Source organism: Sphingobacterium siyangense (assembly GCF_007830445.1).
GTDB classification, from domain to species: domain Bacteria; phylum Bacteroidota; class Bacteroidia; order Sphingobacteriales; family Sphingobacteriaceae; genus Sphingobacterium; species Sphingobacterium siyangense.
In genome coordinates, this window is the sequence record NZ_VLKR01000012.1 from 57348 (window position 1) to 115018 (window position 57671).

Here is a 57671-nt window from a genome sequence, read left to right on the forward strand (position 1 = left end):
CTTGGCCTTCAAAGCGAGGCCTGAATCCCATCATTTTCATTTTCGTGCGTTCGATGGTCATCACATTATTTTTGATATGGGATTTAATAACAACTTTTTTTACTTCGCCATCCTTCAATTTTTCTTTGGAAGTAGATTGACTAATTCCATTGAGTAGTTTGAAGCCTCTGAACTTAATCTGATTTAGCGTTAAGGATCCCTCGCCGACGATAGAAGGCATTACTGGTTGCATATTGCCATTCAATAGGCCACCCAATTTGTAATCCAATGAAACAAGACCATAAGCATTTTTGGCAGAGCTAACCATTTCCCTGAACATCGGTATCTCTTTGTAAGCGCGTTGAATATCAAAGCTGTCGGCTTTCACCGCATAATCAAAACTTGCTCTACGTGGATTTATGGGACGATAACTTCCGTTCATATCTACTTTCAGTCCCGCAAGTTCAAAGTTTGTCTTATTAAGTGTCATCTTACCTTCTTTTACCTGTAGGTCTCCTTTGAAATCTTTGATATTCATTTTGTTATATGATATGGCGTTGACAAGCCCTAAGACCTGAACGTCCAAATTTTTGGGGAGAAGAACCACACCGCTTTCGGACGTGCCTGTAGCTGTCGAGGAAGATGGTGATCCGAAAACCATGAAATCATCCACATTGATTTTCTTGCTGCTGAGTGTAAATTGACCTTTTAACGGTGCTTGACTACTTGTTGCATAATTAATAATATTGTTGAGATATCCTTTGATGGAAATATCATTCTTAGCATAGGCAACCAGGAATTTATCGAAATTCATTTTCTCCTGATTAAAACTGAAGTTCCCACTTCGAATTGCAATAGGCTGTGGAAGCATGTCGGACTGAACCTGGATATTTCCAATACTTAACCGACCGCTATTTTGAAGTCGGTTATAATGACCATTGGTGGCATCGCTCTGTAAGCCTTTTAAACTGAAATCTGTATAGATAAAGCCATCGACATTGGTACCATCCAATGCAAAGAGTTTATAAATAGGGCCGAGATTGAGCTTACCCTTGGACTGTATGTTGTATTTGATGTTATTGAAGTTCTTGAGGTCTGCATTCAAGAAAAAAGGTTCACCCGCAAATGTAAACGATACCGGTAGGATTTTGACATTCAGATCTCGAAGTGAACCTTTTTCGCTATTGACAAAAGCTTCGACCTGAATATTTTCCATCGGGATAGGATAATCATTTGACTTGATCAATCCATTCTTCATCACGATGGACGTATTGGTTTCGGGAAAAATGTTTCGTTTGAGATCTACATAACCTTTTGCTATGAGGTTGACATCCACCAATCCGGCCAATTCGACTTGTTTAATTGGATAGAATTTTTTGATATCTGCTAAATTAAATGATGCCTTTAAATCGGAATTGACTGCAATTTTATTAAAATCCGTTATTGAAATAAATCCTTTTATATAATTGTTAAGTGCTTGAACAGAAATATCATGTATTGCTATTGATGCACTTTTTAACTGGCCATCGGGATCCTTTGCTTCCAGACGATAGGCAATTTTGTCCAATCCCTGTGGGAGCTTAGCCAATTTGAATTTACCATCTACGAGTGTATTTTTGATATCAAAAGTAGGAATGGATGCGACGTATTCCTGTTCGCGTTTTTGGAGCCCTACCTGACGAATAGCTTTGGCGTATGTGCCGTCGATTTTCGCGTCAAGATTCCACTTTCCACCGAAAGAAAAATCGGGAAACTGTAGCGAGGCATGGAGTTTATCGAGATTAAGATCACTTTTTATGTTGGCATGCACGGTTACAGGGTGTAAACCTGCAATGTTGCCCTGTGCATTGAAATAGCCTGAAGCAGGTCAAATTGTTTAAGATCAATTTGTAGTGAGTCTGGATTCAGTGCCGGCAAGTCTATCCGTAATTTTGCATTCCAGTCTGTTAGCGGATTGGTGGATTGTTTATACGCGAGAAAGCCATTGTTGACCATGAGCCCAAGTGAAAGATTAGGCATTTTGTTGTTGTCGACAATATAATCACCTTCTAGATTAACAAAAACCTCAGATGTACCTTTCACGGAGAGGTCCTTGATCCAAGAAGCGTAGTTATTTGGGACTAATGAAAGTAATTCGGCCAAGGTACTTTCCTGTGATTTTAATTTAAAATCTAGGTGATAACCATGGGAAATAAAAGACAACAATCCACGGAAACGAACTGGTAATTGATTTATTTTAATATCATTTCGTTCGAATACGAAGGATAACGTATTGGTATTGATCCGTGTTAGCAAATTGGCATCGATCGACTTTTTGTCCACATATAGTTCGTTGTCAAAAGAGAAGGAGAAAGATGCAATTTTTGCCCGTGTATTTAAGTCAAATATATTTGACATGAGATCCCCCTTGCCTTCATATTCCAAATCCTTTGCTTCTATCTTAAGCGGAATAGAGCGGTCTTCGTAATGTAGATTGGTTTTTTCCAGTTTAATCAGTTGGAAGGCTAAAGCACTGCTTTCGGAATTGTCTTGTGTTTTTGTGGAATCAGCGGGGCTAGATTTATAAATATTGTAATTGGCATTACCCAGGGAGTCAACCAGAATGTTGATCTTTCCGCTGTTCACGATAAATTTATCGATGACAATTTTGGATTTGAGCAGGCTCATCAAATCCACACCAAAACTGACTTTTTTCGCGGCAAGCAGCGTATCGTTTTTAAAAGGCTCGGCCCCTTTTAGTAAGACATCATCCATCGATGCAGTAAGCAAAGGGAATTGATCAAAGAAGGTTAATCTTACTTTTGAATAATTTAACTCACCAGTAATATGCTCGTTTACGAGTGATTTGACCTTGCTATTTACTTCATTTTCGAATATATAGGGAATAGATAATATGCTGATAACGAGTAGTACGACGATGCTTGTAAAAACGATAGCGATACGTTTCACAACTTTTATAAATGTTGCTTTTGACACTTTGTAATTTTTTGTGGTTACAAAAATCAGAAAATTATTATTAATCTTTATTAAATGCCCCATTTATTTTGGTTAGCTCTTGGAATATGTCGTGTTTCATTGACAAAAGGCTGGGTTAGAGCTTTCTTATGAACTTGTTTGCTAAAGCTTTGAAAATTTTGATGTATTTTTGCGCCGTGAAATTTCGATTTAAAAATGCCGAACAGAAAAATAGTATTATCCTAATTGTCTGTTTGTTGTTGCTGCTGCTGGTAGGAGGGGGATTGCTCGGTGTTATCCATCATAAAGTTGATCGTCTTAAGAAAAGAATATTGATCGATTTTGCGGATGAGAATATGTTTCTTGTCAAAAAGCAATTGGAATTGCTACAGCAGGATCTGTACCTTTCTGAGAAAAAAATATTGGAACAACCCACGTTTGATCCAAAGGAAAGTGGTGATTCCTTATTGGTCATTATCCCGGTAGGCCAACCTGATTATATAAGCCATAGGATGCTAACATTGTTACGGACACGAACAATAAATCATCGGCTATATCATATCTATATGGATATCGAAAGGCTGAATGCTTATTTTTCGAAGCTCAATTTCGGAAGGCGGGCTTATTTTGAGATCTATGATGACCGCGGCATCTGTGTATATTCTCCAGATAATCGAAAATGGGGAAAGAGAAATACTGCCGCTGTGTCAAAACAGGGGCAAATTGTCCAGTCAGATTTTCTGCAGCTGGACGTGATGGTTAATTCCTATCCCTGTAACATTCTGTTTGTTGGTGGTGAAATCAAGGTGTATGTTCTCTTGTTGAGTATCGAAGAAGAAATCCAGGAATTGTTGACCTATAGTATCTTGCTCGGTGTGGGGTTAATGTTGGTGGCGATGGTATTGATCTATTTCAATGTTATGGAGCGACGCAAGATTCAACAATTGAAATTGCTTGCTTTGAAGCAGAAAAATGAATATACACAGATGCGTCTAGTACAATTGCGACAACAGATCAATCCACATTTTCTATTCAATACATTTGGGTCGCTTCAGTACCTGATCGGAAAAGACGATGAACTGGCCAAGTCTTTTATTGGAAAGATGACCAAGGTTTATCGTAAAATGTTGCGTACAGATGAGGCAGAATGGTCTACGCTAAGGGAGGAACTGGAATTGGCCAAAGCCTATTTCTTTTTGCAGCAGGTGCGGTTCGGCGCGGCATTGCAGGATATGGATATAAATATTCCAAGAGAATTATTAGAACAGAAAATTCCACGTTTGGGTTTGCAAATGCTGATCGAGAATGCGATAAAGCATACACGCATTTCGAAAGAGAATCCGCTTACTATTCATTTAATCTATATACCCGAAACCAACCTGCTGGAGGTTAGCAACAACTGGCAGCCCAGACAGGGGGCAGAGCTTGAAGGTGAGGGGTACGGGCTCAAATATTTGTCATCCATCTATAATTACTATGCCATGGCAGGTTTTCATTTCGGGTTAGAGTCGGGGCAATTTATTGTGCGATTACCACTCGCATAATGCTGTATATGAATAATGAAATTGGAGGTGTCTGCGTATTCATGTTTTTATAGTGCGTGTTCATCATTCTGAACTACGTGTTCATCCCTTTATGTATTATTCTGTACAATATTTTTAACAAATTTGGCTCTTAATCCAGCGGTTTTAGTTTGTGATTAGCCTAATCTTATCCCATAAAATGCCAAGGTCTTTATAAAGTGCAACTTATGATTGACCTCCATGGAATAGATGCAATTACTTTCTGATACAAAATCCGAAGCTAAAACAGGCTTAGGATCAATAATGGATTTTCGGTTGATGTTACGTCGTCACCAGTGAAAAACAAATAGAATGCCACGAGCTCATTTATGCCTTTGAAAGCGAGCTCAAAAATAATTATTTGATGAAAAACACTTATACTAAGCTAGCCATTGGTCTTTTATTTTCGGCGGGTCTAATGCAATCTTGTTCTATATTGCAAACCGTAGGTTTAAGAAAAAAAGAGACGGTTACTTCTGCCAAAGATTCTACGGCAAAGAAAGATTCTACAGCTGCATACGACAAATTGTTGAAAGATGCGCGTGTGGATAGTGGAATGTTTACTGTGATCCGTAAAGAAAACAACTACTACTTTGAAATTCCATTGAAAAAGATGGGGCAAGATATATTGTTGATCCAAAAGCTATCTTCTGTACCGTTGGCCTTGAATGAGGCTGGGGTAAACAAAGGGATGAATTATGAAAATAAGGTCATTCGTTTTACCCATCGTAAAGAGAAAAAAGAAGTGTGGGTTTCGGAGATTAAACCGCAGGTCGAAGTACCTAAGGGTGACGCAATAGCCGCTTCGGTATATGATAATTATCGCCCTTCTTATATTGAATCGTTTAAGATTGAAAGCTATTCAAAGGATTCAAGTGCCGTGGTGATCAAAGTCAATAAAGTATTTGACGGTTCAGAAAAAAGCTTTACGGATGTGTTTACGTCTTTGGGTTTGGGAACTTCACCTAAAACGAGTATATCTACCGTTGAAGACATTAAATCCTATGCGAATAATATCGTTGTGAAGTCTGTATTCTCTACCAAGGTCACTGAAGGTGATGAATCTGTACCGGTTTCTTTAGAAATTACAAGTAATCTTTACGAACTGCCTGAAAATCCTATGGTTGCGCGGTTTGCAGATCCAAGAGTAGGTTTCTTTACTTCACCACGTTGGTATTTTAATGATAAACAACAGGAACTGGATAAGAAAAATCTGGTCAATCGCTGGCGCTTAGAGCCGCGTGACGAAGATAAAGCGCGGTATCTGAAAGGGGAGTTGGTCGAACCAAAGAAACCGATTGTCTTTTATTTAGATCCGGCGACACCAAAACAGTGGCGACAAGCGATCATCGATGGAGTTCATGATTGGCAGGTTGCCTTTGAAGCTGCTGGTTTCAAAAATGCAATTCTGGCCAAACAACAGCCGGATAGTGTCAAATTTGATCCCGATGATGCCAATGTATCCTCGATCGTTTACGCAGCATCTGCTCAGGCTAATGCCATGGGACCTTCTGTGGTCGATCCGCGCTCGGGGGAGATCCTTGAAGCCGATGTGATCTGGTGGCACAACGTCATGACGATTTTAAATAGCTGGATGCGTATACAAACAGGTATAGTAGATACATCGGTACGATCCAATGTGTTTTCGGATGAAAAAATGGCACATGCCATTCGCTTTGTTTCTTCCCATGAAATTGGGCATACCTTGGGTCTTATGCATAACATGGGCTCCTCGGCAAGTTTTCCTGTTGATTCATTGCGTAGTAAAAGCTTCACCGCTAAAATGGGGGGGACTGCTCCTTCAATTATGGATTACGCTCGTTTCAATTATGTGGCACAACCCGAAGATGGTGTGGAACAGATCACTCCCGTGATCGGTGCTTACGACAAGTATGCCATTGGCTGGGCTTACCGTTGGTATGGCAAAACGCAACCTTGGGATGAAATTCCTTTGCTGAGAAAGGAAATTGACAGCCATGTACATGATCCTATTTACCATTACGGTGAACAGCAAGATTCTAAAAATATCGTTGATCCGCGGGCTCAATCGGAAGATCTTGGTGACGACGCGATGAAAGCTGGTGAATATGGCATGCGGAATCTGCGTCGTATGATGCCTAATATTATCAACTGGACCACTAATGTAGGTGATGATTACTACCGTGCCGGTAAATTATATATGGGTGTAGTCGGACAATGGTATGCGTATGCTGACCATGTCTTAAATAATATCGGGGGAATATACCTGGAAAATGCTGTTTTGGGCGATCAAAAAGATGCCTATAGTCCAGTACCAACAGACAAACAAGTACGTGCTTTGGAATACCTCAAGAAGAATGTCTTTTACATGCCCGAGTGGTTGTTCGTCCCAGAGCTGATGGCAAAAACTTTTCCATTGAAAGATTCTCCAATAGGACCATTTGAGTATGCTCCTTATAACTTACAACGTGAATTTCAGTATGCCATGTTGTATAAACTGGTCAATGATGAACGTTTGCTGCGTATGGTTGAGATGGAAAATCTTTTTGGAAGTAGAAAAGCATGGAGTGCACCTGAGTTTCTAACTTCTGTACGTCAGACGATCTTTGCTAAAACCATCAGTGGACAATCGTTGGACCTTAAAACACGGATGCTACAACAAAACTATGTGGATGTTCTGATGGTATCTACAAACAAATCCATGGAGAAATTAAATGCGAAGAAGCTGGCAGGCATTGAGCAGCTAGTTGAAGCGATACAACCTGATCTATGTTTACATCCACAACATGCATCCTCTTCACAAACGGGACTTCGGAATGTACATGTCACTGGTATGATACGCACTTCCGATATGTTGACCTATAAACGTGCTGAACTATATGAGATCTACCAGTTGTTGAAGCAAAAGCAGCGGACAGGTGACGCGACTACAAAATCGCATTACATGGATCTTTTACTACGTATTGCAAATACCTTAGAATTAAACTAATATATTAACATCTACCAAAATGAATAAGTTTTTAATACCGTTGACCTTCATGTGTGTGCACGTTGCGCATGCGCAGGAATCCAGGGAACTGAAAGGAAAGGTTTTGGATGCGGTCACGTTAAAACCGGTCGTGGGGGCGACGGTTGTCGTTGAAAGTTCGGCAGTAGCAGAAGATATCGGTGTACCTAATCAGGTGCAGCAGTCGGCATTGGGTTCATTGACCGATGCGGCTGGTGAATTTCGCTTAAAAGTGCCTAGTAATTTAAAGTATGTAACGATTAGCTATGTCGGGTACCAGCGTATTCAGGTGCCGGTATTTCAGGATCATAAGACAATCTTGCTTCAGCCAAGTGGTGAGTCCTTGGATGAAGTGATCGTAACAGGTTATACGGATATCAAAAAACGTAAGAATACGACGGCTTACAATAAAATCAATGTAGCGGACATCAAACAGACGGGGGTTGCATCGATCGATGAAATGCTTGCTGGTCAGGTGGCAGGTTTGCAGTTGAGCAATTTTAATGGCGGCCCCAATAGTGCTCCACAGATCCGTATTCGTGGTACTGTATCACTCAATGGCACACAAGATCCCTTATGGGTGATTGACGGACTGCCGATTGAAGGTACGGCAATGCCAAACCGAATAGAGAAAGATGATCTTAATAGCTTGACAAATCTTCCTATTGCAGGCATCAATCCCGATGATATCGCCGATATTACCGTTTTAAAAGATGCTGCGGCGACTTCAATTTATGGTGCCCGGGCCGCAAATGGGGTCATTGTGATTACCACAAAAAGAGGTAAATCTGGTCCCGCAAAATTGCAGGTGTCAGCAAATACCTTTGTGACGCAACGTCCGGATTTCGGTAAACTCAATCTGATGGATGCTAATGAAAAAGTGAATTTTGAGTTATTGATGGCCAATCGTACGGATCTCAATTATCGTACGGATAAGGGCGCTGTTATGCGGATACTAAATAAAGCAAATGCATTGGATGCTTATCGCACCGGTGGTTTAGCAGCTTTGTCACCGGAAGTACAGCAGTCGATCAGTCAATTGCGCACGCAACAAACGAATTGGGGGAATGAATTATACCGTCAGGCGGTCAATCAACAGTATTCCGCGTCTATTTCAGGCGGTAATGATGGGCATCGCTATTATTTGTCAACAGGTTTGTACGATGAAAAAGGTGCTACAAAAGCGGTAGATCTTCGTCGTTATTCATTGACATTAAATAACGATTTTACAATCAACGATCGGTTTAAAGCTGGTATTAATATATTAGGATCAGTTTCGAATAGACAAAATCCGATTCAGGATCGTGATGCTTTCACGAACCCAAGTTATTATGTGCGTTCGGTTAATCCATATCTTTCAGTTTATGATCAATCTGGGAAATTTAACTATGATCCAGATATCGAGGGCTTTGAAAGAGATACTTATATCCCATTTAACGCAATTGAAGAGCGCGATAATACCAAATACACGTTAACAAATAAAGCACTGAAAGCAATCAGTTATTTGGAATACGCTATTTTACCACAGTTATCCCTGAGAACAGAGCTTGGTTTGCAATTTGATGAAAATAAAACTGAAAAATTTGCAGATCAGGAAAGTTATAACACCCGAAAATTGCGTGCTGCGACCCGCTACTACGATGCCGCCAGCAAGACAAATAAGTATTTTTTGCCTACTGGTGGGACAATAGAAAATTCCAATAATAGCGTTTTCCAATACAATTGGAAAACTTATTTAAAGTACAACAAAACCTGGAACGATCGCCATGAGCTGGAATTGATGGGAGGAACGGAACTGAGACGGAGCAAGAGTGAAATCGTAACAACGAAGGGATTCGGGTACAATCCGGCAACATTGACGACGCAAACACTTGTTTTTCCAAATAGCAACTACCAAAATGACTCAAGGTTTGTACAGTATAAAAAAGGATTTGTAGAAAGCTCATATGCCTCGTTCTATGGGAATGCGACCTATACTTTTGATCGGAAATACAATGTATATGCAAGTATTCGACAAGATGGTTCTAATATGTTTGGTGTTGATCCCAAATATCGTTTTCTACCGATTTGGTCTGTTTCGGGATCATGGAATGTGCTAGAGGAAGAGTTTATTAAAGGAAAAACCGCTTTGTCTGATCTCCGAGTGCGCGCGTCTTACGGTACGCAAGGAAATATTGATCGCAATACTTATCCTTTTATTGTTGGTTTTTATAATAACATTACCATGTTGCCAGGAAATAATGAAGGAACTGTATTTGTTGAGATGCCTGCTAATGATAAACTTCGCTGGGAAAAGACCCAATCTTATAATGCTGGGATTGATTTAGGCCTATGGAAAAACAGATTAAATATTACGGTTGATTATTATAACAGAAAGAGTACCGACTTAATCGATTATAGTGCAATACCTTTGGAAAACGGTTTCCAAAACGTAAAAGTTAATTGGGCCTCAGCAAGAAACCAAGGCGTGGAATTGACGATATCAAGCCGTCAGATCCAAACGGATAAATTCTCCTGGTCAACGGACTTTAATATTGCACACAATAGTAATAAATTATTAAAAGTACTCGCTGATCCAAAAGCCTATGCGCTTGAAACACAGGAAGGGCGTCCAATTAATGGCCTATACGTATTGGAAACGGCTGGTTTGGATAAAGATGGGGTGATGCAGTTCAGAAATCAGGATGGATCCGTTTCGAGCTTTGAACAGTTTTTTGGATTATATGATCCATGGGCGGAGTTTTTGCCAGGTTATATTTCGCAAACCGATATGACCGCTGCAGAATACCGTTCTAAATTTAAATACAAGGGTAGTAAAGATCCGAAGTTTATCGGCGGAATGACCAACCGTTTCCGTTATGCTAATTTTGATCTCGCAATTTCTGCTGTGTTTAATTTGGAGCGTTGGGTAAGCCGTACACCGACTTATAATCCGGCTCTGGTAGACCGTGGTCAGAATTATACAACAGATCTTTTGAAGGCACTGCAAGAGGGTGGTAATATGCCTGCTTTGGGAAGCATAAGTTCTGAATTCAATGATCGCTGGATGGCCTATGCTTGGTTGGAAAGCAATGATCCAATTAAATCATTCAATCTCTATGATATCTGGGCAAAGAAAATGAGCTATGTCCGCATCAATAGCATTCGTTTAGGTTATACACTCCCTGCTGCATTAAGTAAAAAAATTGGTACAAGCAATTTACGCGTGAATGTAGAAGGACGTAACCTATTTGTCTTTGGAGCAAATTATGACGGATATTTTGATCCTGAAACTTACGGTAATTATTATGCACAACCGATCAGCAAGTCTTTTGCCTTCGGTCTGTCAGCGAGTTTTTAATTCTTTTAATTGATTTATAACATGAAAAAGATAGTTTATTTTGGAATGATCATGGCAGCCAGTGCATTGAATTCCTGCGATAAATATTTAGATATAAAACCGGTAGGGACGGTTATCCCTACTTCGGAAAGTGATTTTAGAGGTTTAATGACAAGCAGTTATGCAAACTTTCCTGCACATAAGTCCTATTTGTCCTTGCGGACAGATGAGCTATTGTTGGATGAAAGTTCGACTGATGCCGCTAGAACCAAAGATATTTATCTTTGGAACGATCAAAATCCTGATCCGACAACAATTGCTTATCCCTATCTGACATTTTATAGTAGTATTTTTTATACCAATCAGGTCATTAGTACAATCGATGAAAAGTTGGCTAGCAATGCAGCAGTGGACCAAATCAAAGGAGAAGCTTATCTGATGCGTGCTTATGCTCATTTTGAGTTATTAAATCTCTACAGCGAGGTCTATTCGGCGAGTAATGCAGGGCTTCGGGGCGTTCCTTTATCGACAAAGATTGACCTGGAACAACGTTTTGTACCTGTGACCATTGGAGAGTCTTATGCGCAGATCCTGGCTGATATGGGAAAAGGGACAGCTTTACTGACTGTGGATGATCAGGCAAAAGGTGTTAATTATCGCTTTAGCAAACGCGCTGCTTTTGCCATGGCCTCACGCGTTCATTTATATCGCGGTGAGTGGCAAGAAGCAATTGATGCCGCTAAAAAAGCTTTGGTTATAAATGACAAATTGGTTGATCTCAATGCTGCTGGAAGCCTACTTCCGAATGATTTTGAATCAGCGGAGATGATTATGGCTTTGGAAAAAGTATCTGTTCCTGGAGTACGTACAAGTTCCTTTATTTCACCGGCCTTGTTAGACAGTTATTCTGCAGGCGATTTGAGAAAAGGTCGTTACTTCCAAAAAAGTGGGGGCGATTATGTATCCCTCAAAGGTGGGGACAACCGTTTTAATGTGAGTTTTAGAAATGCTGATCTTTATTTGACGTTGGCCGAATGTTATGTTCGTCTGGGAAATACAGCAGAAGCATTAAAATATCTGTCTGCTTTAAAGAAAAACAGATTTACCGCAGATGCCTATGCCAAAGAAACTAAGGCTGACGCAGGTTTGTCAAAGGAGCAATTGCTAGATGCGGTTCTGCTGGAACGCAAGCGTGAACTGGCGCTAGAGGGATTACGGTGGTATGATCTAAAACGGACGACAAGACCGGCGATCACACACAGTAGTTTCGGCAGAACGGTAACACTGCAGCAGAACGATCCTCGTTATGTGATACGTTATCCACAGGAAGCAATCAATAATAATCCCGATCTGTTGAAATAATCTATTTTTTTAAATCCTATATATATTAATCCATTTTCTTTTTAGGAAATGGATTTTTTATTACATTCAACCCATGGGATGGAAAATACTGATTGTCGAAGACGAAGACTGGGCTTTTGTAGGCTTAAAGGAGATGTTGACTGCGCGCTATGGAGAAAGTGAACTGACCTTTACCAATGCAAAAGAGGTTCAGGAAGCGGTGGTGACAATCAATAGAAATCAATTCGATCTGATTTTTATGGATATCCACCTGATGGATGGGCTGAGCTTTGAAATTTTTAAGCAGGTATCTATCGATGTGCCGCTTATTTTTACGACGGCTTACGAACAATATGCCTTGGAGGCCTTCCAAAATAGAGGGTATGCCTATTTGTTAAAACCTTTCGACAGCGACGAGTTGACTGAGGTCATGAAACGTATCGAACCGCTACTACCTAAAGTAGAACCTCGGCTCAAACAGCGTTTTTTAGTGAAATATGGTAATTTTTTAAAGTCGCTGGCCATTGCTGATATTGCTTATTTTATGGCAGAAGACAAAGAGTTGTATGCTGTAGAAAAAGGATCTGGAATTGCATATATTATTGAAGATACCATCACTCATCTCGTTACACAGGTAGATCCAACAGTTTTTTTCCAGATCAATCGTAAATTTCTTGTTCGAATAGATGCGATTCAATCCATGTTAAAAATTAGTCGAAATAGAATCAAATTAGCGTTAATGCCCTCAACTCCAGCGGGAATTGTAGTCATTGTTAGTGAGGAACGATCTCCGAAGTTTCAAAAATGGCTTGATCAATAATAGTAAGTTAGCTTACTAAATGACTTTTATAAGCTTAGTTTTTAATTTTAAGTACTTTATTTATAGTGTTTTGTGTTTTAGCGAAACAAAATCTATTAATTCAATAGATTTTGTTATATATTTGCGTTCCAATAAAAACTACTTATTCAGTAGATTTTATTGGAATGCAAGGAGCCACTGTGTTTTTTGTATTTAATCACACTTAACTTATTTAGTAAAGCATTCTTACGATGTACGCAAAACTTAAATACATTCCTATTGCTGCGATAGCATTATCAGGTGTCAATATGAACAGGTTGTATGCTCAGCAGCGGGCTATACAAGGAAAAGTTGTTGATGCCAAAACCGGTCACCTACTTCCTGGAGTAAATGTTCGCATTTCGGGGCAAAATCAAGGAACCTTAACGAATTCAAAAGGAGAGTTTACAATCAATGTCACAGGTGACGTATTACCTGTATTGGAATTTTCCTTTGTAGGTTATGAATCTCAACAGCTAAAAGCAACAAGTACAAACTTAACATTGTCCTTGAAACCCTCCAGTACAGATCTGGAAGAAGTGGTGGTGGTGGCTTACGGTACTGCCAAACGTACAAACATAACGGGGTCGGTCAGTACGGTGAGCAGCAAAGCTATTGAAAATAGACAGGTATCAAATATTACGAAGGCCCTGGAGGGACAGGTACCGGGCTTACAGTCCGTAGCGTCCTCGGGACAGCCAGGTACTGAAGCAGCCATCCGTATTAGGGGTATCGGCTCCATTAATGCCTCCAGTTCACCTCTGATCGTGTTGGATGGTAGTCCTTATGCCGGGGATATTAACTCCATCAATCCGAATGACATTCAGTCTATCTCTGTTTTAAAAGATGCAGCATCAAGTGCACTTTACGGATCCAGAGGGGCGAATGGTGTGATTATTATTACTACTAAGTCTGGTGTGTCTTCCGACAACACCAAGATTAATCTCAATTTTACACAGGGCTATTCAACCCGTGCAGTTCGTGACTATGACCAGGTATCGACCGATGAATATTTTCAGCTCTATTGGGAAGCTTTGAGAAACAAAAACCTGTCAAATGGCCTTACAGCAGAGCAAGCGGCGTCCAACGCAAGTAAGACCGTATTGACAGATTTAAATATCAATCCGTATGGCAGTCAATACCCGCAGCCGGTCGGAGTAGATGGTAAGTTGGTTGCCGGAGCTAAGACACTATGGGATGATCCATGGACCGACGTATTGCAACGTACGGGAGTGCGTACACAAGCAGATCTAGGGTTTAGTGGTGGTAGTGCCAAAAGCACCTATTATATTTCGGGTGGTTATCTGAACGATCAGGGGATAGCGATTGAATCTGGATTTAAAAGGTACAACCTGCGCGCAAATCTTGACAGCAAAGTGAAATCCTGGTTAAATGTCGGTCTCAATATAGGTGGTAGCAGTACACAACAAAAATATCCGCAGTCTGAGGACAGCAATACGGCAAACATTATAAATTTTACGAGACTGGTGCCATCTTTTTATCCATACTATGAGCGCAATGCGGATGGTTCATTTGTGCTTGATGGAGCCGGAAATAAGATTTACGATTTTGGAGAATATCGTCCAAGTGGTGCAACACCACGTAATAATTTAGCTGCTTCTCTTCCTTTGGACAGAAATGATATCCGTCGGGAAAATCTATCTGCCCGGACTTATCTGGAAGTGTTGTTTTCCAAAAATTTAAAATTTAAGTCGACATATAATGTTGATTATATCAACGGGAATACACACGACTATACCAATCCTTTGTTGGGAGACGGTGTGAATACGGGCGGGTATGTTTATCGTTCAAATGTGCGTACCGTAGCGCAGACCTGGAACAATTTATTGACTTATGAGAAGCAGTTTGGCTTACATTACCTCAATGTATTGGCCGGTCAGGAATACTATGATTTTAATAGTAGCAATATCAACGGTAGCAGACAGCAATTTGTGCTCCCTTACTTTGATGAACCTGCTGCGGCATCACAACTCAATAACTTCACGGGATCAAGTGCTGGGTATAGGCTATTGAGTTTCTTGGGAAGAGCGGAGTATAATTATGATAACAAATATTATTTATCGACTTCGTTACGTACTGATGGTTCGTCGCGCTTTTCGCCAGCAAAACGTTGGGGAACATTCTGGTCTGTGGGTGGATCTTGGAAGCTGAAACAGGAAGAATTTTTGAAGGATAACACAACGATTGATCAGCTGACGGTAAGAGCAAGTTATGGTGGACAAGGAAACGATAATTTAGGTACCTATTATGCTTATAAAGGACTTTATACCATTGCAAATAGTTTGGGTAAAGGCGGAACGTATACCGGTAGGTTGGCTACACCAGATCTAAAATGGGAGTCGAACCTCAATTTGAACGTAGGTGTCGATGTATCTGCATTTGAAAACCGGGTTTCATTGAGTGTGGAGTACTTTAACCGTCGGAGTAAGGATTTGCTGTTCACCATGCCGATGGCTTATTCAACAGGCTATACGGGCTATGATGCAAATATTGGAGCGCTGAAAAATACCGGTATCGACGTGGATATTCGTACTGTCCCGGTTCGAAATGAAAATTTTAAATGGAATTTAGACGTCAATCTTTCGCATTACAAAAACAAGATTACAGCTTTGCCAAAAGATAACAAACCGATCATTACGGGGAATAAGCTTTTGCGTGTAGGCGGAAGTATCTATGATTTTTATCTGCCGGAATGGGCTGGAGTAAATCCAGATAACGGTCTGCCTCAATGGTATACCGCTGATAAGGACGGTAATAAAACAGGTGAAAAAACTTCGGAATACAGTAAGGCCGGTAATTTTATTGCCGGGACTTCATTGCCAGATCTTGTCGGTGGGATTCAAAACAGTTTCACTTACAAAAATTTTGATTTGTCTGCTTTGTTGAGTTTTAGTTTGGGTGGACAGATATTAGATAACGATTATATTCAGCTTATGCATAGCGGTAATAATCCGGGACGTGCTTGGTCCAAGGAGATCCTCGAGCGCTGGACGCCTGAGCATACGCAGACCGATGTGCCTAAATTGACAACAGATAACTTGAATTGGACTTCTTCGTCCACACGTTTTCTTTACAGTGGCACTTATGCACGCCTTAAAAATGTGAGTTTGGGCTATAGATTACCTTCGGATTTATTGAAGCGGATAGGTGTAGAAAAACTTCGTGTCTTTGCAACTGCCGAAAATCTATTGACATTTTATGGTCATCAAGGAATGGATCCAGAACAGACGGTGAATGGGGCGACCTATTTTCGCTATCCGGCAATGCGAACAATCTCTGGTGGTATTCAGCTTGTTTTTTAATGCCTTATTGTTAATCTGAGAATTTAAATGAAAATCATGAAACTAAAAATTATATATATCATATTGGCGCTCTCTCTAGTGAATGCATCATGTAAGGATGCGCTTGAGTTGGATCCGACCACTTCTGTGCCGGAAGGTGAAGTGTTTAAAAATACCGACAATGTTGCTACGGTGATCAATGGTACCTGGAGGTATTTAAATGATACCTATTTTACTTATGCCAATCCAGGTTATACGGCGGTAATGCGTACAAGTGATGCAATGGGAAGTGATGTTGCGGTGACGACCAAATATGGTTATCGCGATGCGTATGCATTTACCGAATTAACAAACAATCGTTCTAATCGCGTTAATTCTTTTTGGATAATGCTGTATAAAGTGATCGATAATATGAATAATGTGATCGCGAAAGTGGATGGAGCTGAGGGATCTGTCGAAACCAAGAATGTATTGAAGGGAAGAGCGAAAGCATTGCGCGCGTTTTCTTATCTAAACCTGGCGACTTTTTACCAGTTCAGTTATCTGAAAGATAAAAATGCCAAGTCTGTTCCGATCTATACCGAACCCAGTACATTGTCGACTGAAGGAAAATCAAGGTCAACACAGGAAGAAGTGTATGAACTTATCTTGAAAGATCTCAAAGACAGTGAAAGCTTGTTGGCTTCTGCTAGTAGAGCGGATAAATACGAAATCAATGCGGATGTCGTGTATGGTCTGCTTGCGAGAACCTATTTGCAGGTAGGCGAATGGAAGCTAGCCGCTGAATATGCTGAAAAAGCAGCTCAGAAGTATAATTTAATGACTCCGTCAGATTATCAGGCAGGTTTTAATGATCTTGGAAATAGCGAGTGGATTTGGGGACATCAGCAGACTAACGAGCAAAATGTGGCAAGTTATACATTTCATTATTTGGATGTGTCGTCAGCTGGATCTTATTACTATAGTTTTATGGCCGATCCTTATTTTAAAGATTTATTCGATACCAGTGATGTGCGTTACGCTTTATTTGAATGGGATAATTTACCTGGTCGGGAAGGTTTCCTACGGTATAAGAAGTTTAAGTTTAAGTCCAATTTAATTGGAGATATTGTATACATGCGTGCTTCTGAAATGGTTTTGATTGCGGCTGAAGGTTATGCAAGAGCTGGTGAAAACGATAAAGCGGTAGCAGCGCTGAATAAATTACGGACGGCTAGAAACGCTAAGCTGTTTTCAGGAAATGATAATGGACAATTAATTGCTGCCATTCTTGTTGAAAGACGCAAGGAACTTTGGGGTGAAGGATTTGCTTTGTCGGATATTCTTCGGACTCAGGGAAAGGTTGTGCGTAAATCCTATCTTGATGCTGAGGGAAAACCTATTCAAGTAGAAATTGTGGGTGCAGACGGTAAGCCTAAGCTGGTTAATGGTCAAGGGCACCGGATTATTAAATTTCCTGATGGTTCTAATTTTGTAGAAAACAGTCCTTATTATTTGTTTGCTATACCATACGAAGAGACGGTGCGAAATCCGAATCTTTAGTATGTTTTTGTTGGTTTGTTATTGAAGAGATCCGGTGCACTTCTGTGTATCGGATTTTCTTTTTTTCTCACGCGACTTTCTTTTTTGGCTGTGTGCTTTGCTTCCTTTTGTTGAAGAATGCTTCCTTTTTTTAGTGTTGCCCTGTTTGCGCGGCTTAGCGTTGGGATCTTCTCGGTTTAAAGACTGTCGTCTTTTTGTCTTGTATGTTGTTTTTTCAGATGGTGTATCGCATTCCTATAAATTGCACAAGAGATGGTGTCGGTAAATAGGGTAAGGGTTAGTTTTCCACATTATGTTAATAACGCTGTTGAAAACCTGTTTAAAAGAAAAATGCAGTTATTAACAGTACTTATTAACATTATGTTGATAACCTTTCTTTTTCTTCTTTTTGCTTTTGTTCATCCAGATGATATATCCTGTGATGGGCAAGGAAGCACAAAAGAGACTAGCTAGGCAAGCGATAATTTTTGTTGTGAGTCCACCGATGCCACCGGTATGAATATCATAGTTAAGTGCACCGAGCTTATCCCCATACTGCAATTCGTTGCTGGATTTGACTGCCGTAAGACTGCTGTCTTCTTTATTATAATAAAGCCAATCAAATACACCGCTTCGTTTTTCATGATGTCTCACCTGTATATCCATCGCTGTTTCGGTTTCTTTTTTTAGTCGGATCGACATCATTTCAGCATCCGGATAATTTGTCAAGGCATACCGTAGCGCATTGTCCTGAAATTTCTTTTCCACAGGAGGCAAGGGGATAGGGGAGCTGTGTGTGGAAGAAGCTGTTGGCGACTGCAATAAATTGAATGTTGCGATATAGGTCTTTTTGAAATCCGGAAAAGCAAAAGCGAGGCCCGTAATGGCAAAAATCAATCCGATAAATAAACTGTAAAATCCGATGACATTGTGGAGGTCGTGGTTCAGTCGCTTCCATTTTACTTTGGTATCTAACCAAAAACTGCGCTTAAGATTCTTGCCCTTCCATTTTTTGGCCACCAAAGAACAATGCCACTAAGTAAGATAAGGACAAAAATGGCCGTTGACCAGGCGACGATAGGATGGCCATATTGCTTGCCCAAGAGGAGGTTTAGGTGAAGCTGAAGCACCAGTTGAAAGAATTCTGTTTTTGAATTTTCTACTTGCTGTACTTGACCAGTATATGGATTGATGAAAACGCGTTTGTAATAGCGGTAATAATTCCAATGGCCAAATGCTTTTTCGTCCGTTTTTATGGCACGAAATACCCAGGTACGATTCTTCGAAGGATAGAGATCAACCCGCGTGATTTTTTGATTTTTTTCGAGGCTTTTCTGTGCGCTGTAAAGAAGTGCGCTTAAAGGTAGCGGAGTTTTTGAGTGGTTGGTTGTATCGGAGATAAAATATTTTTCAGGATAAGCCCAGAGCTTGAGCTCATCCTGAAAGGTGTATATGCTGCCCGTCAGGCTTAGGATGAATACCACAACTCCGGTGATGATTCCGAGCCATTTATGCAACCAAAGAATGACGGTTTTAAACATATTAGAATTTGTAGTTGATGTTAAATGAGGCCAGCATACCTTGTCCTTTGACGTATTCTTCATTTAAGGCACGATATTGACTGACAACAGGGTAATAGTTTTTATTGAATAAGTTCTCTACCCCCATGCCGATAGACCATTGTTTGTTTACTTGGTAATTTCCATTTAAGTTAAATAGGTCAACAGTCTTAACGGGGCCTTCGCTGTTTTTGTATACGCCTTTATCGTTTGGAAGAAAGCGATCACGTGATCCGGTATGCACCCAAAAGAGCTGAAAGGTTAAGGGTTTTATCGGAGTATAGTAGATGTATCCCGTTGCTTTGTCTGGCGAGATACGTGAGCCATTGAGGTAGGATTTTGATCCATCTTCTTTTTTTGACTTTCCTTCCACATAGGCATAGGTTCCGCCGATGGTCAATTGAGGCGAAATATTAGCGCTCAATGCAATTTCGTACCCATACACATCTTCTGGAAGGCGTTGTGGCATCAGGTAACCACCAATGTCCACCAGTTCAACGCCCATTTTGGAAGTACTGTAGTAATAAGATGCTGATAGCTGGAAAATGCTGTAATTGCTTGAGAATCCGATTTCGTAATTATTAGTGATAATAGGGTCGGTTTTTAGGCTATCTAAATCATTATCTGTTGCCCGACGTACAATACGGCCGAGTTCATTGATTGCGAAACCTTGTGAGAAACTTACGAAGGGATTAAAGATCGCGAATTTGTTGTAACGCAAACCTGCATTGAAGGTCGCTCCTTTGTAGGGGATATTACCTCCTTTTACGGCAATACTTCCTTCGTTGTTGGGCCCTGTAGCAATGGTATTGAAATCCTTTATTTTGACTGTTGCATTTTCATAACGTACACCGCCTTTAAAGATTAAGTTTTCTAGGAAATCAATTTTTACCTGGGCGTATGGAGCAACGTTTAACATGTTCATATAGGGAATATAGACCCTGCCGTCGGTCAGATTTTGATCTGTTACATCATTTAGTAAATCTACACCATAGGTGATATCTGCATTTGAACCCAATACCTGAAAAGGTGTGTTTAAGTTAACGCGTAAGCCTTTTTTCTCCGAATTGATTTGTGTTTGTCCTGGACCATACCATGCAGAAGCTTTCTCGACATAACGGTTCATGGATCGAAATGTATTGTAGTATGCAGAAGCAGTTAAAGATGTCGACGCGAATAGATTACTTTTAGTATAGGTCAACATGGCATTGTGGTTATATGGAGTTCCAGCAGGTTTACCTGGATCTTCGCCTTTCACGCCTATCGTTGGCGTTTGACCATATACACCTGTTTGGCTGATGTATCTGTTGTGTTGGTTACTTCGGTAGAAGTTGTATACTGCCGTAATATTGGAACTGCTATCGATACGGTACCCGACTTTTAGAAACGCATTGTATTGATAGGTGTTCGAAAGACCGTCTGTCTGACCGAGGGGAACCCCGTCACCATCGCGTTGCAGACCAACGTAATCGGCGGATCCACTGACGGTATAATTCCATTTATTTTTTTGTCCGTATAAAGTTTGTCCTATGTGATAGCCCATGGTACCGGCGCTATGAACTGGATTGAAAGTAGTTCTAACACTTGTGATCCCTTGTATCGGAGCTGCGTCTTTCGATGGATTGCGTGTAATGTAGTTGATAATACCGCCTGCGGAGCCATTTCCATAGATAGATGTAGCACCTTTGATAACCTCAACCCGTTCGATGACACTCGGGTCAATGGTCCGAAGATCACGTTGTCCATTCATCAAAGGCGTTGATTGTGGAATACCGTCGATCAAAACAAGCACAGATCTCCCACGAAGTGTTTGTCCGGAGTTTGTCGCTTTATTGGTCGATGTTCCAAGACCGGGGACAGTATTCCCTAAAATTGTTGAAAGATTGGTGCTGATTTGGCTTTGGGCCTCAATTTCTTTTGTGGTCAAGATCGTTACTGAAGAAGGGACAGTGGAGATGCTTTCCGGCTTACGTCCTGCTGTTACGATAATCTCATCTAACACTTGGGTAGAATTAAGCTGAACTGACAATGGACGTTGAACGGTATCTAAATTGACCATTTTTTCAACCGTTGAAAAGCCTGTATATGATACCCGCAATTGAATCGGATTATTCGAAGGTCTTTTGGCAAAAATGAATTGTCCAAGTTGATTAGAATAGCCGACGCTTTTTCCGTCAACTTTGATATTCGCTTGGCTTAATGGTTTATTGTCTCTGTCTTTTACGATAAGGGATAATTCTTGTGCATGTAGCTGAGCACTTAAAAGCAAAAGAATTCCACTGCTGAACATCATATATCGTGTTCTGTTTTTCATGGTAATTTATTTAGATCAAATATAAATTAATGCGCAAATATAGTTTATTTTATAGTTGTGCCAACAGCTATATTATATTTTTTTTAATTTTTAGAGATGGTATACAGTGATTTTCAGGAGAATTTGATATTGCAGTAAAAGCTTGATTCCTTAAGGTTATGTTTATACGTGGATTGGTGGTTGATATGAATTGAATGTTTTGTTAACGATTTATTGATCTTGGTTGATTAATTTAGGATGTTATTTTTTGTGGCTCAAGCTTATATATTTGAACGTAATTATAAATTAATGAGTAGAACATTTTTTGCTTTTTTTCTTTTTGTTTCGTCGTATTCAGTAGTCGTCGGACAAAAAATCCATTCACTTGAGTTTGCTTCTCCAAAGGCGATGCGTGATTATTTTACCTATGCTAAAGATAAAAAAATTGTAAGTGGTCATCGGGGAACGATGGAGGCTGGACTTCCTGAAAATTCGATTGCGGCATTTGAAGCCGTATTACGAAAAACACCGGCTATTTTTGAAATCGATCCGCGTTACACCAAGGATAGTGTTGCTATTTTGATGCACGATGCGACATTGGATAGAACCACAAATGGAAAAGGAAAAGTATCTGACTATACCTGGGATGAACTGCATAAGCTGAAATTAAAGGATCAGGCTGGAAATATTACCCGGTATGGTATTAACACACTTGATGAAGTCATTCAATGGGCAAAGGGTAAAACCATCCTCAACTTAGATAAAAAAGACTTACCATTGGCGGCCACAGCAGCAATACTAAAAAAATACAATGCCTACAGTTGGGTATGGGTTACGGTACATAATACTGAACAGGCAGCGTTTTATTTGGCGCAGAATCGAGAACAGTATATGTCCATGCATATTAAAGATCAGGCTGCATTGGAAAAATTTAAATCTTCTGGATTACCCTACGACCGTATGATTGTCTATATTGGGCCAGAACTAAAGGATTCCAATCAGGCGATGTATCAATTCTTCAACAACAAAGGTGTGATGTGCATGATTTCAGCGGCGTCTACCTACGATAAGTTGCAGACAAAGACAGAACGCGCCGAAAAGTATAGGGCCATATTTGCGGAAGGAGCCTCCGTTCTTGAGTCGGATCTCCCTATGGAAGTCGGTGAAGTAATCGATTCGTTTTAACGGATTATGATCAATCCAAATCGATATTGTCATCTAAAAATTTAAGATACTTAGGCGATTCATCTTCGAAAATGTCTCTTCCTTCCATCATATAGGCGCGAAGAAGATATTCCTGGGCAGACTCGCTATTATTGTCTTCCAAATAGCACTGTCCTAAGCGCAGCATGATAAAGGGGTTTTCGTAGGCATTTTCGATAATGTTTTGTTTTGCCTTTTCAAAATGAGAGAGGGCATTGTCAAAATCGTCCAGTAAGAAAAAGGCATCTCCTATGGAAGCTTCGAGCCAAAGACTTTCCGCATGAACATGTTGTGGACTAGGGACTAAATCAAGTGCTTCGGTCCACACCCGGATCGCCGACTGGTAGTTGCCTTCATCACATTGGATGTTTCCTTCCTCGCTAAGTTGGTCTATTCTGTCTAATGTTTGATCGTCCATAACATTTTATTCTTTAGAGTGCTATACGAAGATAAGAAATATAATAATAAAAAACACCTGAAGCCTAAGCCTCAGGTGTGAGCTGATTGAAATAACTAAGTTTATTTATTCCACCATAATTTGGTGCTTATCACATCGTCTCCTTGTCGTGAAAGTGCACTTTGATAATTCGTCTTATTGGTACTTTGTTCTTTTAATGGGTACACCAAACGGCTTGGGATTGTGTTTCCTACCTCAGGAGTGAACGTATATGTAACAGGTTTGCCTTCTACTGTTCCGGTCCATGTAATATCACCTTTCTTGATTAGGAATAACGGATACCCTGTTCTTCTGATTTCGGACCAAGATTCGATACTTTGGTTGAAAAGTGCTAAGTACTTTTGAGAAAGCACATTTTCCTTATTCGCAGCAGGAAGTTTACTCAGATAGGTTGCTACCTCATCAGAAGGCACAGACCATTTTTCAAGAGAAGCCCGAACACCCTTTTCGTAATTAGATTGATCCCAGTTGTTGTTTTCAGCTAAAATGAAAGCAACTTCCGCATATTCTACAAGTACTTCCCCGTAATCTGCAGCATTGATAATGTCACTCGGTAGTGATATTTTGTCTACAGGAAATAGATTGCCCGCTGCTAGGGGGAGACCATAGGGTTGGCCGTAGTAAACATTTCCTGAGCTTGTCGGTTTAGCAAATTTTGATAGACGTGGATCTGCAATTTTAAAGGGGCCACGACTGCCCTGTAAAGTCTCAATAATCACATTAGAAATTGCAAAGTCTTTTCGATTGGCAGTTACCGTTGCTCTAAACAATGGTGCTTCATTTGGTGATGTTTTGGAGTATTTAAATACCGCATTATCATTGTTGGAGGTGAATACACCTTTTTTGATGGCATCGGCGATATGTGTCGTTGCCAAAGCGGCATCTTTGCCTTTGATCCGATTCGCAACACGTAGACGTAACGAATTGGCGAATTTTGCCCAGCTACTATTTGATCCTTTATAAATAATATCAGCTGTTCCGAAAGTCGTGGCTGTTGGATGCTTTGCTAATGTATCAGCTGCCTGCTGTAATTCATTGAGAATGTCTTTGTAGATTTTCTCTTGACTTGCATATTTTGGCGTTAGGTTATCCGGATCCTGCTGTAGCGCTTCAAAATCTGCATCTTTATTGCCATAGGATTCATAGGGAATATCACCAAAAACATCTGTTAGCGATTGAAAAGCGTAGGCCTTGAGTATTCTTGCTATCGCAATCTGATTGGTATTTGTACCAGCTGTTCCCGCTGCGGCAATCGCTTTGGTGGTTTCATTGGTATTAAGCTTAATAATTTCATTTAAATTATTAAGCGATTTATAGGTCGCAGTCCAATAGTTGTCTGAATAGCTTGTTGGTATTTGATAACGAGATTGGTCCGTATAAATGTTCTGACTGAAATACTGTGCAAATAATTGAGCACCTCGTAGGCTTACTTCTTCACTTCGTAACGCATTGACTAGCTGTTTTTCGGCGGTCACTAGAATCGTTGGCGTTGTAACAGAAGCAGGTCGATTTGGGTCTGTATTGATATCGCTAAATGTGGATTTGGAGCACGAAGTAGCAATAAGCGATAGGCCGATGAATGAAGTATGTAGTATGTTTGATATTTTCATCTGTGTATATTTATTTATAAGTGCTTGTTCTGATTATCGATGAATCTGTTGCACTTGGGTTATCTTTTAAAGCTGATGAACGATCAGATTTATCCGGTCTAACATTATGGGGTAAATCATGATGAGTTTCATCTTCTAGAATTTAAGATTAACATTAAAACCATAAGTAACCGGAAGAGGTATATTTCCACCTTCAATACCCTGAACATTTCCACCGCTGGATGTGAACTCTGGATCAATATACTTACTCTTGGTATAAATGTTCCAAAGATTACGTCCGTATACATTCACGCCAATGTTTTTGATAATTTTGGGATTAGTCAATTTGAAATTGTAACCCAGAGTAACTTCCCTTAATTTAACATATGTTGCATCGAAGATTGAAAATGTTGTCGGACCATTATATTCATTGCGCGCCCATTGTTGTGCAGTAATATTAGTGGTATTCTGTTGGATGTTACTCACATCGTACGAACCATCACTATGGAATGCAACATCTCCCTTAACTCCATCCAGGACGACACCCGTTTCACGAATATTATTTGCAGCTGTCTTATCCAAAATACCAGAATACATACCAACTTTATAGGTTTGTGAGAAGAATTTTCCACCCACTCGACCCGAGACTAAAAAGCCTAGACTAAAGTTTTTGTAACGGAAGGTATTTTGGATACCGAAGGTAAAATCGGGCAGTACTGACCCTAAAGGAACCAACTGTGATGTTTTCATGTAGGTGCCATCTGCCTGGACAACGCGTTGTCCGTCCGGAGCATAGACAAAGTCGTAACCCAAAAATTGGCCATAGGATTCTCCTTCACGCGCAACGAGCTCGACCAAGGAATTGCTTAAGCTCAAAGTGTTGACCTGATCATCCAATTTAATGACTTTGTTTTTATTCTTAGCCCAGTTGATTGTCGCATCCCAAGTGAAATTTTCGTGTTTGATAGGGGTACCATTTAAGACGACTTCAATTCCTTTGTTATTGATTTTTCCAGCATTGAATACTTTTCCGGCATACCCGAATGATGAAGAAACAGGGACTGGCAGGATTTGATTCCTCGAATTGTTGTTGTAATAGGTTATATCAAATCCTAGTCGATTTTTGAATAGTTGTAGATTTAGGCCTGTCTCCCAAGAGCTGGTAATTTCAGGTTTTAGATTAGCATTTGGTTTAGTGCTTGGAAGCCCATAGGACGCTTGTCCGTCAAAGGATTGCTCGGGTTCGTAGACTTTATACAATTGATAAGGATCTGTATCATTTCCGACTTGAGCCCATCCCAAGCGGATTTTACCAAAACTAAGCCAATCCAATTTTTTAAATGCTTCCAGTTGGCTAAAAACAAAACTACCTGTTAGGGACGGATATATAAATGAATTGTTGTTGGTCGGCAATGTAGATGACCAGTCATTACGTACCGTTCCATCTAAATACAGAAAATCGTTGTATCCCAAAGAGAAGCTACCATAGATTGATGCAATGCGTCTATGGTATCGGAAGTTGTCAATTTTAACTGCATTGGCATTTTTTAGATTGTAGTAATTAGGAATAATCAAACCGCCCTGTGTAATCGCATAGTCTTGCTTTCGCTGTTGGTCACGAAGATTGGCGCCTATGTTCCCGATAAGGGAGAATTTATCCCAGTTTTTCTTGGCGGTAGCCAAAAACTCGTAGTTGTATTCATTTAGTTTATTGTTGGCTTCCTCGTATTGAGAAGTGCTTCGTGAATAAACCGCAATTCGATCTTGGGACTGGAATGAATAAATATCTCCATGTACTTTAGCCCCTAAAGTTAGCCAATTGTTTAAGTCATATTGTAAACCGATATTACCGTAGAAACGATCTCTATTGTCCTCCATGTACGACTCATAGGCGGACCAATAGGGATTATCAATAAAACGGGTCGCCTCGGCGGCAGGCGTATTTTGCCATCCCGTTCGGTTCCAGGCTAACGGAGTTCCGTCTTCACGTTTGTAGTTTTCCAATATTTTGTAATCGACTTGTACAGCTCCCCATTGGAATGCTTCAAGGATAATATTTCTATTGGAAGCACCAGTCCATGGACGGCCTACTGATGCATTACGGATATAGTTAAAATTCGAATTAATCTTCAGTTTACCTAATTGTGTACCCCCAGAGAAGTTAAAGGTATTACGGCCCAAACTGGAGTTGGGTGTTGTTCCTGTTACATTTTTATTCGTGTAGGAAAAGCGATAATTTGTATTTCCGCTATTGCCAGCTATGGCAAAATTGTTGGTGTTGGATACACCTGTCCGAAAGAAATAACTAACATCATTTTTGGGATAAATCCACGGAGACGGATTTAAATAGTTGGCCTCATCTTCAGGGTTCAGATTATACCATTGAAGTACTGGCGTGCCGTCGAGTTTTGGTCCCCAGCTTTCATCTGCGGCATAATCGACTATTTTGTAGTCTGTTCCATTGATATTTTGGGTCTGGAAGCTTGTAGAATACCCTTGACCATAGAGATGTTGTCTTTTGGGTAATCGAACAATATTTTCAAAATCAACTCCGGTATTTAAGGAAATATCTACTTTTTCACCCTTTGATGCACGTTTGGTCGTAATCAGTATAACCCCATTGGCCGCCCTAGAACCATAAAGAGCAGCAGCAGATGGCCCTTTTAATACCGAAATGTTGTCAATATCATCGGGGTTGATATCTTGTATCATGTTACCAACATCTTTACCGGCACTTCCGTTGATAGTAGAAGAAGAGTTTAAATCGGTATTATCAATAGGCGTACCATCAATGACATATAGAGGTTGATTGTTTCCCGCGATTGAGTTAATACCTCTAAGCAAAACATGGGAAGATCCACCCATGTTTCCGCCTGAGGTCGTTACTTGAAGTCCTGCAACTTTTCCAGACAACGCACTGAGGGCATTGGTAGGCCGCGTTTGAAGTTCAACAGATTTGACCTCCTGTACGGCATAACCCAGTGATTTTTTCTCACGTGAAATACCTAAGGCCGTCACAACAACTTCGTCCAGTTGAGAAGTCGTTGGCAGAAGTTGAACCGTGGTGAAACCTGTAGTATTGGTTTGAACAGTCTTAGTTTCAAAGCCAATATATTGAATGCTGATGTTAAGTGAGCTTCCGGTCGAAGGGAACTCAAATAGTCCATTTACATCTGTTTGAACCTGTTTTTTACTGTTTGTTTCGGTAACTGTAGCCCCTTGAATAGGATTATTATTGTTGTCGACTACCTTTCCTTTTATAGTGGTTTGTGCGTATAGTGCACCAGTACTAAGACAAAGCGCGGCCATTACGACAAAATTTATGTTGTTTTTTGCCATACTAATTATAATAGTGAGTTTATTGTTTGAGTTGAGTTATAGGAGATATTTGAAATTTACCTGTAAAAACATCCCCTTAGGACATTCGTTTTTTAAGGATATTATCTGTATGCTGTTTCATGTGTTAAAAAATGTTAATGCAAATATATAAAATCTACCTGATAACTATACTTTGTTTTTTTGTTTTTTGTAATTTTTGAGTCAGAATGATAAGATGCGGTTTTTATAGGTGAGGAGTAGCTGGGACATCAAGTTTTTTTTCTTTTCGGAACACCTTCTTGTTTTCTTTGCAATATGTTGCCTGTCAGAATATTGATTGGTAGGTGCGAATCGTAAGCGACAACGCACGGATTGTAAATCCTCGTATTTTCGAATAAGAAAGGGCAATGTTCTTGTGTCTCCATGATGGTAAATTAAAACGTTAACACGATGATTATTTTTGGTACAAGAACAAAAGTTTTAGCTAATAAATCGCAATCGGCAATCGGAAACTGCGATTATTGTGGCACAGTTCAATCCCTTTTTGTCTACAGGCAAATTAAATATTTCCATGTTTTTTGGATACCCATATTTCCCTATAGTTCGGAGGTCATTACCATTTGTAATCATTGCAAAAAGTTGAGTTACCAACGTGAAATCAACCCACAAACACTTCAGGCCATATCTTCGGGAGCTATCCGTAAAACACCTTTTGGATATTTTGCGGGCTTAGTTCTGATTGGGCTTTTTGTATCTGCTATTGTTATAGCAGGAATTTACGGTGCAAAAAAGAAGGAAAAATACTTGAAAGATCCAAAGGTTGGTGATGTGTATGAGGTTTCCTATACAAAAGATGGAAAAACAATGCGTACGCTTTATCGTATCGCGAATTTAACGACCGACTCTGTTACCTTTGACCTAAACGATTATGAAGCGGATAGCCGAAAGGGTCTACGCAAATTGCGCGAGCAACATGCAGATAGCTATTCGGAAAAGCAACGTTTATCGCGTGCCGAACTTGAAGAAATGAAAAGTAGGATATCGAATATTGAAAGATTGTAATAATCATTTTTGTTGTTGCTATAAGCAAGGTTCAGCTCTTTACCGGATCTATTTCTTTGTTTTTATAATATTAAATTTATGGACATAGCCCAACATAAAATATTGTTTCAATGTAAGTGAATTCCCAAAATATGTTACGTTGCCTTGACTGCCCCAATAATTTTGGGTATTCTGATTCAATATATCAAAGCCGGTCAATTTTAGCTGTGAATTATTTTTAAAGGTATAATAGACTGACGCATTTAATATATGGTAGTTTTTTCTGCCGCTCAATCCGCTGGCCCGGTTATCTAAGGAGTATGTTGATTCTAGCGAAAATCCGTGGATTGGATTAATATTCAATCCTGCACCAATTTTACGGATTGAATAAGTTGATTCAATAAAGTCGGGGTTATCTTTTACCGAATTTATGTTCTTGTTCCAAGAATAGGTATACTGTGGTGATATCGTCACTAGGTTTTTCCACGTCGCGGAAAATTGTTGGCTGGCATTGATCCCTATATTGGTCCCTTTATTATCAACATCATTGATGGAACTATAATTTTCATAGGTATAGATACTGTTGTTTTGCGATAGATAGAATGACCAATTTTTGCTGGCTTTTAGGTTGTATCTCAGGTAAGTATAGGTACTATAGTTATATTTTGATCCAGCGAGAAACATCTGGGTGGTCATTTGTCCTGTATTGTTGTTTCGCCAACTACGGGACCCGATGCTGTTATTGACATAATTGATATTTCCATTTACATTAAACTGCAATTTCGAGGTATACTTATAGTATGATATACTGACATTCTGTTTTTCGATATTGTTGAATATAAAGGATGTCTTTCGTGTATACAATGGATTTAGATCCATGACGAGCTGCTGAATTCCATAGAGCTCGGGAGACTCGAGATCTTTATACCAGCCGAGGTTTAGATCTTTATAACGTATATTAATATTAGGCAACCAGTAGCCTAAAGATGATTTCTCGGCAGAGTTGATTTTAAGTAAATCAAAATGATTTACCTTTACTTGATAGGCTGTTCCAAACTTTACGTTAAAATCTTTGGTGGGTCTCCAGTAAACTATAATACCGGTAATATAATCCTGGTATTTGTAACGATAGCTATTTTCATAAGGAGCTGCATGCATTTCTCCAGTGCTGTCGCGATTGATATATACACTTTCCTGTGGCCCTTGGCGGTTAGTGACATAGGTAAAGTAGTAGTCAAAGTTTAGTTTTTTAATTATTTTATTATAATAGGCTGCACTGAAATATAGGTTGTTGGAATTATTTTGTGTTCGGTTTTTATACCATAAACTAGTCCGCGGCTTAGCTGTATCATATATAAAGGTATTTTGAAAAGAGGTGTCGGTTTTTTCATTTGTATTGATGGAAATGGTATTTCTAAAAGATACGATGTGGTTTTTATTGAGTTGTTTTTCGATATAGAATCCATGTGAATAGTTCAGGGTATTTTCCTTATTTCCGCCCGTACCTGTTGCGTCATTTAGTTTTTTGAGATCCGTATAGGAGCGGTTCATTCCGAAGGTTGAATTGTTTTTTGAATTGATACCCAAATTCGGTGTAAATTCAAAATAGGCTGTTGTATCCATACGATGTCGGAGGAGGGTTTTGAGATTATGTCCTACAGATTTCTCCTGTTGCTGGTAATCGGATGTTGAATATTGTTTTTCCTGATCGTATAAAGAGATTTGATTGCCGGTATGTTGATTTTCGGCTTTATTATATTTCAGCATGTACATGATGTTCAACTTGGTCTTCTTTCCCCAGTCATTGTTGAGATTAAAGCCCAAGCCAATATCGTTGGCCTTACCCGAATAGTTCCTACCTCCAAAATTATCAAATCCATAGTTTTCGGCACGTCCAAGTCCAGCTTCTTGGTTCAATTCATTGTAATCAAAACTTTGGCGGTTAATGTTATTTCCGAAACCTAGGATACTTAGCTGTAGTGTGTCTTTAAATGTATTGAATAAACCACCGGCCTCATACCTGCTGCGTGTACCCGCACTACCATAAAGTTTTCCAAAACTGGCCTTGAGAAAATCTTTCTTAAATTTTAGGTTAATCGTGATCGGCAGTTTATCTTCGTCTTCGTTCTCTTTTTTTGTTTCGCCCTTATCACGGTACACCTGTACTGTTTTGATAAGAGAAGCATCCAAATTTCGTGTGGCTATACGTACGTCACTCGAAAAGAAATCCTTGTCGTTTACTTTTACTTTGGAAACCTCTTTCCCTTGATAGTAAATAGAGCCATCCATATTAACCTGAAGACCAGGTAGTTCTTTGAGCAATTCCTCTACGTTGGCGTTGGGACGAGTTTTGAAGAAGTTGGTGTTATATTCTAACGTATCTTTATTCATCCGTACGGGGGGAACAATATTGACGACTACTTCTTCGAGGCTTTTCGAGTCGAGCTTTAAGTGAGCGAAATCATAATTTTCTCCGTTAGGTATAGTAAATTCCTTACGAAAAGGATTTGCATTGACATGTGAAATAAAAAGCGTTAATGCGGTCCCTGTGGGAATTTTAACAAATTCAAATTTACCTTTTGTGTCAGTAAGGAGGTAGGAAACTACGGAAGAGTCTTTTGAATTGAGAATCGTTACAGTTGCTTTTTCTAATGGTTCCGCATTTTGAGAAAATACAGTCCCAAGAACTTTGCCCTTCGATTGACCTAGAACTATATTTGTGGTGAGTAATAAAATTAAAAATAAGTAAATTTTCATAAAATTAAGTACGCATGTCTTGGCTATATTGGTGATTAAAATGATTTTATGTAAATCATTTTAATACTATATTAAAGAAATGAAAATTATACTATAAATGAAAATTTATTTATAAGACAATCGATTGCGGATTCTATTTATTGCAATTTTTTTAAGATTATGTGTCTGCAAAACAACCTATTTACAATGAGCTATTGGACTTAACTATATAGGCAGCATTTCAATAAACATTTCGAAGAAACGTATAGCAATAAAAAAAGGGTATCCAATAAATCGGATACCCTGATGGCATAATTAGTCGATGTTGATTTTGTAAATAGCTTCTGCTTCTTTGTCATCAAATTGGCGCATTTGTGTGATCAGTTTCTTTTTCATCAGTTTGACGACGCTTTGATAGGTAGGATCCTTGTAAACATTATGGAGTTCACTGGGATCCTTTTGAAGGTCAAAGAGTTCCCAATTTTCGATTCGTTTATAATAGCGGATCAATTTATAACGGTCATCACGAACACCAAAATGGGGGCTCACGGCATGTTCTCCATTTTCAAAATAATGATAGAACAGCTCTTTTCGATGTTCCTCTTTGTTATTTTTCAGGACATGTACAAAAGATTCACCTTGCATGTCTTTCGGTTTTTTGATAGCAGCTAACTCCAATAACGTGGGAGCGATATCAGCGTTGACAATTTTGGCGTTTATGGTCGATTTTGCGCGTAATAGGGCTGGGTACCGCATGACCATTGGGGTACGAAAAGATTCCTCATACATCCAACGTTTGTCGAACCAACCATGCTCACCCATATAAAAACCTTGGTCTGAAAGATAGATTACAATTGTATTTTCACTGAGTGATTTTTGATCCAGATAATCTAGTACTTTCCCTATATTGCGGTCCATAGATTGGGCAGTATTGAGATAATCAATCATATAACGTCTGAACTTCCATTCTGCAAGTTGCTTGCCCGTCAAATTACCTTGCTTTAGTTGTTCATAAATGGGCCGATAATAGGTGATATAGCTATCCTTTTGAGCTTGGTTCATCCGCTTGAAGTTACCGTCGGCCATCATGTCTTCCAACGAATTGAACATTTTGAGATCGTAGCCCATTTTCATGTCCTTGTCAATGGACATTTCCTGCAATGCGGCTGCAGGTCTACTTTGGTAATTGTCGTAGAAAGTAGTGGGTAAGGTGAAATTTACAGTATCGTAGCTGCCGAAGTCCTTTGGATCTGGCATCCAGGTACGGTGTGTGGCTTTATGACCGATGACTAGACAAAATGGCTTATCAGCGTCTACCGTATCGAGCCAATCAATAGCTTTTTCGGTTACGATATCGGATACATACCCTTCAGTGCGTTTGCGGCCCTCTTTGCTGATAAAATCTGGATTAAAATAAGTCCCCTGTCCAACAAGAATATCATAATAGTTGAAACCCTGCAGTTTGTCTCCTAAGTGAATTTTACCCACCCAAGCGGTATTGTAACCTACGTTTTGGAGCTGTTTCACAAAAAGATCCTGACTAAAGTCGAATTCAGAAGTTTCATTGTCTTTGAATCCATTTTTATGGCTGTATTTACCCGTTAATAATGTCGCTCGGGATGGTCCGCAGATCGAATTGTTGACGAAGGCATTTTTAAATAGGGCACCCTGAGCAGCGATGCGGTCTATCTGTGGTGTTTTCCCATATTTCGAACCATAGGCTCCGATTGCTTGATAGGCATGATCATCGGAAATAATGATGATGATATTAGGCTTTTTTTGTGCAGAAGCATTTTTATAGAGAAGTGTTGCGATTACGGCAAATAAAAAGATGCTGAGTTTCATTGTGTTTTTTGGTTTAAATTGAATGTATCAAGCTTTTTTAAGCTATGCTATTTGAAAATAGTGTAAATTTCACGATGGTGATAACGCTGACTAAGATAAGGATTATTATGTATTACATAAAATAATTAAGTGATTGAATTTACTTTTTCATATCATTGTCTCTATGTATTTTTGATGCAGATTAAAATGAAAACAAAGGATAGATCAGATCTTTTTTTATACTACAATTATGGGATTTAAGTTGTTATTTAAGGGTATACTTTTGGGGGCTTTAGTAGGCGCTTGGAGTCTAAAAGGGTTGTGTCAAGAGGCAAAACCACCAATAATGGGTTGGAGCAGCTGGAATAGCTTTCGGATCCATATTGATGAAAAGTTGATTCGGGAGCAGGCAGATGCCATGGTCGCGACTGGCTTGCACGATGCGGGATACAGTTATGTCAATGTGGATGACGGGTATTTCGGGGGGCGTGACCAAGCGGGAAAACTTTACGAAGACCGTTCAAAATTTCCCGGTGGAATGCGGGCCCTATCCGATTATATTCATTCTAAGGGATTAAAAGCGGGATTGTATTCGGAAGGTGGAAAAATCGCGAACAATATACAAAAATAATAACGGCAGTGAAGGCTGTTCGCCTAGATGTAGGCTTTAACCTTTGCCGCTGGCAATTCCCGGGTGACTGGGCCATTAAACAGGTCGATTCTTGGCGTATCTCGCAAGATATACAACCAAATTTTGCTTCAGTGTTGCATATTATTGATCTCAATCGTAATCTTTATCCCTATAGCTCTCCGGGGCATTATAATGATATTGGATATGCTTCAAGTGGGTAATGGAATGACTCATGAAGAGGATAAAACGCATTTCTCGATGTGGTGTATGTTGAATTCACCTTTGATGGCTGGAAACGACCTTCGGAAAATCTCGAAACAGACACTTTCTATATTGACTAACAAAGAGCTCATAGCTCTGAATCAGGATAAGGCTTTTAAACAAGCACAAGTCGTTCATAAAGCGGGTGAGGTAGAAGTCTGGAAAAAAGATCTGGCAGATCCAAAGCATAAAGCATTTGCAATTCTTAATCGGTCGGACAAAGAAACGATGTTTAAACTGGATATTAAAGCGCTGAATTTGTCTCCAAAAAATCGCGTCAGAGATTTATGGCTTCATCGCGATGAAGGAAACCTTGGTCAGAATACAAAATTCATTCTTCCTCCGCATGGAATCATTGTACTGTTGCTGTCTGAATAACAAAGTGTCAAATTGTACGATAACCAAGTAAAAGGATTAAGTGGAGATGCTTTAAAGAAAAAGCCCAATCATATGATTGGGCTTTTTTATAGTGTTGTAAATCAATCATGTTAAACAGATTATCCAATAGATTTCTTATATAAAAAGAGTCGCTGATAATGATTGTCAAGATGTTTGCGCATGGCATTTCGAAAAACCTCGGCATTGCCGACCTTCAATATATCAACTAGGCCTCGGTGTGAAATAAAGCTTTTCGATGAACTGGGACTAGTCAGTAAGCCGCTGCTATGGACATATTGAAAAACAGGTAACAGCATGTTCTGGAAATCTTTGAGAATCGTATTTCCAGTGATTTCATAAAGCTTACCGTGAAAGGCTACTTCAGTTTCAATGTCGAAAATTGTATTATCTGCATTTATAGGTTCCTTGGCAACGATCGCTTCCAGCTCCTCAATGTCTTTTTCCTGTATATGTTCAAAAAGAATATCCGCCATACCCACCTCCAGCACCATGCGCATTTCAAAAAGATCCTGTAAGGTCTTGTTTTCCATAATGGTTGGGTAAAGTGATTTGCGTAGCGGTTTTATGAGATCTGGACTTGTTAGAACGGCCCCACGATGTTTTTTTGATTCGATCAATCCGACCATACGTAACCGCAACATAGCTTCGCGAACTACTGTACGACTTACACCAAGGGTTTCGGCCAATTCAATTTCCTTAGGTAAAGCATCTCCAACCTTTAAGCCTTGGTTGACAAAAAGATTGATGATTTCTTTTTCAGCACGGTCTACTAGTGAAGAGGTATCAATTGTATTAAGATGTTCTATCAGCGAAGAATTCGGTTCCATATATATTACATATCGCGCATTAGGCGCATTAAGACAAAGATAATTAATAAAAGTGATTAATATGTTGTACATAATTTGATTTAAATTTGTTTTTTACATTTAGTAATTTATATATTTGTATATATGTAATACTTAATACAAACCAATATGTATTCAAACCTAAAATTACGAACCCTTCTCACGCTGTCTGTTTTGATGGGCAATTTGCTTTTAGCCCAGGCACAAGACCATGCGGTGCGGGGAAAAATTACCGATGCAAAGACAGGGGAGTTGCTCGGCAACGTGACTGTAAAAGTCAAAGGATCCAACCAATCTTTGCAGACAAATGCTGATGGGACTTTCTCAATCAGTACCAATCCCAATACTATTTTAGTCATCACGTCTACGGGGTATAGACCATATGAAGTAAAAGTTGGACAATTAAATCAATTGGATATCAAACTCGAGTCCAAGGTTGAGCAAATGGATGAAGTTGTGGTGGTTGGATATGGAACACAAAACAGGAGAAGTGTGACTGGTTCCATCGCTAAAGTGGATAAAACTGTTTTGCAAAATACGCCACGTTCTAATGTTGCTACAGCATTGCAGGGAACTGTACCTGGATTACAGGTGGTGAATAAATCGGGTACACCCGGGGCGGCGCCTATGTTAAAATTGCGCGGTGGAGCATCAATTAAAAGTTCTAGTCCCCCATTAGTGGTAATAGATGGCGTCATTCGTGAGATGAATGATGTGAGTTCGGATAATATTGAATCCATCGAACTTCTAAAAGATGCTTCTGCAACGGCAATATATGGAGCTCGCGCAAATAATGGCGTAGTTTTGATCACAACGAAAACCGGTAAATCGGGACAGTCAAATATATCTTATAAATTCACAGGAGGCTTTAACCAACGTCGTGAGGGGTATCGTTATATGAATGCTGGGGATTACATTTATTATACGCGCTTGGGTTATTTAAATGCCGGTAAAACGATTGAGACAGCTAATAGCTCCAGAGGACTGGGATTATTGACTGATAATGCAAATTTATCTTCCTTCGATATTCGTCGTTACACATCTGACTTGGATCCATTACTAGCTAAAGGGTGGCAACTTGTTGATGATCCGTATGGTGGTCAGATAATTTATAAAGATCATTCGGGTGAAGTGGAGGATATCTTATTTCGAAATACCTATACAAAGGATCATTATGTAAATGTATCGGGCGGTAACGATCGAGGAAAATATTTCGCTGCATTTGATGCATATGATGAGAATGGAATCATTGTGGGCTCCAACTATAAAAGATATACTGCAGATCTAAATGGTTCATATAAGCTGAAACCGAATCTGGAGGTGGCAACCTCGGTCAATTTGTCAACTGCTTCTCAATATGGCGTTGGCGGATCGGAAGTAAGTGCATTATATCGGAATTTGGCTATTTGGCCAACATTTAATCCTTGGGTTGATGAGGCGAAGACGAGACCCAATCCAGGCAACGGCATCAATGATGGGAATCCATTGTATTGGTTGAGCCGTATGGAGAGAAATAATGAAACGAATCGCATTGTCGTAAACGGTTCCCTAAAATGGGATATTATTCCTGGTCTATACCTCAAGGTCTCGGGAAATGCCTATATGAAAGAGTTATTGAATGAGTTCTTCCAAAAATCGACCCAGACCTATGCCAATGTGTTTTCTAACCCCGAAACAATAGGCAGTACTTCAAGAGATGCTTATCGCAATATAAATCGCGATTTCCAAACACAGTTCAACGGTATTTTAAATTATACCAAGACATTTGGTGAGAAGCATAATCTGAACGCTATGCTTGGTGCGGAATATTTTAATACAAAAACAGATTATATGCAGGTGTATGGGAAGAATGCGCCTACTGATGATATACCGACCGTCAATGCTTCGACTGTTTTTGTGGCTGGAAATAACACATCTTCGAAATCTGAATATAGAATTATTTCGTCCATGGGACGTTTGGCTTATGATTATGATGGGAAATATTTGTTGAATGCCGTATATCGTTTGGATGGTGTATCGAGTTTAGCAGATGGCCATCGTTGGGGCTTTTTCCCAGGTCTTTCTGCAGGCTGGAATGTTCATCAAGAAACATTTTTTAAGAATACCAAATTAGCGGAGTATATTTCAACTTTGAAGCCTAGACTGAGTTACGGAGAAAATGGAAATATAAACGGATTAGGCAGATATGAAGTCCAGGGAACCTATTCCTTGCAAACCAATTATAATGGAACCGCTGGATACCTCAATACACAGCCGGTAAATGGAAATCTGGTTTGGGAAACGAGTAAAACTACTGGTGTAGGCTTAGATTTAGGTTTATGGAAAGACCGCGTAACTTTACTATTCGATTATTACAATAGAAAAACTAAAAACCTTTTAACAGATCTGACTCTGCCTAGTTATATCGGCTTCTCGTCTATAAATACCAACTTAGGAACTTTACAAAATAAAGGCCTGGAGTTTGGGTTACAAGCTCGCGTGCTTAGAAATCCCGATGGTATTAATTTGAATATTGGCGCCAATGCCGCATTTGTTAAAAATAAAATACTGGAGCTGCCGAATAATGGAAACGAAAATAATCGTCAAGGTGGTCTACAGGTCTATGATCCAACATCGGGTCAAGTTAAATGGGTAGGTGGGTATCAGGAGGGGCAATCGCTGGGCGATATCTACGCATATAAACAAGTATCAATATTTAAAGATGATGCTGAGGTAAGTTCAGTTGCCGGAAACCGTACGGATAATATTGCAGGAATTACTGGACCTAATCTCCCTGTTGGAAAAAATGGAAGAATTACTCCTGGAGATGTCAATTGGCTGGATGTCGATGGAAATGATATTATCGATTCACGTGATCAAGTGTATATCGGCAATATTAATCCAAAATGGACGGGCGGATTTACAGCGAATTTAAGTTATAAGAATCTGAGCCTTTTTTCAAACTGGGAGTTTGCGCTGGGACATAAGATTTACAATGATCTTGTTGCAAGAACATTGGGTAATTATCAGGGCACATTCAATTATATTGAGCTGCAAAAACAAGCTTGGTCACCCACCAACACTATAACAGACATTCCAAAGGTTTATTTTGCGGATCAGGTTGGTGGTTCCAAACAGAATTATACACGTGGAAACAATGCCAATGCGGTATTGAATAGCAACAATTCGAGGTTTTATGAAAAAGGAGATTATCTGGCACTCCGTGAGTTGACTCTCTCGTACGACATGCCCAAATCATTGCTCGAAAAATCGCGGGTATTTTCGCATGCACGGATTTATTTTACCGGATCTAATCTTTTTTATATCACAAAATTCTCGGGTCCATCGCCTGAACCGCCAGTAGATGCGAACAATTTGGTTACAGGTATATATTTAGGCACTTATCCCACACCAAGATCTTATGTCTTAGGTGTTCAACTATCCTTTTAATCTTAAAAATTGAAAACGATGAAAATCAATATAAAAACCTTGAGCTTGGCAATGGTATTGGGACTAGGCCTCTTAAGTTCTTGCAATAAAAATCTAGAGTTAAATCCCGTGAGTACCATTAGTGATGGGAATTACTGGAAGACAGCCGATCAGTTTGATTCGTTTGTGAGTGGTCTACATGCAAGATTTCGGAACCATGAGCGCGCATTTGTACTTCTGGGTGAATACCAGGGGGAGGTCTTTGGCAATGATCCCGGAACGACATCGTCTTTTACAGGGGAAGCTCCGCAAGGGTTGGAAAGAATGTGGAATCATAATTTGGATCTCGATAATCCGGGGGTGAGCAATTTCGGGGCTTTTTACGAAAACATCAATCAGATAAATTTGTTGATCAGCAAACTTAATACGACTGATATTGTGACCGCTCAAAATAAAGGTTACTATTTAGGGATTGCTTATGGAATGCGTGCATTCTACTATTTTCAGCTGTATCGTTCCTGGGGAGATGTTGTCCTGCAAACAGAGCCTGTTGGAAATATTGATATCACCAACCTTGCTAAAGCCGCTTCTCCAGCTTCGGATGTTTTAGGGCTTGTAACTTCGGATTTAGAAAGCTCTCTGACTTCTTTTGGAACAGATTACTCCGTGAAGAATACAAAATCGTATTGGTCAAAATCAGCAACATTAATGCTTAAAGCAGAAGTGAATCTTTGGAATGCACATCGAGGCGGAGGTAAGGATGCTGCTTTAACAGCCAAAAATGCTTTATCGGAAATAAAATCAAATCTTACCTTGTCTCTGCAATCAGATTTTTCTGGTCTATTTTCTTCAACCAATCGCGGTAATAGTGAAATGATTTTTGTAGCGCGTCATCAATTAAATGAAGCGACTTTAGGTTTTATATCCGATTTTGTTCCACAATCTGGCCTTATCGCAAATTATTATGACTCACTTTCCAACAGAAAATTCACTGTAACTGCTGAAAATTATGGTGGAATATTACGTGCACCGACTCGTATCCGTTCGTATCGGGACTACAATGATTTGGATCAACGTAAAAACACATCTATTCAAGCGGCCTATTCAAAAGATGCGACAGGAAAGTTCAATATGGCCGGTTGTTTCCTGAAAAAATATCAAGGTGAACAAAATGCTGGATCTCGGGCATTTACGAATGATTTTCCAATCTATCGTTATGCGGATTTACTCTTGCTGTTAGCTGAAGCTAAAGTGCTACTGGGTGAAAGCCCCAAAGAGGAAATTAATTTGGTTCGAGCAAGAGCTTTTGGAAGTAATTACAACGAAGGTACTTTTGGTTTTCCAAATCAGAAGATAGACAGCGATCCGATGGAAGCAATTTTAAAAGAACGCAAATTAGAATTTATTGGCGAGGGGAAATATTGGTATGATTTGAGAAGAATGGGCGATAGCTTTGTTTATAAGTATACATCATTACCGGTAGCAGAATCATTTCGCCTTTTATGGCCAATAAATAGGGATGCGTTGACAAATAACCGGCTACTGGTTCAAACGAAAGGTTATACGTCGTTTTAGTTACATTTAAAAAAAATAATATAATATTAAATACACAGATCATGCTAGACCAAAAAATCTCAGGATTAATTGCAGCGCCATTTACTCCTTTCGATGAAAACGGAGAATTGAATCTTGAGCTGATTCCGCAATACTATGCGATGTTAAAGCGCAATCGGGTAACGGGTGCCTTTATTTGTGGCTCTACCGGAGAAGGGGTATCGTTAACTTTTGAGGAAAAAGTTGCGGTCATGACAGCTTGGGCCAGATTAACAAAAGAGGATAATGCATTTACACTCATGATGCTTCTGGGCGGAACGAATATCAAAGAATGCCAACAATTGGCTAGGCTGGCCGAGCAAGCAGGGGTAGATGTTGTTTCATTTACTTCACCATCTTATTTCAAACCTGCTAATGTGGATCAATTGGCAAAGTGTTGTGTCGAAATTGCTAGTGCAGCCCCGAATACGGCTTTCTATTATTATCATATCCCGGTATTGACCGGTGGAAACTTCCAGATGATCGATCTGTTGCAGCAGATTGATGGCGTAATACCCAATTTTAAGGGAATCAAATATACGCACGAAGATTTTATGGATTTTCTAAGCTGCATGAATTATGCAGATCGCAAGTACGATATGTTATGGGGAAGAGATGAGAATATGCTGTCCGCCTTGGTATTGGGTAACAAAGGTGCTGTCGGTAGTACCTATAACTATGCTGCACCTTTATATCTTGAGCTTATCGAGGCTTATGATCGGGGAGATCTTGAAAAAGCTAATGCTTTGCAGCAGCAATCTATCGATATGATCACACTGTTAGGAAAGTACGGTGGTATTTCAGTAGGAAAATCGTATATGAAATTGATTGGACTTGACTGCGGAGCATTTAGACTGCCTGTAAAGAATATTTCGACGGAGCAATTTGAACTTTTTAAGAGTGATGTGAACAAACTTAATTTTCAGACGTTTTGTGCACAGTAAAATAGATCTCCCTCTCGAAATGAGTATCATGAGTGCTTACTTCGAGAGGGAAATTATAGGCTGGACTGTAGGTTCAAGAATAAATAGATATGACAAAACAACATTGGATGGGAGTTATTGTGGGAATACTGTTTACAGGTGCTGTTCATGCACAGGTTGGTCGATTGGAATGGCATAAAGGCATTACATTGCCAGCTACGCAAGATGGAAAGGGGCATATTGGTATGGCAGGACCAATAGCTGGTGTCACAGGCGATTGTCTCTTGGTTGCTGGTGGGGCGAATTTCCCGCATTTACCCCCTTGGGAAGGTGGGGCGAAAGAGATCCAAAAAGATGTTTTTATTTACGGAAAAAAAGGAGGACGACTGAGCTTAATAGCCCAGGATAGTCTTCCTATAGCGGTTGCTTATGGTGCCAGCCTGAGTCTACCGGATGGATTGCTGGTTATCGGTGGAGAGACTCCTGATGGAAAAACGGCCGCCTGTAGAATGATTAAATATGATGGCTCTACCAAGAAAATTACGGTGTCAGACTTTCCGAACCTCCCATTTCCATTGGCTAATATGGGAGCGGTAGTTCATGGAAATAAACTTTTTATTGCCGGTGGTGAAAGGCCTGATGCTGTATCGGATCAAGTGTTAAAATTGGATTTAGCACATCTTGAAAAAGGATGGGTCTGTGTGGGGAAATTACCCTATGCAGTCTCCCATTTGCAATTGTTGTCTGATAGCCAAAATGGCCTTTATCTGCTTGGTGGAAGAAAGGCTCATCTAGAGAGCCCTTCAACATTATACCATGAACTGTGGTGCTCAACCGATGGTGGTACTACTTGGTCCAAACGGACGGACATTCCTTTCCCTGCTGCAGCAGGAACAGCTTGTGTATTGCCCGACCAAGGAATATGGTTGTTGAGTGCAGATCGGGGCAATACCTTTCATCAGGTGGAAGCGCTCATCTTTGATGCTAAAAAGGAAACAAATCCATCGCAGCGACAGAAATTGATTGATGCCAAGAATAAATTGCAAATCAATCATCCCGGTTTTGGCAGAGCAGTATGGCGTTATGATCTGAAATTGGCGAAATGGAAGCGGATGGGGGATTTGCCGTCGGATGGACCTGTAACCACGACAGCTGTTGTTTGGGGCGACATGATCATCTTACCCAGTGGCGAAATTAAGGCGGGCGTTCGTACTCCGGAGATTTTAGTAGCCACATTTTCTAAGAAATAGGATTGAAAAAATAAGATATAAAGAACTTAATATAAACCTGATAAACTTGAAATGATCTCTTCTTTACGACATAAATCTTTTTACCCATGGCTCGTTGTAGCCCTCCTTTGGGGGGTAGCTCTGCTGAATTATATGGATCGGCAGATGCTATCAACTATGCGTGAAGCCATGCAGGTCGATATTCCACAGCTGCAGCGTGCCGAGACTTTTGGTGTATTGATGGCCGTTTTTCTTTACATCTATGGTATCATGAGTCCTATAGCCGGTATCGTTGCCGATCGCAGTAATAGAAAATGGCTGATCGTAGGCAGTCTTTTTGTGTGGTCGGCCGTAACGTATGGCATGGGGATGGCGCACGATTATGCAATGCTATTGGTTTTACGGGCGATTATGGGATTTAGTGAAGCATTGTATATCCCCACAGCTCTTTCGCTGATCGCGGATTACCATACCGGAAAAAATCGATCGTTAGCCATTGGCTTACATATGACCGGACTCTATACAGGTCAGGCCTTGGGTGGTTTTGGTGCTACATTGGCCGCTTCAAAAGGATGGCATACCGCTTTTCATTGGTTTGGAATTATCGGAATATGTTATGCGGTCCTATTAGCGATCTTGCTTGTGGAGAAGAAACATGAGCCATCCCTCGAGGAGCCTGCTTCGGAAGGACGATTGTCTCTTCCCAAAAGTTTATTGTTGCTATTTTCCAATGTGGCGTTTTGGATTCTATTATTTTATTTTGCGGCTCCAAGCTTACCCGGCTGGGCCATCAAAAATTGGTTGCCAACCTTGTTTGCCGATAGCCTGAATATTCCAATGGCCAAAGCTGGTCCATTGTCGACCATCACAATCGCGATCTCATCATTTATTGGAGTTATCGTCGGCGGAATACTAAGTGACCGATGGGTACAAAAGCATATCCGCGGCCGCATTTATACCAGTGCAATTGGGCTTGGATTAACCATACCAGCTTTATTGTTTTTGGGATTAGGCCAGACCTTACCTGCGGTGGTTGGAGCCGCAGTCTGTTTTGGAATTGGATTCGGCATATTCGACGCCAACAATATGCCTATCCTATGTCAGGTTGTTCCTAAAAAATTGCGCGCAACCGCTTATGGTTTTATGAATATGGTGGGCGTGTTTGCTGGAGCAGTAATTACGCAATGGTTAGGGAAATTTAAGGATGAAGGTCATTTTGGGTTAGGCTTTGCACTATTAGGGGCAGCGGTACTGCTAGCGCTACTCTTGCAACTCCTGTTTCTCAAACCCAAAACAACGGAGAAGTAATCGCTTTTATTTCCTGAATGAATAGATGATGAAAATGAAATCCTTAATCAGCACGCTGCATACCTATATTTCAAAAAAAGGAGGTCTACTTTTAGGTTTGATGGTCTCCATCTCCATTGCAGTGGGACAACCCCGGACAAAAGTAGCTTGTATCGGTAACTCCGTAACCTTTGGTTATGGGCTCGGAAATTCTAAAGAGGACTCTTATCCGGGCCAGCTTCAGGCTTTGCTGGGTCAGCGGTTTGAAGTGAGGAATTTTGGTCATTCAGGGGCCACACTTTTACGTAAGGGGCATAGACCTTATTATAAAACGGAAGAATACAGAAAAGCCTTGGATTATAAACCTGATGTTGCCATTATACACCTGGGACTCAATGATACTGATCCGAGAAACTGGCCAAATTATAAGAACTCCTTTGCATCGGATTACGCGACTCTGATTGACTCCATACGATCCGTTAATCCGAAAGTACAAATTTACATCTGTCGATTGACTCCTATTTTTAGTGGTCATCCGCGCTTTTTATCCGGGACACGCGATTGGTATGATCAAATTCAGGCGCTTATACCGCAGATAGCAAAAAATAACCAAGTGGGACTGATCGATCTGAACAGCCCACTGCGGTATCGGATTGATCTTTTTGACGATTACTTGCATCCGAACAGGGAAGGAGCTGCATTGATTGCTGAACAGGTCGCGCATGTATTGATCCCTGTTCTCCAAGATTTGCAAGTGGCCGAAACCATCGGTTCGGATATGGTGCTCCAGCGTAATTGGGAAAATAGCATCTATGGTAAAGGTACTGCCGCCGATGTGATCACTCTTGCATTTAATAAGAAAAACTATAAGACCCAAGTCAATCCCGAAGGCTTCTGGGAAATAAAGTTGCCTAAAATGGAAGCCGGAGGACCTTATGAAATAACAGTGCGTTCGGGCAAGCAGAAAATAGTGTTGAAAAATATTCTTTTTGGCGATGTATACCTTGCTTCGGGACAATCAAATATGGCTTTTCAACTTCGTGGAGCCACAAAGGGCGAAGAGCTGATCAAAGATGCACCGCACTTAAAGAATGTGCGCCTTTTTAAATGCCGCAGCCTTGTGGAGACCAATGCTGTTGCATGGGATACCGCGACCTTAAGGAAAGTAAACGATTTGTCCTTTTTCAGCGGTGCCTGGCGGCAAGCTACCGGGGCGGAGGCCGCGCAATTCTCAGCTGTTGCTTATTCATTTGCCCAGCAGATCGCCAGCGAACAGCATATTCCCATTGGTATTATTGATCTATCGGTAGGTGGGTCTAATACCGAATCATGGATTGATCGAAAATCATTGGAAAACGACGATTTGCTTGCCTCTTATATTCACAACTGGCAAAAATCAGATTTCCTGCAGGATTTCTGCCGTGAGCGCGCCAGTCAAAATCTAGCAGTTTCAAAGGTGAAAAATCAACGCCATCCGTATCAACCAGCTTACAATTTTGAAGCGGGTGTCAGCAAATGGTTGAGCACAGGATTGAAAGGTATACTGTGGTATCAAGGTGAGAGCAATGCGCATAACATAGAACTTCACGAACGTCTTTTTAAAACATTGATTTCCTCCTGGCGGAAGAGTTTTCACCAAGATCTACCTTTTTTCTTTGTTCAGCTCACAAGTATAGATAGACCTTCATGGGGTGATTTTAGAAACTCACAACGCTTACTGGAGAAAGCCATTGCTGGTACATACATGGCCGTAACGATCGATGTAGGTGATTCTTTGGATGTACATCCCCGTGAAAAGATTGTGGTAGGCCGAAGGTTGGCAAATTTAGTGCGTAAACATGTATATGGTGTTGAATTGAATGCAGATCATCCTGATCTGGTCAGGTATGCGCTTCGCGATGATAAGCTGTTATTGACATTTGATCATTGTATAAAATTAATAACCCCAGGGAATGCGCCTGTGAAAGGTTTTCAGGTAATGGACAATAAGGGGAAAATTTCTGATGTAAATGCAAATATCCTATCGGGCAATGTCGTCCAAATCGTTAAGCCGAATTTCCAATTCACCAAAATCCTGTATGGATATGAACCTTTTAGCAGGGCAAATCTTCAAAATGAAATTGGAACGCCAGTGTCCACTTTTGATTTGACGATCAACTAAACATAAGACGATCAACTAAACATAAATAAATTGACTCAAAAACTAGAACAGATGAAACAGACAAGTATAAAAGATACCGCAAATATAATAGACACTGATTACTTGAAGGAGTTGGAAGTTTTTTATCGTGATCAGCTTTTAAAAGACACTGTACCATTTTGGTTTCCACGATCGATTGACCATGAATGTGGCGGCTATCTATTTATCCGTGATCATGATGGGGATTTGATTGATACAGATAAAGCCGTGTGGATACAGGGAAGGGCATGCTGGTTGCTGGCCACACTTTACAATACGGTTGAGCAAAAAGAGGAATGGCTGGAAGGGGCCCGGATAGGCTATGAATTTTTGAAGAAACATTGTTTTGATGCAAACGGCAAAATGTATTTTCATGTAGACCGCATCGGTAACCCAATTCGTATGCGTCGTTATTTCTTTTCGGAGACTTTTGCGGCAATCGCCTTTGCAGCCTATGCAAAAGCGACGGGAGATGCCGGTATTGCTGCGGAAGCACATGAGCTGTTTGGAATTTGTCTGGCTTATGCACAGGGAGAAAGATTGGTGGAACCAAAATACGAACAGACCAGGCCAATGAAAGGGATCGGTGTGCCGATGATTATGATCAATACCGCACAGCAAATTCGCGAAACAATTGGAGATCCACGCTGTGATTTCGTTATCAGTAATTTTATCGCGCAGATAGAACGTGATTTTGTAAAAGATGATATCCGCTGTGTGATGGAACAAGTGGGACCTGAAGGTGAAATTGTTGATCATATTGACGGGCGCACACTCAACCCCGGACATGCCATCGAAGGAGCGTGGTTTATCTTGCATGAAGCGAAATATCGGGCGAACGATCCGCATCTGATTGACCTGGGCTGTCGTATGCTCGATTATATGTGGGAGCGCGGCTGGGATAAAGAATATGGTGGTATACTGTACTTTCGGGATGTCTATGGAAAGCCGGTACAAGAATATTGGCAGGATATGAAGTTTTGGTGGCCGCAGAATGAAACTATTATAGCAACATTACTCGCTTACCTAATGACCGGAAATGAGAAATATAAAAGTTGGCATCAGCAGATCAATCAGTATGCCTATGATCATTTTCATGATAAAATCAATGGTGAATGGTATGGCTATCTGCATCGTGATGGGAAGATTGCGCAGACGGCAAAAGGTAATTTATTTAAAGGACCATTCCATCTTCCTCGTCAAGAGTGGTATTGTATGCAAATACTACAGGAATTTAATACGATTAAGGGATAACATGATGCGACAAACTGTAGCGACAACTAAGTTCCTCCAAAGGCTGATGATGATTGTCATGATGATCTCTCCGCTATATGGTATGTCCGAAACTATCAGACCTTTGCTTCCCATGCCGCAGTCTGTTATCTGGAAAACCGGGTATTACCAGGTCAAACAAGTGGTCTGCGTACGCACCAAAGGAGAAGTGTCAACTACAGGTAGACAGACTTTGACAGCACTGCTAAGCGATTGGGATGTAAGGCGCATAGACTTCGATAGCAAAGAAAATATAGCTATAACGATTAGTTGCAATAAAGAAATGAAACTTCCCTTGTCTTCTTTGGAAGGCTATCGCATTGTTATAGATAAAAGGGGAGTAAACATTGAAGCCCGAGCGAGTAAAGGGGTTTTCTATGCCCTGCAAACTTTGCGTCAACTGGGAGGCAGCGATGGTAAGTTGCCGTATTGCGTCATTACAGATTATCCATCTTTTCGTTGGCGTGGCTACTTGGTAGACGTGGGAAGAAATTTTCAGTCTATGCAGGTGTTGAAGGAGCAGATCGATATGATGGCGCGGTATAAGCTGAATATTTTTCACTTTCATTTCACCGAGGATATTGCTTGGCGACTGATCAGTAAAAAATATCCCGGTTTGACCGACTCTGCAAATATGGAGCGTTGGAAGGGAAAGTATTATACAGTCGACGATATGCAGCAGCTGATCCAGTATTGTCATGATCGCCATATTCAGCTCGTACCCGAAATTGATATGCCAGGGCATTCCGCAGCATTTCGCCGTTCTTTTAAAACCGATATGCAGAGCGATAGCGGCATAGCGATCATCAAAGAACTAGTGAAGGAATTTGCGACCACCTATCCCGGGCTACCTTATCTGCATATTGGGGGGGATGAGGTGAAAATTCACAACCAAACATTTTTGCCGATGATGACAAAATGGACGGAGGACTTAGGTCTAAAAACCATCGGCTGGGAGCCTGGTGGTAATTTGCAGGCACACACAATCCGCCAGCTTTGGATGGGTGGACCACAGGCTATTACCAATGACTCACCTTTTGAAGTGATTGACTCAAAGCATTTGTATATCAATCATATGGATCCTTTGGAAACGGTGACGACCTTGTTCTATAGGGAATTAGGTGGTCAATCGTCAGAAAATGAAAAGTTAATGGGTGCGACGTTATGTTCCTGGCCCGATCGTGCAGTCCATCATGAACGTGATGTATTCCATCAGAATGCAGTTTACCCGGCTTTGCTGACTTTTGCGGAACGAAGCTGGCGAGGAGGAGGAGATTTTGAATGGCGTAGTAATATCAAAACGGATGTAAAGGGATTAGCTCAATTTGTTGAATTTGAAAAGCGTTTGCTCCAACATAAAAGATTGTATTTTAAAGATTTTATTTTTCCGTATTACGCACAAAGTGGGCAAAAATGGATGTTGTATGGGCCTGTGGAAAATAAGGGTGATCTGAGCATGGTCTTAAAAAATGAAGCGACAGGAAAATTTACCAATTTAAAAAAGATCGGTGAGTTTTATGGTGGAACTATCGTATTACGCCATTGGTGGGCTGATGTCGTAAAAGGGGCTATTGATCGGCCGCTTGAAAATAGTACCGTATATGCTGTGAGCAAAGTATGGAGTGAAAGAGGGGGAAACCAAAGTTTTTGGATCGGTTTTAACGACCTCTCCCGTTCATATGCCAGTGATTCACCAAATTTGGGAACCTGGGACGATAGAATGAGCAAAATTTGGGTGAACGGGCGTGAAGTGCTTCCACCGAATTGGCAACATGCTGGCCAAAAAGGAAATTTGGAGCTCCCATTGGTTGATGAAGGTTACAGCTACCGAAGTCCAAGCATTATTCTGCTGGAGGAAGGCTGGAATACAGTTGTGGTGAAACTTCCTGTGGGAAAATTAAATGGGAAAGATTGGCAAAATCCACTAAAATGGATGTTTACTTGCCTACCGATTGAAAGGGAGTAATAAATAACCGATCGCATTGTATTAACACAGATGCATTTTTTTAAATAGAATTAACAATAAAACTTATATAGATATGAAGAAATTAGGGACAATGTTGGTATTTGCACTGTTGGCAGGAATTTGCCACGCTCAGGAAGTGAGTGTATTTGTTTCAGGCGAAGATGGCTATAAAAGCTACCGCATACCTGCTATTGTAAAGGATAGAAGCGGACAGTTAATTGCTTTTGCAGAAGGTAGGGTGGATCATGCCGGCGATTTTGGTAATGTAGATATTGTTTATAAAATTAGTCAGGATAATGGAAAAACATGGGGCCCATTGCAAGTTGCTGTTGACAATGATAATTTGCAGGTCGGAAATCCAGCTCCGGTAGTGGATCTATTGGATCCAGCATATCCGAAAGGACGCCTGTTTCTTTTTTATAATACGGGTAATAATCATGAGGGAGAAGTCCGTAAAGGAAATGGTTTGCGAGAATGTTGGTCAATTAGTTCGACCGACGGTGGTAAGACCTGGTCTAATCCAGAAAACATAACGCTTGAGACGCATCGTCCCAATCAACCATCCGTAAATGCACAATATATTTTTAAGGAAGACTGGCGGACTTACGCAAATACGCCCGGACATGCTTTACAATTTGATTCTGGTAAGTTTAGAGGACGTATTTATATTCCTGCTAACCATTCTGAAGGAAATCCGAAAGAAAATGGCAAGGACTATTTTGCGCATTCGTATTACTCGGACGATCATGGAAAGACATTCAAGATAGGGGCAAGCGTGAAATTTGAGGGATCAAATGAGACAATGGCTGCGCAGATATCGCATACAGGGCTGTATATGAATTCCCGTAATCAGCAAGGTAATGTCAAATCGAGGATTGTGTCTTATTCAAATGATGGTGGGGTTACTTGGGATACAACCTATTATGATAAAAACTTACCCGATCCGGTCAACCAGGGTTCAGTGCTTTCCTGGCAAAAGAAAGGAAAATATATATTGGCTGTGTGTAATGCTGCATCAACCGATAGAAGAGACAATCTAACCGTTCGATTAAGTAATGATCAGGGCAAAACATGGTATTTTAATCAGGTTGTGGCCAAAGCGCCGGAGGGTGTGAAAGGGGATTATGCCGCTTATTCCGATTTAGTACTTTTAAATAAAAATAAACTCGGCGTTTTATTTGAAAAAGAAAATTACAGCAAAATTGTCTTTTTGCCCGTAAATTTTAAGTAATCGGGCACATTGTGTTATCGATATAATATGCATTTTCTTTCATTTCTTCCTTTTGGTTAAAACAGGAAGGAATGAAAGAAAAAAATGAATCTTCGATTATTATGCAGCTTGCTCCACAAGCTGTCAAATAACGATATAAACTTAAATAAAACCAATAATCCAAAACTAAATGAGAAAAACCAAATTTTGGCTGGTGCTGAGCCTAATCGCAACTAGCCTGTCTATTTTTGCCTGCAAAAAAGACTCTACAGCAACAAAAAATCCGATTCCGGAAGTAAGTAAGGCGAAGGCCTCGACTAAGCTATTAAATGCGACTACCGTAGCGACAACAGATTACGAATTGATCTGGTCGGATGAGTTTAATAGTAGTGGGGGATTTGATTCCACAAAATGGTCTTATGCTGACAGGGGCACTGTCGCATGGAATAAGTATATGACCTCCTTGCCAGCTTATGCCTCCCAAGATGGGAGCAATCTCGTATTGCGTATGGATAATGCCGTTGTAGCCGGAGATCCTGTTGCTTATCATGCTGGAGGAGTTAAGTCGATGGGGAAATTTAGTATGACTTATGGAAAAGTTGAAGTGAGGGCTAAATTTACACAAGGAAGAGGTTCATGGCCTGCTATTTGGATGATGCCCGAACCCGCTACAGCGTATGGCGGCTGGCCTAGCTGTGGTGAAATTGACATTATGGAGCATGTCAACAACGAAAGTGTGATGTACCATACGATCCATAATGGCTCAGTTACCAATGCAAATGGTGGGAGCACAGCATCGAAATCTGCCACCTATAATACGACAGATTACAATCTATATACAATGATCTGGAGTCCGAACGACATTCGATTTTACATCAACAATGTATTGCAGTATACCTACGCAAGAGTTTCCGGTGGGGGGACGCAGCAATGGCCATTTGATGTTCCTTTTTATCTGATTCTAAATCAGGCTGGTGGAGCGGGATGGCCAGGGGCGATCACAAATGCTGACTTGCCCTTTAGTATGCAGGTGGATTACGTACGTGTATATAAGCTGCCTTTATTTAGTAATGGCGATTTCGAAAGCGGTGTCATCTATCCATGGACAACATGGGGCGGTGGATCATCGGTTGTTTCCACCGATGCCCGGACAGGAACCAAATGTATCCGCGAAACAGGCGGAGAGACATCTATTGAACAATACCTGACCGGTTTAACGCCAAATACGACCTATCGGTTCGGTGGCTACGCCAAAGTGTCTGCAGCTGGCCAGTCGGTCAGTATTGGTGTCAAAAATTATGGGGGAACTGCGATCGATGCGACTATAGGTACGACCAGCTACTCCAATAATTCGGTAACTTTTACAACTGGAGCCAATAATACTACTGCTACGGTCTATTTCTATAAACCCTTGAGCGGTACGGTGTATGGTGATGATTTCTATTTGGAAAAATTGTAAAACACAGTAGTTAGAAGAGCAGCGGTTTAGTTCAACCGCTGCTCTTTTAGCGATACTGCGTGATGACGAGAGCCTCGGTCCTCATTGAGGATGTCGATATAAACTTCATAACTACCTAATGAAAAATGTAAGATAGTGCTAAATAAAGGCCATGAATCTTTACATTAGTTAACCGCAGTATCTCCTTATTTCTTCAATACAAGAGTATGCCCATTTTGGTAGAGTGTCATTTTGTTTTCGCTACGTTCGAAAACTATTTTTACGCCAAATTGCGGTTGGACCAGCGTATTTCTATCCTTGGGTTTCAGTTGAAATGCCGGCTGACCGACAACTTGACCCAGCACCTTGTTGCCCTCTCTCGTAATATTTATCTGAATAGGAGGCTGTTCGCTTTTGTATTCGCCGACGAGGCTTGAAATTTCTTCCTCTGTCAATTGTATTTCCGCAAGATCAGGAAGTGGAAAAGGTTTTTTATAAAGCTCGCCAAGGCTGAACTTTAATATTTCATTATTATTATAATTGTTGGCATTGCTAATGATAGCGACATTATAATTACCATCATCAAAATGACCAGCTACCGAGGAGTATCCATCTATACCACCTGTGTGGCCAAAGCCCATATGTTCATAGAATGGCAATTGGAAGAAACCCAATCCATAGCCCTGATCTATTTTTTTCATCTCTTCCAGGCTTGCAGCATTGATTATTTTATGGCTAAATAAACCATTGAAAAATTTGCCCAGATCTGCCGGAGTTGACCAAACGGCTCCGGCTCCAAGCGGAACAGAATTGTCCGTGTGTGGTTCAAGGGTCCATTCGTGAGTGAATCGATAAGATTCGCTAACATCCCTGCTGTTATTTTGTGGACGGCCAAAGGTTGTCTCTTGCAAGTTTAATGGCTTACAGATGTATTCTTTCAATAAAAAAGCATAGTCTTTTTTCCAAACTTTGTCTAAGATATAGGTAAGTAGGATGTAGTTTGAATTACTATATGCATGTTTACTGCTGGGAGCAAAGTCGGCTCCGCCTTTGACGATGCGTTCAACAAGTTCTTTCTCTGTCTGTGGTTTAGTATTCCATGTCAAATAATCGTTGTCATCCGTGATATTGTGTAATCCGCTGCTATGATTTAACAATTGGCGAACGGTGATTTTTCCAGCGTCTGGAATATCTTTAAAGAATGCAGATATTGGTTCGTCTAACTTCAGTTTTCCGAGCTCAACTGTTTTTAGTACAAGTGTTGCTGTGAAAGTTTTGGAGATTGAACCTATTCCATAACGCGTATTTATGTTCGCTTTTTTTTTCTGCGCTACATCTGCATATCCAATTGCCTTTTGATAGAGTAATTGATCGCCTTTGCTGATTGCAATACTGCCCATCCAGACATTATTTTTATCAATGACGGACATCAGGCTATCCATGCGAACAGCTGTGAATTCCTGGGCTTTGAGAATGGGGCTTGATAGGGTTCCTAAGAGGAACAATAACACTGTGGTTCTTTTCATAATTTATGGGGAATAGATTTTTTGAGTTTCAAAATTAACGTGGAGGAATAGTAAAGTCCACTGATGATGAATAGAAATGCTGGAATGAAATAATTGCCCAATTGTTCGTAACGCAGGGCTTCTTCATGCTGTAAAATAAGTTTGCCGAATATGAAAAACTTGTTGGGCGCATAGAAGAATCCGACTCCCTGAGGATCAATAAATTTGGCCACGACTAGAAATACGGCGATGAGCATAAGGGTATAGATGATATAATAAATCATGTTTACGATCCCTTGTGTGAGCATGATAGGTACCCGTAATAAGGATACGGATTTGCGAGGAGATTCTATTGACGGGGTAATGGACGTTGACAAAATCATTTCTTTGATAAAAGTCTCTGGTAACCCGAGTTTATCTAAGATTTCTTGGAGCTGACTAGGCATGGCGTCATGGATTAACTGTGGGGGAAGCTGCTGTTGCAATGCCTCAAATATGTGGCTATTGATTTCACATAATATATCCTGTTTTTGCTCCAAGGCTAATTTTTTTACAAGAGCCGTTGCTGTTGACATGTAGTCTTGATATAGCCGAGCTGAGAATCTATTTGTAAAGGGTATCTGGTTATAATGCATGCGTCAAAGTGGTTAAATGTTGGTTTAAGCTTGTCCAGTACGTTCTCATCTCTAAGAAAGTACTTTGGCCTTCCTTTGTTATTTTGTAATATTTTCTTGGAATCCCAGTTTCCTGAGGTACCCAGTTCGATTCGACCAGGCCTTCGTTTTTTAAACGAATCAATAAGGGGTATAAAGTTCCTTCAGCAATATCAATGGCCGTTTTCTTCTTGACCTCCTGGATAAGATCATAGCCATAGTATTCCTGATCATAGGCAAGAATACCTAATACAACAAAAGAAAGACTTCCTTTTTTTAGCTGTGAAATCCATTTGTCAATAAATTCTTTGTTCATGGAAGTAAATATATAACAAAATACATAGTAATACAATGTATTGTTTTAAATTTTTAATATACCTTTTAATGAAGGAAAGTGTCTTAATTAAAAAAAGATGAGGGAAGTGGATTTGATGTTACTTCGATTGAGTTTTTTCTAAAAAAAAACACTTGAAGTGGGGAACTTCAAGTGTTTAACCTAACCAATTATTAACCTAAATTTATGAAAAGTATACTTTCTCAAGTATAACAAACTATGTTCAATATCTGTGCCATTCTATTTGTTAGTTTTATAATATTTTTCTTTGTGTTATTTTTGTTACGTATTATCTCCGGATTTGGTTGATGTTATATCTTATTTGGTAATATTTTTATGTTTTTAAAGATATTCGATAGCCTAAAAAAGTGCTGAGTTAATTTTCTATACTATTTTTGACTACTTTATTACCCAAATTGTCCTTTTGTGTATATAAAAGAAAACAGCGGTTGTCCCAAAATAGGCTAATTGTAGTTATGGAGCGTAATATTTGAAGAGGTCTTTCCACTCATCATCCAAATTACCTTTGTATACGTTTTGTTTGGCACGACGATACCAATATTCTGCATTCCACTGATCGCCTTCTTTGCGATGTAAATAAGCATGAACATGTGCTGCGTCAGTTCCGCCCAATTGATCGATCAGGTCATGCGCGGTTTTCCAATTTCCTTTTAGATCATACCAAAGTGACTTTTGTACCGCTGTCCAATGCTGAAGCGGAGCTTCAAGAGATTGAAATTCTTCTATTGTCATATTTTATTCTGTTATTTCTTTGCTCCAAATTTCATAAATATCGTCTCCTTTCGAACTTTTTCCTTTATGATGCCATGCGCCATTCAGGATTTCACCACCAAAGGCGAGTTCTTGCCCAACTCTATTATTGTCTCTCGAAAAGAACCGTATTTTTTCGGAGTACCGATTATTATTGTACTGATAGTCACCTCCGCCTGTACCATAGAAACCCTTTTGAGCAGGATTAATCGCTACCCATTGAAAATATCCATCAACCAATATTTTGATTGTTTTACGATCTGCTTTGGGAATATCTTGCATTTTGCCTTCTTGCTGGCGACCTGTGATCCGCCAAAGTGCGTCAAGGTCTTGTGGAACTTTTTTCTGCTTGATATAGAGATGGTAGCTATTGGCAGTTTTGAGGCGAAGGGAGTCTGCTTCAATCCGGTAAGGTAATTGGGTTGTTTTGCCAATGGCAGCCGAATCCTGTGAGTTATACTCGACAGCGATAGTGATCAGATTATGCTGCTTATCAAGTGCGCCGCCCCAGGTATGCTGAAAACGTTTTCTGACGTCATCGTAACTTATAAATGAAATATAATGGTCTTTAACGAGCATTAAATGTTTATTGATGCCATCCTGATACAGGTAGGCCCCGTCGTGAAGTTGCTGCTGTGCCTGGATTTTAGAAAAATAGATTCCAAAAAATAGAAAGAATAGGAGGGTACAATTTTTCATAACGGGTCTAAACTTGTTTCCCCTAAAGATACAAAATAAAACAGCGACACGAATGACGAACATTGGATTTAATCGAATCAAAAAAAGCTGACCAGGCGATGCCTTGCCTCCAAAAAGTTAGACACTTTTCTTGGCAGTTCAGCGAACGGTCAGCTTTTTTGATTCGGAGTTAAATGTATCTATTTAAATTTACTTGCCAATGCAGCTAGCTTGCTGGCCATATCCGTTTGTGGTTCGGCCTGCTTTTTAAAATCATTTTTTTTGTTTTTGGGTAGCGCAGGCTTCTCATCTGTTTTCATTGACAATGCAATGCGACTACGTTTTTCGTCTACTTCTGTTACCGTTACCATGACGTGTTGCTGTACTTTGACGACTTCATGGGGATCTGATATATAGCGATTAGATAATTGGCTTAGGTGTACCAGGCCATCTTGATGTACGCCAATATCAACAAAGGCACCGAAATTCGTAATATTGGTCACGATTCCCGGCAGTTTCATGCCAACCCGTAAGTCGCCAATGCTGTTGACCCCATCCGTGAATGAAAATGCTTCGAATTTTTCCCTTGGATCTAATCCGGGTTTTGCTAATTCATTTAGAATATCGTTTAATGTCGGTAGTCCTACTTCCTCCGAAATGTAATTTTTTAGGGGAATAGATTTCCTGAGGTCAGCATCTGTCAATAGGTCCTCCACTTTTTTTCCCAAGTCTTTGGCCATTTGTTCCACCAATGCATAACGTTCGGGGTGTACTGCAGAGGAATCCAATGGATTTACCGCATGGCGAATGCGAAGGAATCCTGCGGCTTGTTCAAATGCTTTATCACCAAGGCGAGGAACTTTTTTCAGTTCACGTCTCGATGCAAATGGACCATTCTCATTTCTGTATTTGATGATCTGTTGGGCCAAAGATGGACCTAGACCCGAAACATAGGATAAGATTTGTTTGGAGGCAGTATTCAGTTCAACACCGACCGCATTTACACAGCTGATAACGGTGTCGTCCAGAGAAGTTTGGAGTTTATTTTGATCAACGTCATGTTGATATTGTCCGACACCGATCGATTTTGGATCGATCTTAACCAGCTCAGCCAAGGGATCCATCAATCGTCTACCAATAGATACTGCACCACGTACCGTAACATCTTGATCTGGAAATTCTTCACGAGCAGTTTCGGAAGCCGAATAAATAGAGGCTCCACTTTCATTGACCATAACGATGGTAACGTTATTTAATCCGAGTTTC

Annotated in this window: 39 protein-coding genes (2 of these 39 cut by a window edge); 22 read left to right on the plus strand and 17 right to left on the minus strand. The window is 40.2% G+C overall.

What is annotated here, in order from left to right:
• Window positions 1-1789 carry the 5' portion of an AsmA-like C-terminal region-containing protein gene (locus IQ31_RS12290; RefSeq protein ID WP_145328176.1) on the minus strand. It extends 212 nt beyond the left edge of the window, so 1789 of the gene's 2001 nt are visible here — the first part of the coding sequence; the start codon lies at window positions 1787-1789; its stop codon lies beyond the left edge, outside the window.
• A 2-nt stretch (window positions 1790-1791) separates the two neighbouring features.
• Entirely contained in the window at window positions 1792-2955 is a 1164-nt protein-coding gene (locus IQ31_RS12295; RefSeq protein ID WP_158638874.1) for an AsmA family protein, read from the minus strand.
• Window positions 2956-3083: 128 nt separating this feature from the next.
• On the opposite strand from IQ31_RS12295, the gene IQ31_RS12300 reads away from it, so the two are divergent.
• The 7 genes from IQ31_RS12300 (at window position 3084) to IQ31_RS12330 (ending at window position 17824) form a co-directional block, all read left to right on the plus strand.
• Window positions 3084-4478 (plus strand): sensor histidine kinase, encoded by a 1395-nt coding sequence (locus tag IQ31_RS12300; protein WP_088160371.1) that lies wholly within the window; start codon window positions 3084-3086, stop codon window positions 4476-4478.
• 382 nt (window positions 4479-4860) lie between these two features.
• Window positions 4861-7464 carry a zinc-dependent metalloprotease gene (locus tag IQ31_RS12305; RefSeq protein WP_232475683.1) on the plus strand — a complete coding sequence of 868 codons (2604 nt, stop codon included), beginning with the start codon at window positions 4861-4863 and terminating at the stop codon, window positions 7462-7464.
• 19 nt (window positions 7465-7483) lie between these two features.
• Window positions 7484-10822 carry a SusC/RagA family TonB-linked outer membrane protein gene (locus tag IQ31_RS12310; protein WP_075991237.1) on the plus strand — a complete coding sequence of 1113 codons (3339 nt, stop codon included), beginning with the start codon at window positions 7484-7486 and terminating at the stop codon, window positions 10820-10822.
• A 21-nt stretch (window positions 10823-10843) separates the two neighbouring features.
• Entirely contained in the window at window positions 10844-12163 is a 1320-nt protein-coding gene (locus tag IQ31_RS12315; protein ID WP_088160372.1) for a RagB/SusD family nutrient uptake outer membrane protein, read from the plus strand.
• A 73-nt stretch (window positions 12164-12236) separates the two neighbouring features.
• The gene (locus IQ31_RS12320) at window positions 12237-12962 is read left to right on the plus strand and encodes a LytR/AlgR family response regulator transcription factor (protein ID WP_075991239.1); all 726 of its coding nucleotides are present in this window, start codon (window positions 12237-12239) and stop codon (window positions 12960-12962) included.
• Window positions 12963-13192: 230 nt separating this feature from the next.
• The gene (locus tag IQ31_RS12325) at window positions 13193-16303 is read left to right on the plus strand and encodes a SusC/RagA family TonB-linked outer membrane protein (RefSeq protein WP_088160373.1); all 3111 of its coding nucleotides are present in this window, start codon (window positions 13193-13195) and stop codon (window positions 16301-16303) included.
• A gap of 36 nt (window positions 16304-16339) precedes the next feature.
• Window positions 16340-17824 (plus strand): RagB/SusD family nutrient uptake outer membrane protein, encoded by a 1485-nt coding sequence (locus IQ31_RS12330; protein WP_088163455.1) that lies wholly within the window; start codon window positions 16340-16342, stop codon window positions 17822-17824.
• Between the two features lie 339 nt (window positions 17825-18163).
• Here the strand turns inward: IQ31_RS12330 and IQ31_RS27885 are convergent, their stop codons facing one another.
• Genes IQ31_RS27885 through IQ31_RS12340 form a run of 3 tightly spaced genes read right to left on the minus strand, consistent with a single transcriptional unit; the run spans window position 18164 to window position 21676 of the window.
• Window positions 18164-18823: a PepSY-associated TM helix domain-containing protein gene (locus IQ31_RS27885; RefSeq protein WP_244294467.1), complete on the minus strand. Its 660-nt coding sequence runs from the start codon at window positions 18821-18823 to the stop codon at window positions 18164-18166.
• Window positions 18775-19344: a PepSY-associated TM helix domain-containing protein gene (locus IQ31_RS27890; protein ID WP_244294468.1), complete on the minus strand. Its 570-nt coding sequence runs from the start codon at window positions 19342-19344 to the stop codon at window positions 18775-18777. Before IQ31_RS27890 ends, IQ31_RS27885 begins: the two co-directional genes overlap by 49 nt.
• 1 nt (window position 19345) lies before the next feature.
• Complete coding sequence (locus tag IQ31_RS12340; protein ID WP_145328178.1) at window positions 19346-21676, minus strand: TonB-dependent receptor; 2331 nt, start codon at window positions 21674-21676, stop codon at window positions 19346-19348.
• Window positions 21677-21964: 288 nt separating this feature from the next.
• On the opposite strand from IQ31_RS12340, the gene IQ31_RS12345 reads away from it, so the two are divergent.
• Entirely contained in the window at window positions 21965-22840 is an 876-nt protein-coding gene (locus tag IQ31_RS12345) for a glycerophosphodiester phosphodiesterase family protein (RefSeq protein ID WP_145328179.1), read from the plus strand.
• A 10-nt stretch (window positions 22841-22850) separates the two neighbouring features.
• Here IQ31_RS12345 and IQ31_RS12350 read toward each other — a convergent pair whose 3' ends face one another.
• From IQ31_RS12350 to IQ31_RS12360, 3 genes are all read right to left on the minus strand, one after another.
• Entirely contained in the window at window positions 22851-23276 is a 426-nt protein-coding gene (locus IQ31_RS12350) for a tetratricopeptide repeat protein (RefSeq protein ID WP_088160377.1), read from the minus strand.
• Window positions 23277-23377: 101 nt separating this feature from the next.
• Window positions 23378-24925 carry a SusD/RagB family nutrient-binding outer membrane lipoprotein gene (locus IQ31_RS12355; RefSeq protein ID WP_145328180.1) on the minus strand — a complete coding sequence of 516 codons (1548 nt, stop codon included), beginning with the start codon at window positions 24923-24925 and terminating at the stop codon, window positions 23378-23380.
• 135 nt (window positions 24926-25060) lie between these two features.
• Complete coding sequence (locus tag IQ31_RS12360; protein ID WP_145328181.1) at window positions 25061-28243, minus strand: SusC/RagA family TonB-linked outer membrane protein; 3183 nt, start codon at window positions 28241-28243, stop codon at window positions 25061-25063.
• A gap of 618 nt (window positions 28244-28861) precedes the next feature.
• Between IQ31_RS12360 and IQ31_RS12365 the strand changes: the two genes are divergently transcribed.
• A complete protein-coding gene (locus tag IQ31_RS12365; protein WP_244294469.1) occupies window positions 28862-29284 on the plus strand; it encodes a hypothetical protein in 423 nt (140 codons plus the stop codon).
• A 48-nt stretch (window positions 29285-29332) separates the two neighbouring features.
• On the opposite strand, the gene IQ31_RS12370 is transcribed toward IQ31_RS12365, so the two are convergent.
• Complete coding sequence (locus IQ31_RS12370) at window positions 29333-32020, minus strand: carboxypeptidase-like regulatory domain-containing protein (RefSeq protein WP_145328183.1); 2688 nt, start codon at window positions 32018-32020, stop codon at window positions 29333-29335.
• Between the two features lie 294 nt (window positions 32021-32314).
• The gene (locus tag IQ31_RS12375; RefSeq protein WP_145328184.1) at window positions 32315-33844 is read right to left on the minus strand and encodes a sulfatase family protein; all 1530 of its coding nucleotides are present in this window, start codon (window positions 33842-33844) and stop codon (window positions 32315-32317) included.
• Window positions 33845-34073: 229 nt separating this feature from the next.
• Between IQ31_RS12375 and IQ31_RS27895 the strand changes: the two genes are divergently transcribed.
• Genes IQ31_RS27895 through IQ31_RS27905 form a run of 3 tightly spaced genes read left to right on the plus strand, consistent with a single transcriptional unit; the run spans window position 34074 to window position 35093 of the window.
• Window positions 34074-34454 carry an alpha-galactosidase gene (locus IQ31_RS27895; RefSeq protein ID WP_244294471.1) on the plus strand — a complete coding sequence of 127 codons (381 nt, stop codon included), beginning with the start codon at window positions 34074-34076 and terminating at the stop codon, window positions 34452-34454.
• A gap of 8 nt (window positions 34455-34462) precedes the next feature.
• The gene (locus IQ31_RS27900; RefSeq protein ID WP_244294472.1) at window positions 34463-34675 is read left to right on the plus strand and encodes an alpha-amylase family protein; all 213 of its coding nucleotides are present in this window, start codon (window positions 34463-34465) and stop codon (window positions 34673-34675) included.
• Complete coding sequence (locus IQ31_RS27905; protein ID WP_244294473.1) at window positions 34659-35093, plus strand: hypothetical protein; 435 nt, start codon at window positions 34659-34661, stop codon at window positions 35091-35093. Before IQ31_RS27900 ends, IQ31_RS27905 begins: the two co-directional genes overlap by 17 nt.
• Window positions 35094-35212: 119 nt before the next feature.
• On the opposite strand, the gene IQ31_RS12385 is transcribed toward IQ31_RS27905, so the two are convergent.
• A complete protein-coding gene (locus IQ31_RS12385) occupies window positions 35213-36013 on the minus strand; it encodes a FadR/GntR family transcriptional regulator (RefSeq protein ID WP_244294475.1) in 801 nt (266 codons plus the stop codon).
• Window positions 36014-36088: 75 nt separating this feature from the next.
• On the opposite strand from IQ31_RS12385, the gene IQ31_RS12390 reads away from it, so the two are divergent.
• The 10 genes from IQ31_RS12390 to IQ31_RS12435 all read left to right on the plus strand — a co-directional run bounded on the left by IQ31_RS12390 (window position 36089) and on the right by IQ31_RS12435 (window position 52485).
• Window positions 36089-39388, plus strand: coding sequence for a SusC/RagA family TonB-linked outer membrane protein (locus tag IQ31_RS12390; RefSeq protein WP_244294476.1), 3300 nt, complete (start codon window positions 36089-36091; stop codon window positions 39386-39388).
• 18 nt (window positions 39389-39406) lie between these two features.
• Window positions 39407-40942 (plus strand): SusD family outer membrane lipoprotein NanU, encoded by a 1536-nt coding sequence (gene nanU / locus IQ31_RS12395; protein ID WP_145328185.1) that lies wholly within the window; start codon window positions 39407-39409, stop codon window positions 40940-40942.
• Between the two features lie 41 nt (window positions 40943-40983).
• The gene (locus IQ31_RS12400; protein WP_145328186.1) at window positions 40984-41904 is read left to right on the plus strand and encodes a dihydrodipicolinate synthase family protein; all 921 of its coding nucleotides are present in this window, start codon (window positions 40984-40986) and stop codon (window positions 41902-41904) included.
• An 89-nt stretch (window positions 41905-41993) separates the two neighbouring features.
• Window positions 41994-43133, plus strand: coding sequence for a hypothetical protein (locus IQ31_RS12405; protein ID WP_145328187.1), 1140 nt, complete (start codon window positions 41994-41996; stop codon window positions 43131-43133).
• Window positions 43134-43184: 51 nt separating this feature from the next.
• On the plus strand, window positions 43185-44420 hold the full coding sequence (locus IQ31_RS12410) for an MFS transporter (protein WP_145328188.1): 1236 nt from the start codon (window positions 43185-43187) through the stop codon (window positions 44418-44420).
• 34 nt (window positions 44421-44454) lie between these two features.
• On the plus strand, window positions 44455-46560 hold the full coding sequence (locus tag IQ31_RS12415) for a GDSL-type esterase/lipase family protein (RefSeq protein WP_158638875.1): 2106 nt from the start codon (window positions 44455-44457) through the stop codon (window positions 46558-46560).
• 51 nt (window positions 46561-46611) lie between these two features.
• The gene (locus tag IQ31_RS12420; protein WP_145328190.1) at window positions 46612-47832 is read left to right on the plus strand and encodes an AGE family epimerase/isomerase; all 1221 of its coding nucleotides are present in this window, start codon (window positions 46612-46614) and stop codon (window positions 47830-47832) included.
• Window position 47833: 1 nt separating this feature from the next.
• Entirely contained in the window at window positions 47834-49816 is a 1983-nt protein-coding gene (locus IQ31_RS12425; RefSeq protein WP_158638877.1) for a family 20 glycosylhydrolase, read from the plus strand.
• A gap of 73 nt (window positions 49817-49889) precedes the next feature.
• The gene (locus IQ31_RS12430; RefSeq protein WP_075991255.1) at window positions 49890-51047 is read left to right on the plus strand and encodes a sialidase family protein; all 1158 of its coding nucleotides are present in this window, start codon (window positions 49890-49892) and stop codon (window positions 51045-51047) included.
• 169 nt (window positions 51048-51216) lie between these two features.
• Window positions 51217-52485 (plus strand): family 16 glycosylhydrolase, encoded by a 1269-nt coding sequence (locus IQ31_RS12435; protein ID WP_145328192.1) that lies wholly within the window; start codon window positions 51217-51219, stop codon window positions 52483-52485.
• Window positions 52486-52670: 185 nt separating this feature from the next.
• Here IQ31_RS12435 and IQ31_RS12440 read toward each other — a convergent pair whose 3' ends face one another.
• The 6 genes from IQ31_RS12440 to IQ31_RS12465 form a co-directional block, all read right to left on the minus strand.
• Window positions 52671-53990: a serine hydrolase domain-containing protein gene (locus tag IQ31_RS12440; protein ID WP_145328193.1), complete on the minus strand. Its 1320-nt coding sequence runs from the start codon at window positions 53988-53990 to the stop codon at window positions 52671-52673.
• Complete coding sequence (locus IQ31_RS12445; RefSeq protein ID WP_145328194.1) at window positions 53987-54544, minus strand: hypothetical protein; 558 nt, start codon at window positions 54542-54544, stop codon at window positions 53987-53989. The genes IQ31_RS12440 and IQ31_RS12445 overlap by 4 nt, the downstream gene beginning before the upstream one ends.
• Window positions 54545-54593: 49 nt before the next feature.
• Window positions 54594-54938 (minus strand): PadR family transcriptional regulator, encoded by a 345-nt coding sequence (locus tag IQ31_RS12450; protein ID WP_070564875.1) that lies wholly within the window; start codon window positions 54936-54938, stop codon window positions 54594-54596.
• 492 nt (window positions 54939-55430) lie between these two features.
• The gene (locus IQ31_RS12455; protein ID WP_075991259.1) at window positions 55431-55709 is read right to left on the minus strand and encodes a hypothetical protein; all 279 of its coding nucleotides are present in this window, start codon (window positions 55707-55709) and stop codon (window positions 55431-55433) included.
• Window positions 55710-55712: 3 nt separating this feature from the next.
• The gene (locus IQ31_RS12460) at window positions 55713-56426 is read right to left on the minus strand and encodes a hypothetical protein (RefSeq protein WP_145328195.1); all 714 of its coding nucleotides are present in this window, start codon (window positions 56424-56426) and stop codon (window positions 55713-55715) included.
• 179 nt (window positions 56427-56605) lie between these two features.
• A protein-coding gene (locus IQ31_RS12465; protein WP_088160397.1) for a Tex family protein crosses the window boundary here: on the minus strand, window positions 56606-57671 show its 3' portion. The gene runs 1172 nt beyond the window's last position; 1066 of the gene's 2238 nt are visible here — the last part of the coding sequence; its start codon lies off the right edge, out of view — the gene reads right to left on this strand; it ends in the stop codon at window positions 56606-56608.

Excerpts from the sequence above, each read along its gene's own strand:
- IQ31_RS12305 (WP_232475683.1), top strand. The coding sequence starts at position 4,861 with ATGAAAAACACTTATACTAAGCTAGCCATTGGTCTTTTATTTTCGGCG.
- IQ31_RS27905 (WP_244294473.1), top strand. The coding sequence starts at position 34,659 with ATGCTTCAAGTGGGTAATGGAATGACTCATGAAGAGGATAAAACGCAT.
- IQ31_RS12310 (WP_075991237.1), top strand. The coding sequence starts at position 7,484 with ATGAATAAGTTTTTAATACCGTTGACCTTCATGTGTGTGCACGTTGCG.
- IQ31_RS12420 (WP_145328190.1), top strand. The coding sequence starts at position 46,612 with ATGAAACAGACAAGTATAAAAGATACCGCAAATATAATAGACACTGAT.
- IQ31_RS12345 (WP_145328179.1), top strand. The coding sequence starts at position 21,965 with ATGAGTAGAACATTTTTTGCTTTTTTTCTTTTTGTTTCGTCGTATTCA.
- IQ31_RS12375 (WP_145328184.1), bottom strand. The coding sequence starts at position 33,844 with ATGAAACTCAGCATCTTTTTATTTGCCGTAATCGCAACACTTCTCTAT.
- IQ31_RS12410 (WP_145328188.1), top strand. The coding sequence starts at position 43,185 with ATGATCTCTTCTTTACGACATAAATCTTTTTACCCATGGCTCGTTGTA.
- IQ31_RS12385 (WP_244294475.1), bottom strand. The coding sequence starts at position 36,013 with ATGTACAACATATTAATCACTTTTATTAATTATCTTTGTCTTAATGCG.
- IQ31_RS12455 (WP_075991259.1), bottom strand. The coding sequence starts at position 55,709 with ATGACAATAGAAGAATTTCAATCTCTTGAAGCTCCGCTTCAGCATTGG.
- IQ31_RS12300 (WP_088160371.1), top strand. The coding sequence starts at position 3,084 with ATGAACTTGTTTGCTAAAGCTTTGAAAATTTTGATGTATTTTTGCGCC.
- IQ31_RS12350 (WP_088160377.1), bottom strand. The coding sequence starts at position 23,276 with ATGGACGATCAAACATTAGACAGAATAGACCAACTTAGCGAGGAAGGA.
- IQ31_RS12340 (WP_145328178.1), bottom strand. The coding sequence starts at position 21,676 with ATGAAAAACAGAACACGATATATGATGTTCAGCAGTGGAATTCTTTTG.
- IQ31_RS12330 (WP_088163455.1), top strand. The coding sequence starts at position 16,340 with ATGAAACTAAAAATTATATATATCATATTGGCGCTCTCTCTAGTGAAT.
- IQ31_RS12360 (WP_145328181.1), bottom strand. The coding sequence starts at position 28,243 with ATGGCAAAAAACAACATAAATTTTGTCGTAATGGCCGCGCTTTGTCTT.
- IQ31_RS12435 (WP_145328192.1), top strand. The coding sequence starts at position 51,217 with ATGAGAAAAACCAAATTTTGGCTGGTGCTGAGCCTAATCGCAACTAGC.
- IQ31_RS12390 (WP_244294476.1), top strand. The coding sequence starts at position 36,089 with ATGTATTCAAACCTAAAATTACGAACCCTTCTCACGCTGTCTGTTTTG.
- IQ31_RS12325 (WP_088160373.1), top strand. The coding sequence starts at position 13,193 with ATGTACGCAAAACTTAAATACATTCCTATTGCTGCGATAGCATTATCA.
- IQ31_RS12355 (WP_145328180.1), bottom strand. The coding sequence starts at position 24,925 with ATGAAAATATCAAACATACTACATACTTCATTCATCGGCCTATCGCTT.
- IQ31_RS12400 (WP_145328186.1), top strand. The coding sequence starts at position 40,984 with ATGCTAGACCAAAAAATCTCAGGATTAATTGCAGCGCCATTTACTCCT.
- IQ31_RS27895 (WP_244294471.1), top strand. The coding sequence starts at position 34,074 with ATGGGATTTAAGTTGTTATTTAAGGGTATACTTTTGGGGGCTTTAGTA.
- IQ31_RS12425 (WP_158638877.1), top strand. The coding sequence starts at position 47,834 with ATGATGCGACAAACTGTAGCGACAACTAAGTTCCTCCAAAGGCTGATG.
- IQ31_RS12320 (WP_075991239.1), top strand. The coding sequence starts at position 12,237 with ATGGGATGGAAAATACTGATTGTCGAAGACGAAGACTGGGCTTTTGTA.
- IQ31_RS12405 (WP_145328187.1), top strand. The coding sequence starts at position 41,994 with ATGACAAAACAACATTGGATGGGAGTTATTGTGGGAATACTGTTTACA.
- IQ31_RS12445 (WP_145328194.1), bottom strand. The coding sequence starts at position 54,544 with ATGTCAACAGCAACGGCTCTTGTAAAAAAATTAGCCTTGGAGCAAAAA.
- IQ31_RS12370 (WP_145328183.1), bottom strand. The coding sequence starts at position 32,020 with ATGAAAATTTACTTATTTTTAATTTTATTACTCACCACAAATATAGTT.
- IQ31_RS12460 (WP_145328195.1), bottom strand. The coding sequence starts at position 56,426 with ATGAAAAATTGTACCCTCCTATTCTTTCTATTTTTTGGAATCTATTTT.
- IQ31_RS12440 (WP_145328193.1), bottom strand. The coding sequence starts at position 53,990 with ATGAAAAGAACCACAGTGTTATTGTTCCTCTTAGGAACCCTATCAAGC.
- IQ31_RS27890 (WP_244294468.1), bottom strand. The coding sequence starts at position 19,344 with ATGTTTAAAACCGTCATTCTTTGGTTGCATAAATGGCTCGGAATCATC.
- nanU (WP_145328185.1), top strand. The coding sequence starts at position 39,407 with ATGAAAATCAATATAAAAACCTTGAGCTTGGCAATGGTATTGGGACTA.
- IQ31_RS12315 (WP_088160372.1), top strand. The coding sequence starts at position 10,844 with ATGAAAAAGATAGTTTATTTTGGAATGATCATGGCAGCCAGTGCATTG.
- IQ31_RS12450 (WP_070564875.1), bottom strand. The coding sequence starts at position 54,938 with ATGAACAAAGAATTTATTGACAAATGGATTTCACAGCTAAAAAAAGGA.
- IQ31_RS12430 (WP_075991255.1), top strand. The coding sequence starts at position 49,890 with ATGAAGAAATTAGGGACAATGTTGGTATTTGCACTGTTGGCAGGAATT.
- IQ31_RS12415 (WP_158638875.1), top strand. The coding sequence starts at position 44,455 with ATGAAATCCTTAATCAGCACGCTGCATACCTATATTTCAAAAAAAGGA.